Here is a 56,127-nt window from a genome sequence, read left to right as displayed (position 1 = left end):
CCCGGCACCGCCCGCGGCAGGCGGACATCGGTCCCGTCGTCACACCGACGCCGAACGGACAGCGGACCAACAGCACGATGACGCCGAACACGTCACCGGCGAAACCAGCGAACACACGGAGGCCAAGTAATGCGCGCGCGATTCATCCTCTCCGAAACCTGGACCAACCTGCGTCGCAACCTGTCCATGCTGCTCTCGCTGATGCTGGTCACCTTCATCTCCTTCCTGTTCATCGGCGCGTCCGTGCTCACGCAGGCGCAGATCACCAAGGCCAAGGGCGATTGGTATGACAAAGTGGAAGTGGTGGTCTGGCTATGCCCGGACGGCACCAGCCAGTCGGCCAACTGCGCCTCCGGCAAGTCGCCTTCGGCCGCCGAGATCACGGCCCTGCAGAAGACCATCCGCGACGAGCTCAACGACACGGTCTCCAAGATCACGTACGTGAGCAAGCAGGACTTCTACGACAACACCTTCACCAAGCAGTACCCGAACGGCGAGTTCCAGGGCCGCACGCTCACCGCGGACGACATGCAGGATTCGCTGTGGCTCAAGCTCAAGGACCCCACCAAGTACCAGGTGGTGGCCGAAGTGCTCTCCGGCAAGGAGGGCGTCGAGGACGTGACCGACCAGCGGCAGATCTTCGAGCCGGTATTCGCCGTGCTCAACCGCGCCACCGCGGTCACGGCCGTACTCGCAGGCGTGATGGTGTTCGTGGCCATCCTCCTGACCGGTACCACGATCCGCATGTCCGCCGCGTCCAGACGCACCGAAACCGAGATCATGCGATACGTGGGTGCTTCGAACTGGACGATTCGACTGCCGTTCATCCTGGAAGGCGCCATCGCCTCGCTGCTCGGTTCGGTGCTCTCCTGCCTGATGCTGTCGGTGATCGTGCGCGTGTTCATCACCGGTTGGCTGGCCCAGTCGGTCACGTGGATTCCGTACGTGAACCAGATGACGGTGCTCATGATCTCGCCGGGACTGGTGCTCGGCGCGGTGCTGCTATCCATCATCGCCTCCACCATCTCCCTGCGCCGTTACCTGCGCGCGTAATTGTCGCCAGGGGTTTGTCTTTTGGCTCCCCTCTTTGAGGACTGAGCCGTTAAGCGGGAAATCTAGTGGACTTCTCGTAGGCGAAGTGAGCAGCTATGCTGCGAAGGCTCTACGCAGTAGAGCTGGCGGCGAAGCCGACTGAGGGGAGTTCCATATGCCGGCGAGGCTCCCTTCAGTCACCTACGGTGACAGATCCCCTCAGAGAGGGGATCCAAAAACAAGCCTCCGCGCTTCCGCGAGACGCGAATCACACACAAAACCTGCACGATTCTCAGTTTCACGTGTTAAGGTGTGGCTTTAACTGAGACGAAAGGACTTTCTGCCCATGACGAAGGCGAATGTGATCAAGCCCGTACTGGCAACGCTCGTAGCCGCCGCGGCTTGCACCGCCGGACTGGTGTTCGGCCCCGCCCCATCCGCCCAGGCGGATACCTATTCCGACCTCATCAACGCGCAGAACCAGCACGCCGCCTCCGTGCAGCGTGAGGCCGAGCTCAAGCAGCAGCTCGCCGGCGTCAATGAGGAACTGGCCAACAAGATTCTCGAACTGGACGATCTAACCAACAACAAGATCGTTGCCGCACAGGCCAAGGTCACCGCCGCCAACTCCGCCGCCGCCACCGCGCAGGACGAGGCGGACGCGGCCGCCGACCGTCTGGCCGCCGCCCAGAAGGACAAGGAAACGCTCGAGCAGCAGATCGAGCAGACCGGCAAGGATTACGACGACGCGCATGCCGCCGTGGCACAGCTGGCCCGCGAGGAGATGCACGGTTCGGACGCCTCCGACGTGATGAGCGTGGTCACCGGTGCCACGAGCACGCAGGACTTCGTCAACTCCATGCAGTCGCGCGACGCCCTCTCCCGCAACGAGGCCAACGCGGCCTCCTCCGCGGCCACCACGCTGAACACCTCGATGAACCGCAGCGAGCGTCTGGCCGCAATCGAGAAGCAGATCGCCACCCTGAAGACCAAGGCGGACGAGAAGGCCGCCTCCGCGCAGGCCGCTGCCGAGGATGCGCAGGCCAAGCGCGACGCGCTCGACAAGCTGCGTGCCCAGGGCGAGGCGAAGCGCAACGAGCTGTCCGCCCAGGTGGAAAGCCTGAACGACGAATCCGCCAAGCAGGCCGCGCAGACCGTGCTCATCGCCTCCCAGGTGGATTCCTACAACCGTCAGTACCAGAAGGAGCAGGCCGAGGCCGCCAACAAGGTGGATCCGGGCATCCAGGGCACCACCACTGTGCCGTCCAACCCCACGGTGACGCCTTCCACCCCGTCCACGCCGACGGTCACCCCGTCCGTGCCGTCCACCGGCACCGGCGGTCAGGGCACGTCCAACGGCGACTATGGCAACGCCTACGTGGCCGGCCAGTGCACGTGGTGGGCGTACGACCGCCGCAAGCAGATGGGCATCAACACCCCGTCCTACCTTGGCAACGGCGGTGACTGGTGGCGCACGGCCCCGTCCTACGGCCTGCGCGTGGACCATAACCCCGAAGTGGGCGCGGCCCTGTCCTTCCTGCCCGGCCAGGACGGCGCCGACGGCACCTACGGCCATGTGGCCGTGGTGGAGGCCGTGAACGGCGACGGCACCTTCGTCATCTCCGAGATGAACGCCTACGCCGGCCCGTACAACACCAACACCCGCACCCTGACCAACGCTGGCCAGTACTGGTTCGTCCACTGAGTCTCCCTACCCTGGCTCCCCTTGTCAGGGGAGCTGGCGCGAAGCGACTGAGGGGTAGTCCAATCCGTGTGTGACTACCCCTCAGTCAGCATCCGCTGACAGCTCCCCTGACAAGGGGAGCCGAGAGAGATGTTCGCCAAGAGCCTTCCTCCGAAGGCTCTTTTTCATATTCATGCGCGTTCGTGCTACCCTCGAATGTTGCGCAAATCGGTTGTGAATAACCGTTTGGAAACCCCATGAAAGGAGGAGACCATGGCCAAGGAAACCGGCACCAAGCTGATCGTCCAGAACAAGAAGGCCCGGCATGATTACGCCATCGAAGACAAGTACGAGGCGGGACTGGCGCTGACCGGCACCGAGGTCAAGTCCCTCCGCGAGGGACGTGCCTCGCTGGCCGAGGCGTTCGTCTCCATCGACCGTCGCGGTGAGATGTGGCTGGAAGGCGCCAACATCCCCGAATACCTCAACGGTACGTGGAACAATCACGCCCCCAAGCGCAAGCGCAAGCTGCTGCTGCATCGCCAGCAGATCACCAAGCTCGCGCGCGGCATTGAGGCCAAGGGATACACGATTGTGCCGATCAGCCTGTACTTCAAGGACGGTCGTGTCAAGGCCGAGATCGCGCTGGCCCGAGGCAAGAAGGAATTCGACAAGCGTCAGGCTCTGCGCGAGGAGCAGGACAAGCGTGAGGCCCTGCGCGCCATGCGCTACGCCAACATGCGCCACTGATTAACTCGGAATCCGCCTCGTCCGATACTGCCGTCCTGCAATCATGGACGAACTTCGTTCGCGTTCTGTTAGGCTCGACTGTCGTCTCGCACATCGCCTACAAACAGCTCCGCTGTTTGCTTCACGGCAATGTCCCGACAAGGGGAGCCAAGAATAAGGGGCATGTCAATCTTGATTTGACGGAGCCTCTCTATTCCAGCCCGTCCGTGACGCCGGCTCACTCACCGGTATGACAAACCTTGGCTCCCTCTGACGAGGGAGCTGCTGAGCGTAGCGAAGCTGAGGGAGAGAAGAGGAGCGGGCGAAGCCCGCGGAAAGAACAGCATCGCCCGCAGGCCGATTCCGCTTCCCTATGCTTATGTCCACTACGTGAACGTCATCTCGCTATATTAACTACCCCGTAGCATTGCGAACCTACTCTCGCGAATTAGTCGGGAAATATACCCGCCCGATCGACAATAACGGAGAGAGGAAATCCAATGTCTCTAAGCAAGGGAATCAAGTCTGTCGCGGCCGCCACTTTGAGCGCGGCCATGCTCATCGCCGTCGCCGCCTGCGGCACCACCGACGGCTCCACCACCGCCTCCTCGAACGGCGGCGACTCCAAGGATTCGTCCAGCTCGTCCAAGACCGAAGGCTTCGACACCAGCTCCATCAAGAAGGACGACGCCATCGCTGCCCTCCTGCCTGATTCCGTGGCCGGCGACGGCACACTGACCGTCGGCACCGATACCTCCTACGCCCCGGCCGAATTCCTGGCCGAGGACGGCAAGACCCCGGTCGGCTTCGACGTGGATCTCTCCAAGGCCCTGGCCGCCGTGTTTGGCCTCAAGGAGGAGACCGTCTCCTCCACCTTCGACTCCATCATTCCGTCCGTCGGCTCCAAGTACGACATCGGCATCTCCTCCTTCACCGTGACCAAGGAACGCCTTGACGCCGTGGACTTCGTGACCTACTTCAAGGCCGGCTCCACGTGGGTCACCAAGAAGGGCAACCCGGACAACGTGGACACCTCCAACCTGTGCGGCGTGAAGGTGGCCGTACAGACCGGCACCACGCAGGAAGAGGAGGTCAATGCCGCCAACGAGAAGTGCAAGGCCGACGGCAAGGACCCCATCGACATCCAGTCCTCCAAGCTGCAGACCGATGTGACCACCGCAGTGGCCTCCGGCAAGGCCTCCATCTTCTACGCCGACTCCCCAGTGGCCGGCTACGCCATCGAACAGACCGGTGACACGCTCGCCGCCCTCGGCGACGACACCGGCGTGACGCCTGAGGCCGTGGCCATCAAGAAGGGCGACTCCAAGACCGCCGAAGCCGTGCAGAAGGCCATCCAGAAGCTCATGGACGACGGAACGTACAAGAAGATCCTCGACACGTGGGGCGTTTCCTCCGGCGCCATCGACAAGGCCGAAATCAACCCCACCGTGTGATCCTACCTTGGCTCCCCTCTCTGAGGGCCGAGCCGTGAAGCGAACAGTCCGGTGGACTGTTCGTAGGTGAGGTGAGCGGCTGTGCCGCGAAGGCTCCCCTCTCTGGGGGGGAGCTGGCAGCGGAGCTGACTGAGGGGAGTCTGGTCAGACGAAGAGCTCCCCCTCAGTCGTCTACGACGACAGCTCCCCCTAGAGAGGGGAGCCAAGGATGATGTCCTTAACGCGCTCGTAGCATCGCGGGTCTATGGTCCTTACCTGTATATTGGGTGAATTGTCGGAGAACCGAGGTTTTCCCGAATCCGGCGCATCCAAGAGGAAGAAACAAGAGAGGACCATTCCATGTCATTCAAGAACCTGAAAGCAGGTGCCGCGCTGCTGCTGAGCGCCGCCATGCTGCTGTCCACCGCGGCCTGCGGCACCACCGACGAAGCCACCTCCGACAATTCCGGTAACGGCGGCTCCGGCTCCGCCAAGAGCGCCACCATCTCCAGCTACGACGTCAGCTCCGTCAAGAAGGACGACGCCATCGCCGCGCTGCTGCCCGACTCCGTGACCAAGGACGGCAAGCTCACCATCGGCACCAACCCGTCCTACGCCCCGGCCGAGTTCCTGGACTCCGACGGCAAGACCCAGATCGGCTACGACATGGACCTCGCCCGTGCCCTGGGCAACGTCTTCGGCCTCGACACCGAAATCGTCTCCTCCAACTTCGATACCATCATCCCGGCCATCGGCTCCAAGTACGACCTCGGCATCGCGGCGTTCACCATCACCCCCGAGCGTATGAAGTCCGTCGACTTCGTCTCCTACTTCACCGCCGGCATGGCCTACGCGGTCAAGACCGGCAACCCGAACAAGGTCGACGAGAACGACCTGTGCGGCCTCAAGGTGGCCGTGGAGACCGGCACCGTCGAGGAGGAGGCCATCAACAAGACCGCCGAGCAGTGCAAGGCCGACGGCAAGAAGGACATTGAGATCCAGTCCTCCAAGCAGCAGACCGACGCCACCACCGCAGTGGTGACCGGCAAGGCCGATGTGTTCTTCGCCGACTCCCCGGTGGTCGGCTACGCCATCGCCCAGACCGACGGCCAGCTCGAGCAGCTGGGCAAGGACTTCGATTCCGTGCCGAACGCCATCGCCATCAAGAAGGGCGAGACCGGCACCACCGAAGCCGTGCAGAAGGCCATGCAGAAGCTCATGGACGACGGCACCTACGGCAAGATCCTCAAGCACTGGGGCGTCGAGTCCGGTGCCCTGACCAAGGCCGAAGTCAACCCGAACGTCGCCTGACGTATAAGTCCTGGCTCCCCTCGGGGAGGGGAGCCGGAACCAATAGCAGATAACCAAAAGGAAGAATATGGCGAAGAAAGAAATCGACGGCGAGGGACTGGACATCCCCAACCGCATCAAGGCGCTGCCGGTCAAGCGCCCCGGCCCCATCGTGGCCGCCGTGATCGTGGCGCTGCTCGCCGCGATGCTCATCCAGGGCATGATCACCAACCCGAGGCTTGACTGGCCTACTGTCTGGAAGTACCTGTTCAACGAGAACGTGCTCGAAGGCATCCGATACACGCTGGAGCTCACCGTGATCTCCATGGTGGTGGCGATCATCCTCTCGGTCATCCTCGCCATCATGCGCAAATCCATCAACCCGGTGCTGCGTGGCGTGAGCTGGTTCTTCATCTGGTTCTTCCGTGGTACCCCTGTGTACACGCAGCTCATCTTCTGGGGCCTGTTCTCCGTGCTCATCCCGAAGCTGAGCCTGGGCATCCCGTTCACCTCCGTGGAGTTCTGGAGCATCGACTCTTCCGTGGTGGTCACCGCCTTCAACGCAGCATGGATCGGCCTGGCCCTGAACGAGGCCGCATACCTGTCCGAGATTGTGCGCGCCGGCCTTGAGGCCGTGGATCCGGGCCAGACCGAGGCCGCCCAGGCGCTCGGCATGGGCCGCACGCTCATCATGCGCCGCATCATCCTGCCGCAGGCCATGCGCATCATCATCCCGCCCACCGGCAACGAGACCATCGGCATGCTCAAGACCACGTCCCTGGTCACGGCCGTGCCGTTCACCCTCGAACTGCAGTTCGCCACGAACGCCATCGCCAACCGCATCTACAAGCCGATTCCGCTGCTGCTGGTGGCCTGCTTCTGGTACCTGCTCATCACCTCCATCCTCATGGTGATCCAGTCCCGTCTGGAGAAGCACTTCGGCAAGGGCTTCGACGCCCGCGCCATGGGCACCCGTGGCAAGCAGCCGCCGCTGCCCGGCAAGACCGAGGGCGAACCCAAGGACGACGTGAACAAGCTCAACGAGGCCGCATTCACCGGCATGACCGCGTGAGTGGGGGAGAGGCGAACAATTATGACTGATATCACCAATGCCGCCGCTTCCGCCGGCACCGCTACCGGCGTTGTGCCGGCCATCAAGGCCACACAGGTACACAAGGCCTTCGGTTCCCTGCACGTCCTGAAGGGCGTGGACCTGACCGTCATGCCCGGCACCGTGACCGTGATCCTGGGCCCCTCCGGCTCCGGCAAATCCACGTTCCTGCGCCTGATCAACCAGCTGGAGACGCTGACCGGCGGCTCCATCGAGGTGGACGGTGAGCTCATCGGCTTCAAGCACGTCACCAAGAACGGCCAGGACGTCCTGCAGACCTTGGACGACAAGGAGATCGCCGCCCAACGTTCCCGCCTGGGCATGGTGTTCCAGCGTTTCAACCTGTTCCCGCACATGACCGCGCTGGAGAACGTGATGGAGGCGCCGGTGCACGTCAAGCACGTCGCCAAGAAGGAGGCGCATGAGCTGGCCGTGGCCGAACTGGAGCGCGTGGGCCTTGGTGACCGACTCGACTACTACCCCTCGCAGCTCTCCGGCGGTCAGCAGCAGCGCGTGGCCATCGCCCGCGCCCTCGCCATGAAGCCCGAGATTATGCTCTTCGACGAGCCCACTTCCGCGCTCGACCCCGAGCTCGTGGGCGAAGTGCTCAACGTCATGCGCTCCCTCGCCAAGGAGGGCATGACCATGGTGTGCGTGACCCACGAGATCGGTTTCGCCCGTGAAGTCGCCGATCAGGTGGTCTTCATGGACGGCGGCGTGGTCGTGGAGAAGGGCGGCCCCGACATCATCGACCACCCCACCGAGCCGAGGTTCAAGGACTTCCTCCAGCACGTGCTGTAGTCCGATTTCGTCCGGTGCCCGCGACGGGGAGCCGGCATCCGCTTAGCGCCACGCTCCGGGCCGCTCAGGCCGAGTCCTTACGGTCGTACAGCGGATGCCGGCTCCCCGTCGCTCGTTGCGCGAGATGTGTCACGTTTCGTGGTGGGCCGGTAATGCAAAACATCCGTGCCGGCTTGACGAGCCGGTTCGCCTCAGACATATACGTCCGGTAGGCTGGTGAACCATGTGTGGAATCGTTGGATATGCAGGAAATGTTGACACCGCGTGCGGCAAGCCTCTTGAGGTCTGCCTGCAGGGCCTGGAGCGCCTGGAATACCGCGGCTATGACTCGGCCGGCGTGGCGCTGACCGCCCCCGGCATGGACAAGGTGGCCGTGCGCAAGAAGGCCGGACGCCTCAAGAACCTCGTGGAGAGCATCGAACGCAATCCGATGCCTGACGCCACCGTGGGCATCGGTCACACGCGCTGGGCCACCAACGGCGAGCCGAGCGATGTGAACGCCCACCCGCACACCAGCATGGACGGCAAGGTGGCCATCATTCACAACGGCATCATCGAGAACGCATCCCAGCTGCGGCTCGACCTGCAGGCCGAAGGCTACCGCTTCGCCTCCGCCACGGACACCGAAGTGGCCGCCAAGCTGCTCGGCAAGATCGTGGATAAGGTCATCGAGGAGAAGGGCCACCCCGACCTGTTCGAGGCCGTGCGTCGCATGGCCCGCATGCTGGCCGGCGCGTTCACCATCCTCGCCACCGACTGCCGCCAGCCGGACATCGTGGTGGGCGCCCGCCACGACTCCCCGCTTGTGGTGGGTCTGGGTGACGGCGAGAACTTCCTCGGCTCCGACGTGGCCGCGTTCGTGGCATACACCAAGCGCGCGATGGAAGTGGACCAGGATCAGGCCGTATGCGTCTCCGCCGATTCCGTGGTCGTCACCGATTTCGACGGCAACGTGATACCCGACCCCAAGACCTACACCGTGGACTGGGACGCCTCCGCCGCCGAAAAGGGCGGCTGGGACTCCTTCATGGACAAGGAGATCCACGAGGATCCGGCCGCCGTGCAGCGCACGCTTCTGGGACGCTTCGACGCCAAGGGCGACATCACGCTCGACGAGGTGCGCATCGACGAGCACGACTTCAAGGCCATCGACAAGATCATCGTGGTGGCCTGCGGCACCGCAAGCTACGCCGGCCAGGTGGCCAAATACGCCATCGAGCACTGGGTGCGTATCCCGGTGGAGGTCGAGCTGGCGCACGAATTCCGTTACCGTGACCCGATTCTGACCCCGCGCACGCTCGTGGTGGCCATCTCCCAGTCCGGCGAGACCATGGATACGCTCATGGCCCTGCGCCACGCGCGCGAACAGGGCTCCAAGGTGCTTGCCATCTGCAACACGCAGGGCGCCTCCATCCCGCGCGAATCGGACGCCGTGTTGTACACGCACGCCGGTCCCGAGGTGGCCGTGGCCTCCACCAAGGCGTTCGTGGCGCAGATCACCGCCGCTTACCTGCTCGGCCTGTACCTCGCGCAGGTCAAGGGCGCCATGTTCCGTGACGAGATCCATCAGGTGCTCGACTCCCTGAAGGACATGCCGCGCAAGATCCAGTGGGTGCTCGATACCCAGCCCAAGGCCATCCAGGCCGCGGCCGAGCGTATGGTCAACGCCAATTCCTTCCTGTTCCTCGGACGCCACGTGGGCTACCCGGTGGCGCTGGAGGGCGCGTTGAAGCTCAAGGAGATCGCGTATACCTTTACCGAGGGCTTTGCGGCCGGCGAGCTCAAGCACGGTCCGATCGCGCTGGTGGACGAAGGCGAGCCGGTGGTGTTCATCGTGCCGCCGGAACGAGGCCGCAACGTGTTGCACGCCAAGGTGATTTCCGGCATCGAGGAGGTCAAGGCCCGCGGCGCGTACATCATCGCCGTGGCCGAGCAGGGCGATCCGGACGTGGAACGGTACGCGGACGTGGTGTTCTGGCGCCCGCAGTGCCCCACGCTGATGAGCCCGCTCGTGGACGTGGTGCCGCTGCAACTGTTCGCCATGGACATGGCCAAGCTCAAGGGCTATGACGTGGACAAGCCGCGCAACCTCGCCAAGTCCGTCACCGTGGAGTGACCGGTCCTTTATTCGTATTTGGTATTTGACCGCCGACGGGGCGGGATGGATGATGCCAGACACACTCAAGGCCGTTCGGCCGAGCCTACGGTCCGGCACCACCCATCCCGCCCCGTCGTCTCCGTGTTGCGGAATTTGGCACCGAAAGAAAACAAGGGGTCCGGGGAGATCGTGCATGGAGAATATGGTTCGTGCCGTACGGCAGCCGGGAAAAAGGAAGGGAAGATGAGGCCCCACCGCTACGTAATCGACGAGCCCGAGATTCCGTTTGACCTCGAGGTGCTCTATGAGGACGAACGAATCATCGTGGTGGACAAACCGCACTTCCTGCCCACCATGCCGCGCGGCATGTGGTACCGCTCCACGGCGCTCATGCGGCTGCGCGAACGACTCGGCGAACCGGACATCACCCCGGCCCACCGACTTGACCGGTTGACGGCCGGCGTACTGGTTTTCGTACGCGACAAATCGTGCCGTGGCGCGTACCAGACGCTGTTCCAGGAGAAACGCGCGGTCAAGGTCTACGAATGCCTGGCACCCTGCCGGCCGATCACGCGCCCGCGGTACGGCACTATCGAACGGCTCGAATCGCCGAGGCCCTTCCCGTTGCTGCGGCGTTCGCACATCACCAAGGTGCGTGGCGTAATGACCGCCTATGAGGAGCCCGGTGTGGTGAACGCCGAAACAGTCATCGAACGAGGCGAGTTGGTGTTGCCGGCAGAATCTCTGTCCCGTCGTTCCGGTGCCTATCCGTATGCCGGTCATGTCGGTGCGGTGCCGGGTGATACGTCGATTCCTGCCGCCGGGATGCGGCGTGAAATGCAGGACGGCATATCGGTCACTGCCGGTATGCCCCGCTTCGGTGGGCTGCCGCCGGCAGGATCCCCGCCTCGTCGGCACATGACCTACTCGCATGCCGACGGGATGCCGGGCGATGCGTCGATTCCCGTCGCCATCGAGTCCCGTTCTCACTGTCCATCGCAGAAACCGGCCGGAATCGAGGTATTCCGTGCCGATGAGGCCGCATCGGCCCTAACCTGCCGGTACACCCTGCACCCGCGCACGGGCAAGACGCACCAGCTGCGTGTCCATATGAACTCGCTGGGACTGCCGATTGTGGGCGACGACTTCTACCCGAGCATCGAAACCCGCCCCTACGACGATTTTTCCCAACCCCTCGAACTGGTGGCACGCACATTGCGTTTCACCGACCCCATCACCGGCGAGCCACGCGAATTCACCTCGCGTATAGCCCTGTAGGCGTCATGAGCCATTGGCCGATGAGGGTTCACCATTCCGAAATCCACTCGTCCACGGCACGAAAGGTAAGTCCGCGACGATACCATGTTGCGTTTTGTGCCGTTTGATGGCGTCCAAACGGGACGAAACGCAAGTAGGCCACGTCGCTGACTTGCGTTTCGCCCCATTCAGCTGGAAAGTCCGCCTTGACAATCTTTTGACATCGTCGTTCCCGTTAGGTCACACTGTTGAATACGCCGATGATGCTGATGATGGGGGGATTCATCAGCATCATCGTGTCCATGCGGCAATGGGGCGTCATGGGGTGTGGGGAGCGGGTATGGGGCCAGTATCAGGCAATGCGGCGGCCGGTAAGGGATTCAACAGCCACAAGGCGCAGCTGTGCATCACCAAAGTTGATGCAGCAGCGCGTAAAAGAATGAATCGACGGATACGTCGTGGAGAGATGGTCAGTCCGTATCGCGGCGTGTATGCCGAAGCGGAGTACTGGCGTGCGTTGAATCCCAAACAGCGTGTTCTGCATATCCTGGAAGCGCTGTCCCGCCGTCATCCCCAGTGGGTGTACGCCGGACTCAGCGCGGCTGCTGCAATGAACTTGGAATATTCGTGGTCGCTGCTTCGGGACGAGTCCATTTATGTTGCGTCCAGCCCGGAGAATCAGAGCCATAGGCGCTCCCAAACAGTCCCGATTTTCGTGGCTTCGGAGGAAAACTGCGTTGTTCGTTACCTTTTGGGTGAGTCAATGGTGGCGGTTCGTACTACAACACCCGCCAGAACGCTTGTTGATTGCGCGCTGCGGTATCCGTTCCGGCTGGTGCTGGGCATGTTCGATTCGGCGTTTCGTATGAAACTCACCGATGCGGATAGTGTGGTCGACGAATGCGACCGTATTCGCGCCGATTGCGGGTCTGTGTTTCGGCTGCTTCGCTACACGGATGCGCGCAGTGAGAACGGTGGTGAATCGTTGTGCCGCGCGACGCTGATTGACGCGGGATTCGCCGTTCCTGAGCTGCAGCGTGAGTTTGTCGATCCGGAGAACAGCTGGAATGTGCGGCGCGTCGACTTCGTCTGGCATACGGCAGATGGACGCACCATCGTGTTGGAATACGATGGCATGCGTAAGTATGTTGATCCGGTCATGACGAAGCGCCGTGACATTCAGCAGGTGGTGAGCGCCGAGAAGTCCCGTGACGATATGCTGCTCCGGGCGGGCGTCTCGGCGGTGGTCCACGCCACATACGACGACGTGGTGACGCACGGTTCACTGTGGTCGAAGTTAATCAGGGCCGGCGTGCCCCGGACCGATGCGATTCCGTTCTATGAACTGAAGTAATACGGGGAATGGGGTCGATATCGTCCTCATCTTGGGACCCTGGATGTGACGGAGCCCGTTGATGGGACGAAATGTAAGGCAGCGACGATACTATGTTGCGTTTCGTGCCGTTTGATGGCATCCAAATGGGACGAAACGCAAGTAGGCTTCGTCGCTGACTTGCGTTTCGTGACATTGACATGTCGAATTCGACGGATGACCGATTGATGGACTAACTGGATGGGGTGGGGGCGCAGACGTCGGCTGGCCGTCGGATTCATGGAGTCGTACGCCCGAGAGGCATGTTCAGCTGATGTCGCGCACGGAGCCGCGTTCGACCAGTTCGGTGGGGATCACGGTCTTGACGCCCACCGGCACGCGGTCGCCCTCGCATTGGCGGCGGACCATGGAGAAGGCGGTGGCACCGATGTCGCCGAACCGCATGCGCATCGTGGTCAGGTTCAGGCGGGGGACCATGTCCACGAGCGAATCGTCCACGCCCACCACACTTACGTCCTCGGGCACGCGCTTGCCGGCCGACTGCAGGCCTAGGATCGCGCCGTATGCCATCTGGTCGTTGGCCGCGTAGATGGCCGTGCAGTTCGGGTCATGCGCCAACGCCACGCCGGCCTGATAGCCGGAGTCGGCGCACCAGTCGCCGATGTACATGCTTGGCACCGGTGCGCCCATCTGCTCCAAAGCCTCGCGCCAGCCGCGGGCACGGCTTTCGGCGGCGCGCGAGGTGGCGGGGCCGGCGATGTGGTAGACGGTTTTATGGCCCTTGCTCATGAGATAGTCCACGATGGCGGTGGAGCATCCGTACTGGTCGGCGTCCACGGTGGGGCAATGATCGGCGGCGCCCTCGCAGATGAGCACGACCGGCAGTTCCTTGGGTGGCTTATATCCCACGAAGTCGGAGATGCGTTCCTCCAGCACCACGATCACGCCGTCCACCGGCTGGCGCTGCATACGTTCGACGGCGGAGGCCAGCGTGCGTTCGGCGCCGTGGCGCATGGTCTGGATGGTCACGGAGTAGTCGTCCTCGGCAGCGCTGGAGATGATGGAATCGAGGATGCGCGAGTTGCCGAAGCTGGCGGTGTTGAACATCACCACGCCGATGTCCTGGAAACGGCCGCGTTTGAGGGCGCGCGCCGCGTAGTTGGGCCGGTAGCCGAGCTTCTGCATGGCGGCTTCGACCTTCTGGCGTGTCTCGGGTTTGACGGCGTCGCTGCCGTTGGCCACGCGGGACACGGTCTGGGGGGAGACTCCGGCTTCCTTGGCCACATCCTGCATCGACACCTGTGCTGGCCTGGACATCGTGAACGCCTCCGATTGCCTGGAAATACAACAATTCGATAACAACGACTGTCATTGTACGTTTGACACGGTAACGATAACATCATTGTTTTCGTGACCATTGTAGCAGAAGCGCTTAAAACACTGCATTATTGGCGAGTGGACAATGTTTGGAATCGTGTTATGATGATAACGCAAACATTTTAGTCAGCCTTCGAAGGAGAGGGGTTGGAAATGTCTTCAACCGAGGTCGCCGCAGGATCCGTGGGAGCGGATCAGGTGCGCGTCAATAAGCATAAGGCGGATTGGCGTGGTTGGAAGTTCATGTGGCCTTTTGCGGTGGTGTTCGTGTTCGTGTTCATCATCCCGATCGTGTACGCCATCTACATCAGTTTCTTCAAGAAGCAGATGATCGGCGGCACGAAGTTCGTGGGGCTTGAGAATTACGCGCGTCTGTTGCAGGATGCGCAGTTCTGGAGCTCGGTGGGTCGTGTGGCCTTGTTCACGGTGGTGCAGGTGCCGATCATGCTGTTCCTCGCGGCCGCGATGGCTTTGGCGATCGATTCGATGAAGCTGCATGGCACGAAGTTCTTCCGCATCTCCACGTTCCTGCCCTACGCGGTGCCGGCCGTGGTGTCCACGTTGATCTGGGGCTTCGTGTACGGCGCGAAGTACGGCCTGGTGGGCAGCTTCAATGATTTCTTCGGCACGAACATCGACGTGTTGAAGCCTTCGGTGCTGCTGGCGGCTATCGGCAACATCAACACGTGGGAGTTCACGGGCTATAACATGCTGATCTTCTACTCCAGTCTGTCCACGATCCCGCACTCGCTGTACGAAGCCGCTTCCATCGACGGTGCGAGTGAGTGGCAGATCGTGAAGTCCATCAAGTTGCCGGAGCTCAGGGGTTCCCTGGCGATCACGGTGATCTTCTCGATCATCGGTTCGTTCCAGCTGTTCAACGAGCCGAGCATTTTGCAGAACATGGTCCCCGGCAATGCGATCACGACGTATTACACGCCGAACATGTATGCCTACAACCTGTCGTTCTCCGGCAACCAGTCCAACTACGCGGCCGCCCTGGCGATCGTGATGGCCGTGATCACGATGGCCATCGCATATGCGGTGCAGTTGAACAGCATGAAGGAGCAGATGAAGTGATGTCCGTTCGTGTTGTGGATTCGATGGCAAGCGTGGTTGTGGTTGTGAAGGAGCGTGCGTGATGAGTGCAGCAGCGGGTGCCCGTCTGACTGATGCTGAGTTGAGGGCCCAGGAGAGGGCCGCGAGGAAGGCCGAGAGGGAGCGTCAGAAGCGTATCGCGCGTGATGAGGCGGCGGAGCGCAGGAGGAGCGCGAAGGCCGGTTTCGCGAACGTGAACAATCCGAGGCGTTCGACGCTGATGACGGTGTTGTGCGCGATCTTCGCGGTGTACTGCCTGTTCCCGTTCGTGTACCTGGCGATCAACGCCACCAAGACCCAGGCCGACTTCACCTCCACCTTCGGTCTCGGTTTCGGCAAGAGCTTCGCCCTGTGGGACAACATCGTGACGGTGTTCACCTACCAGGATGGCATCTTCGGCCGCTGGCTGGTCAACACGCTCCTGTACGTGGTCGTGGGCGCCGGCGGTGCCACATTGCTGGCGATCATGGGCGGCTATGCGTTGGCGAAGTTCCGTTTCCCGGGCCGTAAGGCCGTGTTCGCCGTGATCATCGGTTCGATTTCGGTGCCGGGCATCGCCCTGGCGGTGCCGCAGTTCCTCCTGTTCGCCAAGCTGAGCCTGACGAACACGCCGTGGGCCATGATCATCCCGTCGCTGATCAGCCCGTTTGGTTTGTACCTGATGTGGATCTTCAGCGAGCAGGCGGTGCCCACCGAGTTGTTGGAGGCGGCGCGTGTGGACGGCGCGAGCGAGTTCCGCACGTTCTGGACGATCAGCCTGCCCCTGCTGGCGCCGGGTATTGTGACGACGGCTTTGTTCACGATTGTGGCGACGTGGAACAACTATTTCCTGCCGTTGATCATGTTGAAGGACGCGGACTGGTATCCGTTGACGATCGGTCTGAACCAGTGGAAGGATCAGGCGTCTACTGCTGGTGGTCAGGCGATTCAGAACCTGGTGATCACGGGTTCGCTGATCACGATCATCCCGTTGGTGATCGCGTTCCTGTGCCTGCAGAAGTACTGGCAGTCCGGTTTGGCTGCCGGCGCGGTTAAGGAGTAGGTGGAATCGGCCTGGCGGCCGATGCTGTGTTTCCCGCAGGCTTGCGCCTGCTCTGCTTCTCTCCCCCACCCGCTTCGCGGGAGCCCCCTCGTCAGAGGGGGCCAAGGTCCTAGACGTGTAGGGTTCTTGCCTCCCTCTGACGAGGGAGGTGGCATCGGCGAAGCCGATGACGGAGGGAGAGAAGCGGAGCAGGGGCGCAAGGCCCTGCGGGCCACACAGCATCGGCCAAAGGCCGATTCCAAGACCGATGACCAATCCCGGCCCGCCTCAAAACCAACCCCACCCCACCACAAAAACGTTATAAAAGGATTCAACCATCATGGAACATCGTCCATTCAAATGGCCGCAGCCGCTTGCGGGCAACAAGCCCCGCATCTGGTACGGCGGCGACTACAACCCCGACCAGTGGCCCGAAGAGGTCTGGGACGAGGACGTCGAGCTGATGAAGCAGGCCGGCGTGAACCTGGTCTCCGTGGCCATCTTCTCCTGGGCCAAGCTCGAGCCCGAGGAAGGCGTCTACGACTTCGACTGGCTCGACCGCGTCATCGACAAGCTCGGCAAGGCCGGCATCGCCGTCGACCTCGCCTCCGGCACCGCCTCGCCGCCCATGTGGATGACCCAGGCCCACCCGGAGATCCTGTGGGTGGACTACCGCGGCGACGTCTGCCAGCCCGGCGCCCGCCAGCACTGGCGCGCCACCAGCCCGGTCTTCCTTGACTACGCCCTGAAGCTCTGCCGCAAGATGGCCGAACACTACAAGGACAACCCGTACGTGGTCTCCTGGCATGTGAGCAACGAGTACGGCTGCCACAACCGCTTCGACTACTCCGAGGACGCCGAGCGTGCCTTCCAGCAGTGGTGCGAGAGGAAGTACGGCACCATCGACGCCGTCAACGATGCCTGGGGCACCGCCTTCTGGGCGCAGCGCATGAACGACTTCTCCGAGATCATCCCGCCGCGCTTCATCGGCGACGGCAACTTCATGAACCCCGGCAAGCTGCTCGACTGGAAGCGCTTCAGCTCCGACGCCCTGCTCGACTTCTACAAGGCCGAACGCGACGCCCTTCTCGAGATCACCCCCGGCAAGCCGCAGACCACCAACTTCATGGTCTCCGCCGGCGGCACCGGCCTCGACTACGACAAGTGGGGCTACGACGTGGACTTCGTGTCCAACGACCACTACTTCACGCCCGGCGAGGCGCACTTCGACGAGCTGGCCTACTCGGCCTCCCTGTGCGACGGCATCGCCCGCAAGAACCCGTGGTTCCTCATGGAGCACTCCACGTCCGCCGTCAACTGGCGCCCGATCAACTACCGCGTGGAGCCCGGCGAGCTGGTGCGCGACTCCCTGGCACACCTGGCCATGGGCTCCGACGCCATCTGCTACTTCCAGTGGCGCCAGTCCAAGGCCGGCGCCGAGAAGTGGCACTCCTCGATGGTGCCGCACGCGGGCCCGGACTCCCAGATCTTCCGCGACGTGTGCGAGCTGGGTGCCGACCTCAACAAACTCGCCGACGAGGGCCTGCTGGAGACCAAACTGGTCAAGTCCAAGGTCGCCGTCGTGTTCGACTACGAGTCCCAGTGGGCCACGGAACACACCGCCACGCCCACTCAGGAGGTACGCCATTGGACCGAGCCGCTCGCGTGGTTCCGCGCGCTGGCGGACAACGGTCTCACCGCCGACGTGGTGCCCGTCCGTGGCCCCTGGGACCAGTACGAGGCCGTGGTGCTGCCGAGCCTGGCCATCCTCTCCGAGGAGACGTCCCGCCGCGTGCGCGAGTACGTGGCCAATGGCGGCAAGCTGTTCGTGACCTACTACACCGGTCTGGTGGACGAGAAGGACCACGTCTGGCTGGGCGGCTACCCCGGTTCCATCCGCGACGTGGTGGGCGTGCGCGTGGAGGAGTTCGCCCCGATGGGCGACGGCTTCCCGGGCGCGATGGACCACCTCGACCTCACCAACGGCGCCGTGGCGCACGACTTCGCCGACGTGATCACCTCCGTGGCGGACACCGCCCATGTGGTCGCCTCCTTCAAGGCGGACAAGTGGACCGGCCTCAACGGCGCGCCGGCCATCACCGTCAACGATTTCGGCGACGGCAAGGCCGCGTACGTGGGTGCCCGACTCGGCCGCGAGGGGCTGGCCAAGAGCCTGCCCGCGCTGCTTGAGGAACTGGGCATCGAAACGTCCGCCGAGGACGATCGCGGCGAGGTGCTGCGCGTGGAGCGCGCGGACGCCACCGACGAGAACCACTTCGTGTTCCTGTTCAACCGCACGCACGATGTGGCCGTGGTGGACGTGGAGGGCGAGCCGCTGGTCGCCTCGCTGGCCCAGGTCAACGAATCCGAACACACCGCCGCCATCCAGCCCAACGGCGTCCTCGTCGTAAAGCTGTAAGCATAAGCCGAACAGCCCGTACGTCCCAAGGATTGCAATGCCCGGAACCGCACATGGTTCCGGGCATTTTTACGTCTTTGCCGGGCCGAAGCGGAACTGCCCGAATACACAGTGTTTGCGATAACACGCCGACGGTTTCCGTTTGCGCTCGTGGAAACCGTGTGTATACTAGAAGATGTTATCGCAACCATACATTAGCAATCGGCAACAGTAAGCCGATTCTCAACGTCGAGGTGAAATGAGGAGTTTAGCCCCGGCAAACGTCTATGGTTACGAGCGACAAAAATAAGTTTGAATCGTTCTGGACGATTCGAGGAAGGAGAACAGAACGATGAAGTTCACCACCGCCAAGAAGGCTGTCGCCCTCACCGGCGCCGTCGCCATGCTGGTTTCCGTTGCCGCCTGCGGTTCCGACAGCAACTCCAGCAGCCAGCCTGCACAGGAGAAGGACGTGCAGGAGATCACCGTCTGGGCCTGGGAGCCCACGCTGACCCAGGTCGCCAAGGACTTCACGAAGAAGACCGGCATCAAGGTCGACCTCAAGAACGTCGGCACCAACACCAAGGAATACACCCAGCTCGACAACGCCATCGAGGCCGGCAACGGCGCTCCGGACGTGGCCCAGATCGAGTACTACGCCATCCCGCAGTACGCCATCAAGCAGAACCTGCTGGACATCACCGACAAGACCTCCGGCTACTCCGACTTCTACACCCCCGGCCCGTGGGCCTCCGTGCAGTTCGCCGGCAAGGTCTACGGCCTGCCGATGGATTCCGGCCCCATGGCCTTCTTCTACAACAAGGAAGTCTTCGACAAGGCCGGCGTTGACGCCACCCAGATCAAGACTTGGGACGACTACTACGAGGCCGCCAAGAAGATCCACGCCCTTGGCGACAACTACTACATCACCTCCGATACGGGCGACGCCGGCTTCTACGACTCCATGACCTGGCTCGCCGGCGGACAGCCGTTCAAGACCTCCTCCGACGGTTCCGAAGTCACCATCAACCTGACCGGTGACGAGAACGTCCAGAAGTTCAACGAGTTCTGGCAGAAGATGCTGGACGAGGGCCTGCTCGACACCAAGACCGCCGGCTGGTCCGAGGATTGGTTCAAGGGCATGGTCGACGGCACCATCGCCTCCCTGCTCACCGGTGCCTGGATGCCCGCCAACCTGGCCAACTCCGCCGCTGACGGTGCCGGCAAGTGGCGCGTGACCCAGATGCCGACCGCCGACGGCTCCGCCACCAACTCCGAGAACGGCGGCTCCTCGCTGGCCGTGCTCGCCTCCTCCAAGAAGGCCGATGCCGCGTACCAGTTCATCGAGTACGCCAACCACGGCGACGGCGTGGCCACCCGTGTGGCCGGCGGCGCCTTCCCGGCCGACAAGGCCTCCCTTGAGTCCGACTCCTTCAAGAACGCCACCACCGTCAAGAACGCCGACGGCGAGGACGTGGACTACTTCGGTGGTCAGAAGTACAACGAGGTCCTGGCCCAGGCCGCTGAGAACGTGTCCTCCGACTACCAGTTCCTGCCCTTCGAGGTCAAGGCCCGCACCATCTTCGGCGACTACGTCGGCAAGTCCTACACCGGTGACCAGAAGCTGAGCGACGGCATCGCCGCCTGGCAGAAGGCCCTGCAGGACTACGGCAAGGATCAGGGCTTCACCGTCAAGTAAGCCGTGATTCCACGGAGATTGCGCAATATAGCGATTCCCGAACACCCTCCCTACCGGAACCCCGTCCGCACATCGTTGCGGGCGGGGTTCCGCCGTTTCGCCGGGCATCGCCTCCAATACCCGGCGAATAGTACACTCGTCACCATGCGTATGATCGGACGGCGAATCAGGCGAACGGCGACCGCGGCACTGGCCGCCATACTCACCGTGACGCTGGCCTCCTGCGGGCAGGCCACCGAGGACAACCGCACCGTCATCAGCGTATGGAGCTGGGAGCCGAGCATGGGCAAGGTCATCCAGCGATTCGAACAGGCCAATCCGGACATCCGCGTCGAATGGACCAACATCTCCGGATACGACAACCTCAACACCGCCATCCAGGACGGCTACGGCACCCCGGACGTGGCGCAGATCGAGTACTACGCGCTCATGCAGTACGCCGTCTCCGGGCAGCTCCTCGACCTGACCGACCGCATCGGCTCCGACTACCAGAACTTCTTCACCCTCGGCACCTGGTCCTCCGTGCAGCTCGCCGGCCGCACCTACGGCCTGCCGATGGATTCCGGCCCCATGGGGTTCTTCTACAACGCCGACGTGTTCGAACAGGCCGGCGTGGACGCCACCCAGATCAAGACCTGGGACGACTACTACGAGGCCGCCAAGAAACTCAAGAACATCGGCGCGTACATCGCCGCCGATTCGGGCGACGGCAGCTTCTACGACGCGATGATCTGGCTCGCCGGCGGCCAGCCCTTCCATACCTCGCGCGACGGCAAGACCGTGACCATCGACCTCGACAAGGACGCCGGCACGCAGCGCTTCACCGAATTCTGGCAGAAGATGATCGACGAAGGCCTCATCGACACCACCTCCGCCACATGGTCCGGCCGATGGAAGCGCCGGGTGGGCACCGGCACCATCGCCTCCGTGTTCTCCGGCGCATGGATGCCCTCGCTGCTGCTCGCCAACGTGCCCGGCGCGGCCGGCCTGTGGCGCGTGACCACCATGCCCACCTACGACGGCCTGCCCACCAACGCCGAAAGCGGCGGGTCGGCGCTCGCCGTACTGCAGCTCACGCGCAAGCCGGACGCGGCCTACCGGTTCGTGGACTTCGTGACCCACGACAAGCAGGGCATCGCCGCCCGTGTCGATGGCGGCGCGTTCCCCGCTGACTACGCGACCCTCAATTCGCAGGACTTCCTGGACAAAACCACCGTCACCAACGAATCCGGCCTGGAAATCCCGTATTTCGGCGGCCAGAAGTTCAACCGCGTGCTCTCCGAGGCGGCCGAGGACGTGTCCGTGGGATACCAGTACCTGCCGTTCGAGGTGTACGCGCGCAGCGACTTCAAGACCACCGTGGGCAAGGCGTACAAGTGGGCCTCATCATTCCAGTCGTATCTGAAACGGCAGGAGGCCATCGAAATGGGTCAGACGGACGCCGACGGCAACCCGCTCAAGCCCAAGGCCGACCCCGGCAAAAAGGTCAGCTTGAGTGATGGGCTGTCCGCCTGGCAGAAGGACCTCAAGGAATACGGCTTCAACCAGGGCTTCACGATTCAGTAGCAACGGAATCGGCACCGCTTCGCGGGCCGATGCTGCATGTCCCGCAGTCCGAAAGGACTGCGGGAAAACAGCATCGGCCATCAAGCCGATTCCGCTACGCTACTTCACATTCCTTGCGTAAATATGCGCCATGCCCTTGAAGATCAGGTCCGGGTCGTACACGTCGATGAGATCCGTGTCGTTGGCGAACACGCGCCCCAGACCGCCGGTGGCGATCACCCTGAAGTCCTCGCCGCCGAGCTCCTTGCGGAACTGCGTGATCGTGCGCTCCACGCCGCCCAGGAACGTGTAATACAGACCGGCCTGCATGCACGTCTTCGTGTTCGTGCCCAGAATCGTGTCCGGCCGTGTGATCTCCACCTCGGGCAGCTGGGCCGTGTCGCCCCACAGGGCCGCGGCGCCCGCACGGATGCCGGTGGTGATGATGCCCGCGTCGATCACGCCGTCGCCGCTCACATGCGTGAACGTGGTGGCCGTGCCGAAATCGGCCACCAGCGCCGGACCGTCGTACGAATAGTACGCACCGGCGCAATCGGCCAGGATGTCCGCGCCGAGCGACTTCGGGTCGTCGATGCGCACGTTCATGCCGGTCTTGATACCGGGCCCCACCACCATCGGATCGATGTCCAGGAACTTGACGATCGACGAACGGAACGAATGCATGACCTTCGGCACCACCGAACAGATGATCACGTCATCCACGTCCGCCGGCCGGAAGCCGCTCATCCTGAGGAATTCGGTCAGGAACAGCCCGTATTCGTCCGAAGTATGGTTCGCCTTGGTGGTGATGCGGTAGGTGCCGGCGATGCGGCCCTCGTCCAGAAAACCAAGCACGATGTTCGTATTGCCGATGTCAACGGCGACCAGCATGATAACCCTCCAGCTTCGAGATGGATTTCACGGGCCATCCTACCGCCCCGATCCGTATTCGTGAATTACAGTCCCGCGTCTATGATGGGGCTCCGGTGGTCGACCCGTGCGGGCGGCCAACCGCATTTACCGACAATCGAAGAGGAAGAATCATGTCTCAAGACAATGGTGCGCACGTCGAAAACGGCGCAACCACGGACGCAAGCCTGGCATCGCGCGCGAAGCAGCCGAAGAAGAACGGCCCGAAGTGGTGGCTGATCTCGCTGATCGCCGTGATCGTGGCGGTCGCCGTCGTCATCGGCGTCACCCTGGCCTACGCGAAGAAGGACGACGCCGGCACGTCGGCGGACGGTTCCGCAACGGCCAGCACCGTCACCATCGGCCTCAAACTGGCCCCCACCAACCTCGACATCCGCAACACCGCGGGCTCCGCGCTCGATCAGGTCCTGATCGGCAACGTGTACGAAGGCATCGTGGCCCGCGACTCCAAGAACCAGGTGGCTCCGGCCATCGCCTCCAGCTGGGAGGAATCCAAGGACGGCCTGACCTACACCTTCCACCTCAACAAGAACATGGTCTTCTCCAACGGCGACACGCTCGATGCCGAGGACGTGGTCTGGTCCATCAACGAACTCATCGCCAAGCAGTACCACGACGCCGACGCGCTCGAATCCGTCAGCAAGGTCGAGGCCAAGGACGCCTCCACCGTGGTCATCACCCTGAAGACCCCGAACTCGAACCTCCTGTGGACCCTCACCGGCCGTGCGGGTCTGGTGTTCGACAAGGACGCCAAGTACGACCTCAAGACCGAGGCCGTGGGCTCCGGCCCGTACACCGTGGCCAAGTTCGTCGAGAACGACTCCATCACCCTCAAGGCCAACGCGAAGTACTGGGGCAAGAACAAGGCCAAGACCCCGACCATCGTGGTCAAGTACCTGGCCGACGACAACGCGGCGGTCAACGCGCTGAAGTCCGGCGACGTGCAGGTGCTCGCCCCGATCACCGAGAACCTGGCCGAACCGTTCACCTCCGACCCGTCCAAGTACGTGGTCAAGGCCGGCGACGGCACCGACAAGTACGTGCTCGGCTTCAACAACGCCTCCGGCTCCAAGCTCGCGGACAAGCGCATCCGCCAGGCCATCCGCTACGCCATCAACCATGACGAGCTCATCGCCTCCCGCGGCGGCGCGGACAAGGCCCTCGGCGGCCCGATCCCGTCCCTCGACCCCGGCTACGAGGACCTGACCGGCCTGTACCCGTACGACCAGGCCAAGGCCAAGTCGCTCATGGCCGAGGCCGGCTACTCCGAGGACAAGCCGCTCCAGCTCACCCTGACCTACGCCAACATCTACGGCACCGAACTCGGCGACCAGCTGCGCTCGCAGTTGAAGCCCATCGGCATCGACCTCAAGGTCAATGTGGTGGAGTTCTCCACCTGGCTGCAGGACGTGTACACCAACCACGACTTCGACCTCTCGCTCGTGGACCACAACGAAAGCCACGACTTCTACACCTGGACCGACCCGACCTACTACTTCGGGTACGACAACAAGGACGTGCAGAAGCTGTACGCCGAGGGTATCGCCGCCACCACGGACGAGGAGCGCGACGCCAAGTTCGCCGAGGCCGCCAAGCTCATCTCCGAGGACGCGCCGGCCGACTGGCTGTTCAACTACCGCATCACCACCGCCACGGCCAAGGGCGTGAAGGGCTTCCCGTTCAGCCTCAACCAGACCGTCCTGCCGCTGTATAACGTGACGTATACGAAGTAGGCCATCGTTCTCGGCTCTCTCTGGCTCCTTTTGACTCCCCTCAGTCGCCTACGGCGACAGCTCCCCTCGGAGAGGGGAGCCGAAAAACTTCTCTGGCTCCCCTCTGAAGGACGTTGCCGTAAAGCGGACAGTCCTGTGGACTGTCCGTAGGCAACGTGCGAGACGATAGTCGAGCTGACAAAACGCAGGCGTTAGCCTGTCCATAATTGCGGATGAGCTGTCACCGCAGGTGACTGAGGGGTAGTTCATGACGACGTATTGCAAAACATCGGAAACTGAATCAACACAACCAGCGTAGGACTACCCCTCAGTCGGCTTCGCCGCCAGCTCCCCTGACAAGGGGAGCCGAGGTTATCGGCGACTGGCAAGCCCAATAGAAAGGAAGCACGGCAATGCGATTCGTCGTCCGCCGACTGCTGCTGTTCGTGGCGGCGCTGTTCGGCCTGTCCGTCGTGGTGTTCGCGGCGCTGCGCATCCTGCCCGGCGACGTGGCCTCCATCATGGCCGGCGTGAACGCCCCGCCCGAGAAGGCGGCCCAACTGCGCGAGCAACTGGGACTCAACCGTCCGCTCGCCATCCAATACCTCGACTGGATGGGCGCGCTCCTGCACGGCGACTTCGGCACGTCGATTCTGACCGGCCGCTCCGTGACATCGCTGGTCGCCTCCCGCGCCTCCATCACCTTCCCCCTGATCATCCTCGGCCTGCTCATCGCCCTCGCCATCGGCCTGCCGCTCGGATGCGCGGCCGTGCTGGCCCGCTCGGCCCGCGTGCGCGCGGCGTTCCACGTACTCGCCATCATCGGCGGCGCCGTGCCCGCGCTCTGGAGCGGACTGCTGCTCATCCTCCTGTTCGGCAAGGGAACGGGCCTCGTCGGCATCCTGCCCTCGCAAGGATTCCCAATGGACGGCTGGACCACGCCCGGGCAGGCGTTGCTCGCATTGATCCTGCCGGCGCTGTCGGTCGGCATCATCGTGGGCGCATCCCTCATGCGGTACACCCGTTCGGCGCTGGGCGACCTGGCGGACTCCGGCTACATCGACATGGCGCGTTCCTGCGGCATGACCCGCACCCAGGCCGTGCTGCGCGTTGGATTGCGGCTCGCCACCCCGCAGCTCGTCTCGGTGATCGGCTTGACCTTCGCCTCGATGATCACCGGGGTCATGGTCATCGAGAACCTGTTCGCCCTGCCCGGCATTGGCAACGGGCTCGTGACCGACGTGGGCAACCGCGACCTCATCGCCGTGCAAAGCGAGCTGTTCCTGCTCGCCGCGTTCTTCCTGGGCGTGGGCCTTGTGGTGGACGTGCTGCACCGCATCCTCGACCCGCGGCTCAAATCCGCGGATACCGTATCGGAGGTGGCCGCATGAGCAACACCATGCGGAAAGTCCGCTCGCCCGGTGCCGGCGAAACCGCTGCACACACCGTTACGCACAAGCCCCTGCGTCGTTTCTCCATCGTTCTGCAGTCCATCTGGCGGCGCGGCGAAGGCAAATTCACGCTTATCGTGCTGGCGTTGTGGCTCGCCGTGGCGCTGGTCTCCCTCGTCTGGACCCCGCAATCCCTATGGGCCACGGACGGATACCATGTGTGGGCCAAGCCCTCCGCCTCGCACTGGCTCGGCACCGACGGCACCGGCGCCGACGTGTTCAGTTGGCTTATGGCCGGCTCGCGCACCAACCTGCTCATCGTGGTGCTCACCGTGGCGCTGTCCGCTGTATGGGGGCTGGCCCTGGTCGCCGCGATGGTGGCCCGCACCCCCGCGCTCGCCGGCACGTCCGTGGTGGTGGTCGACGCGCTCATCTCCATCCCCACCGTGCTCATCGCCCTGATTCTGGCCGTGCCGCTGGGCGCATCCATCGCCGTGATCGTGGTGGCCTGCGGCTTCGGCTACGGGCTCAACCTGGCCCGCGTGACCCGTCCGGCGGCCCTCCTCGCCGCCCGCTCGGCGTACGTGGAATCCGCCAGGGCAAACGGCGCAAGCGGCTGGCGCGTGCTCGTCAGCCACATCATCCCCAACATCCTGCCGGTGCTGGCCGTGCAGCTTTCGCTGTCCGCGGGAACGGCGGTATTGGCCGAATCGGGCCTGACCTACCTCGGCATCGGCGTGCCCTCCGGCGTGCCGAGTTGGGGCCATTCGCTGGCCACGTCGGTCAAGCTCATCAACGTATTCCCGCTGACCGTGCTGTGGCCTGGCCTCATCGTCACCGTGGTGGTCGTGGCCCTCAACGTGTTCGGTGACGTGCTGCGCGACGCCGTCGATCCGGTGGCCAATCCCGCGTTACGCCAGGCCGTCGCGCAGTCCGCCGGTGCAGCGGACAATGCGACCGCCGATCCGTCCGCCGCGCCGGTTGCACGGAATACGGGCGTCGCGGAAATTGCTGAAGATGATGGGGAGGGAGGCGAACGATGAGCATCCAAGTACGTGACCTGACCATCGCCATCGGCGGCAAGTCCATCGTCTCCGGCGCGGATCTCGACATCGCGGACGGCGAACGGGTGGGCCTCATCGGCTCGTCCGGTTCCGGCAAATCCATGATCTCCAAGGCGATGCTGGGACTGCTGCCGCGGAACGCCACGGCATCCGGCTCCATCGTCATGGGAGGCACCGACGTGATCGGTCTGCACGAACGCGCGCTCGCCGACCTCCGCGGCCGGTATGTGGGCACGGTATTCCAGAATCCGGCCACCTCGCTGAACCCGGTGATGACCGTGGGCCAGCAGATCGCGCTGCCCCTGAAACTCCATTACGACCTCACCAAGGCCGAACGGGCCGAGCGCGTGGCCGCGATGCTCGCCAAAGTCGGCCTTGACGGGGAGGTGACGGGCAAATACCCGCACGAGCTGTCCGGCGGACAGCAGCAGCGCGTCGGCATCGCCACCGCCCTGATCACCTCGCCCCGGTTCATCATCGCCGATGAACCGACCACCGCGCTCGATTCCGTCACGCAACGCCAGATCGTGGACCTGCTGACCTCACTGGTGGACGACGCCGGCGCCTCGATGCTGTTCATCACGCACGACTTCTCCGTGCTCGCCCGCGCCACCACACGCTGCTACGTGCTGGACGCCGGACGCATCGTGGAATCCGGGCCGACCGCGGAACTGCTGGCCTTGCCCGCGACCGCACAGGCCCGCGAGCTCGTCTCCGCGGCCCGTCTGCTCACCCTCCGTGCCGGCGGGAAGGAGGAATCCCATGACTGACCGTGCTTTGGCCACTTCCGTCGAGACTGCTGACGGCCGTAGGCTGACCGGGGGAGCTTCATCTGTGGCGGAACGCCATGATACCGGAACGGCCGAACCGTTGCTCGTCGCACATGACATCAACGCCTCGTTCGCCGACCGTGCCATGCATCGCGGCCTGTTCGACTTCGGCCGGTCCCATGCCTCCCGACGTCAGGTGCTGTTCGGCGTCTCCGCCGAAGTGCATGCGGGGGAGTGTCTGGCCGTGATCGGCGCCTCCGGCTCCGGCAAAACCACGCTCACCCGCATCATGCTGGGCCTGGCCGCCGCCGATTCCGGCAACATCGAATACCGCGGCGAGGGGGTCGGCCGCGGTTCGGCCGGCAGCCGCGCGCTGCGCGCCGAATCGGCCATCGTGTTCCAGGACCCGTTCGGCTCGCTCGACCCGCGCTGGACCGTGGAACGTTCGGTGTCCGAACCGTTGTGGCTGCGTCGGCGTGCCCTCGGGTTCGCCGCGGACGAGGTGGAGGGCAAGGCCGCGCAGGCGCTCGCCCGCGTGGGGCTCGACCCGCGCGTGTTTCTCGGCCGGTACCCGTGCGACCTGTCCGGCGGTCAGGCGCAGCGCGTGGCCATCGCCCGCGCCATCGTGGCCAACCCGCGGCTCATCCTGGCCGACGAGCCGATGAGCGCCATCGATGTGGCTGCCCGCGTGCAGATCCTCGAAACCTTCCAGTCGATCCTTTCCGGCGAGGGCTCGGGCGCCGTTGATACCGCCACCGGCCAGCCGATCCGGCCCGCCATCATCATGGTCTCCCATGACCTCGGCGTGGTCCAGCACATCGCCGACCGCATCCTGGTGCTCCGCGAGGGGCACGTGGTCGAATCCGGTCCCACCGACGCCGTGCTCGGCAGTCCCCAGTCCGATTACACCCGCCAGCTCATCGCCGCCGCATCGCTGTAAAGCCGCATGGACTCGCCGCTTTGACGGAGTGCTCCACAAGTTATATGGTTAGTTACATGAGTAACTAACCAATGAGGTTGACGCGAGACCGATCAAACCAGGATTGCCGTAAATCTCAGGTTGGACTACCCCTCAGTCGGCTTTGCCGACAGCTCCCCTGACAAGGGGAGCCGAGGAGGGGCATTTTGGTTGGTGAAACCGCTGCTTCTCCGCCCATCCACATCCAAGACGGTTCCGGCCCAAGGAGGTGAGCCAAGCCTTGCACTTCGATGATTCCAGTGGCGAGCCGCTGTTCAGACAGGTGGCCGACCAGCTCAACGAGGCGATCGTGTCGGGCCTGTACCGGGAGGGCGAGCAAGTGCCCAGCACCACCGAAATATCGACCACATACCGCATCAATCCCGCCACCGTGCTCAAAGGCATGAACCTGCTCGTGGAGCGCGGGCTGCTCGAAAAGCGCCGCGGACTGGGCATGTTCGTGGCCCCCGGAGCCGCGGCCCGAGCACGGGATGCCAAACGAGATGAGTTCCTGGACAACCGTCTTCCGCAGTTCATCGCCGAAGCGCGACGACTCGGCTTCGGCCCCAAGGAACTGACCGAGCTGATCGAGAAGGAGTACGCATCATGAATGCGAACCTGACCATCACCGACCTCAGCAAACGGTATGGTTCGACCGTGGCGCTGGACGGTGTGAACCTCACGTTCCAGCCCGCCATCCACGGCCTGTTCGGACGCAACGGCGCCGGCAAATCCACGCTGCTCGGCGTCATCGCCAACCGACTGCTGCCGGACGGCGGCGCGGTCGAACTGGACGGTGCGAACGTTCGTGAGAACGAATCCGCGCAGTCCCGCATATACCTGGTCAACGAAACGCTGCCGTTCCTGCTCGGCGCGCGCATCAGCACCATCTTCAAACGGGAGGAGCGCTACTACGGCGGCTTCGACTGGCCGTTCAGCGCACGTATGCTCGCCGCGTTCGGCATCGAACCGGGCAGGGCATACGGCCATCTTTCACTCGGCCAACGTATGATCGTGCGGCTGGTCGCCGCCCTGTGCGTGCCGACGGATGTGCTGCTCCTGGACGAGCCGGTGCTTGGCCTCGACGCCGTGAACCGCGACCTGTTCTACCGGTTCCTGCTCGAATCCTACGGTGAACGTCCCCGCATCATCGTGATCTCCACCCACATCATCGACGAGATCGCGCACATCGTGGAACGCGCGGCCATCATCGACCGCGGCCGCATCATCGAGGCATTCGACGCCGAATCCGTGACCTCCCGCGCCACAGTGCTTACGGGGGAGTCGGCGTGCGTCGGGTCGTTCGTGGAGGACTGCGGATTGCAGGTCATCTCCCGCGAAACGATGGGACGACTGGCCGCCGTCATCGTGCGCGGGCCCGTGGAGGCGGCCGACCTGCCCTCCGGCATCGCCGCCAACGCACTCGGATTGCAGGATTACGTCATCCGCGTCACGTCCGGGGCGGTCGGCCCCGACATGCCGGATATCTCCGATCATCAAGAGGCCGGCGCCGCCGGTGCCGTATCGAGCAGCAAAGGGGAGTAACGATGGACGGCAAGGTTGTGACGATGAATGACAACGTACGCGAATCCGCGCACGGTACGGCAAATGCCGCCGCAGGCGTATCGGAAACATCGGTCCGTGGTGGCCGCGGCATGATGCGCGGCGACGACTTCCTCGGCATGAGCCGCCAGTGCCGGTTGACGCTACGCCGCAACCTCGCGGTATACGGCGTGGTGCTTCTGCTGGGCCTGCTGCTGTTCGTGGCGCTCTGCTACCAGCGGTTGCAGGCGCTGCGATACGAGCCGGGCGGACTGTCGTCCAGCGTCGACGCCGAGCAGTACTGGTTCCCGATCCTCCTGCTCACGGCGGCGGTCTGGCAATGGCTGTTCTTCGACACGGCCGTCTGCCACGGCGTCTCACGGCGCACGTTCGTCAAGGCATCCGCGATCGGAGGGGCCATAATGGCGCTCGCGGTGTCCGTGGTGATGGTCGCGTCGCGTTACGTGCTCATCATCAGTGGTCGGGGCGGTACCTGTTTCGCCGGCATCAAGGGCTGCTTCCTTGGTGAGCCGTTCGACCTGCCGCGCTCGGAGCAGTTCCTGTACGCCTGGCAGCGGGTGTCGTATACGGGCGACGCTTCGGCGCCGACCTTCTCGCCGATGCTTGTGGGTGGCGCGCTCTTCATGTTCCTCAAGTTCCTTTCGCTGATGCTCTCCTACGTGGCGGTGGGCACGGTGCTCGGCGCCGTGCTGGCCTGGGCGGCGGGCAAGGGCGCGTGGGGCATCGTCGCCGCATTGTTCGTGGCCTGCCTCGCATCCCAGCTGCTCGGAAGCAATTCGATACTGTGGACCAACGAATGGCTTGGGCGATTCACCTCCGCCGGCACGCTGGGCAACTGGCTCGTTCAGGCCGCCAGCGGCCGCATCATCAGCCATCTGTCCGCCGGCGTGGAATTCGGCACGTACGTGGTGTGGATCCCGCTCGTCGAATCGCTGGTGCTGTTCGCGCTGTGCGTGTGGATTGTCTATCTGATGACTGCCCGCCGTGAAATCCATCCCGCCCGCCAGCGTATCCTCTGACGGTTCATTGGGATTCTGGGCATATACCCACCATGAACCCGGCCCTGATTTCCATTCTGGGCATATCCGTACCACGAAGCGGCTGATTCATGCCTCCTCATGGTGGGTATATGCCCAGAACCTGCTTTATGGTGGCCTTATGCCCAGAATATCTGGTGGGTATATGCACAGAATCGGTTTCTTCGGCCGTCCGTGGCGGCCATATCCGAGAAAGCGGAGCGGATCGGCTCAGGAACGGGATTCGGCCGCCGCATCTTCCGGCATATGAACGCATGCGACACGCGGATGTCCAGAGGCGTGCTATGGTATGAGGCATGCAGATTTTCTCATGTTGTTGTCGCTAACCGACGCCCCCGGGCGCACGGTCAGTGACGCATAACTTGAGAACGAGCATTCGAATCGCGGCAGGTTCGCCGCGCATCTTCCATGAATCCGAATACCGCGAAATTGGCGCGGTTGCAGTGGTTTGCATAATGCACAACACGGCTCATCGGATTGTTCGTAACACATGGAAGCACGGCATACCCCTTATGCGAGAAGGGCGGATGCTCCGATCAATCACCAGTCAATGGCCGCCCGTCCGGGAACGTCGGTTCACGAAAACAGCAGACCGCATCATCGTCAACCCAACCAAACCGGACAAAGGACCCCAACATGACCGTTCACAACAGCCTCGCGGAACTCATCGGCAACACCCCGCTCGTAAAGCTCAACCACATTCCCCAGGCGGACGGCGTCAAGGCCACCATCGACGTCAAGGTCGAATACTTCCACCCCGGCGGTTCCTCCAAGGACCGCATCGCCGAGCGCATCATCGACGCGGCCGAGCGTTCCGGACAGCTCAAGCCCGGCGGCGTGATCGTCGAACCCACCTCCGGCAACACCGGCGTCGGCCTGGCTCTCGTGGCCCAGCAGCGCGGCTACCGCACGATCTTCACCCTGCCGGACAAGGTCTCCGAGTCCAAGCGCGCCGTGCTGCGCGCGTACGGCGCCGAAGTCATCGTGACCCCCACCGACGCCGGCCCGGACGACCCGCGCTCCTACTACCAGGTGGCCGAACGACTCGCCAACGAGATCCCCGGCGGCTTCCGCCCGAACCAGTACGACAACCCGAACGGCCCGGAAAGCCACTACTACACCACCGGCCCGGAGATCTGGGAGGCCACGGACCACAAGGTCACGCACTTCGTGGCCGGCATCGGCACCGGCGGCACCATCTCCGGCACCGGCAAGTACCTCAAGGAAGCCTCGAACGGCGCGGTCAAGGTGATCGGTTCCGATCCGGAAGGCTCCATCTACTCCGCCGACTCGCTGGCCGACGTCCACCAGTACGACATCGAGGGCGTGGGGGAGGACTTCTATCCCAAGGCCTTCGACCGGAACATCACCGACGACATCGTCAAGGTGGGCGACGCCGAGGCCTTCGAGATGACCCGCCGACTCGCCGGCGAGGAGGCGCTGCTCGTGGGCGGCTCCTCCGGCATGGCCGTGGCCAGCGCCATCAAGTACGCGCTCGCCAACGACCTGGACGAGAACCAGCTCGTGGTGGTGCTCGCCCCGGACTCCGGCCGCAGCTACCTGGAGAAGATCTTCAACGACGACTGGATGCGCGCCAACGGCTACGGCGACATCGTGGACCGCACCACCAAGCCGTCGCTGGCTGAACAGTACCTGTAAATCGCCGCCGCTGCACAGCAGACCTCACAACGGTCCTCACAACGGCCCTCACGGCAGTCCTCACGACTGACCGTCAATCATCATCAGCATCCAAACCAACCCGTTCACAGACTCATCGATATAAGAAGGAAAACCAACATGTCCGCCGAATACAACGCCAAGTTTGCCGAAACCGCCCTCGCCACCCGTGCCATCCACGCCGGCCAGGAGCCCGACCCCACCACCGGTGCCGTGGTGACGCCGATCTTCGCCACCTCCACTTTCAAGCAGGACGGCGTGCTGGGCCTCAGGGGCGGTCACGACTACTCGCGTTCCATCAACCCCACCCGCACCAGCTTCGACGAGCAGCTCGCCGCGGTCGAAGGCGCCAAGTACGCGCTGAGCTTCTCCTCGGGCCTTGCCGCCATCGACGTGCTGCTGCGCTCCACCATCCTGCCCGGTGACAACATCCTGCTTGGCAACGACGTGTACGGCGGCACCTACCGTCTGCTCGCCAAGGTGTTCGTGCCGTGGGGCGTCGGCCTGGACGTGGTGGACATCACCGATCTGGCCGCCGTCGAGCAGGCGCTGGCCTCCAAGCACTACAAGTACGTGTGGGTGGAGACGCCGTCCAACCCGCTGCTCAACATCACGGACATCGCCGCCACCGCCGAAGTCGCGCACAAGTACGGCACCAAGGTGGTGGTGGACAACACCTTCGCCTCCCCGGCCCTGCAGCACCCGCTGGATGACGGCGCGGACGCGGTGGTCTACTCCACCACCAAGTACATCGGCGGCCACTCCGACGTGGTGGGCGGCGCCGTGGTTTTGAACGACGAGGAGACCCGCGAGAAGGTGGCCTTCCTGCAGAACGCCGCCGGCGCCGTGCCCTCCCCGTTCGATTCCTGGCTGGACATCCGCGGCCTCAAGACCCTGGACCTGCGCGTCAAGCGCCACAGCGCCAACGCGCTCAAGGTGGCCCAGTGGCTGGAATCCCAGCCGTCCGACGTGATCGAGCGCGTCTGGTACCCGGGCCTCGAATCCCACCCCGGCCATGAGATCGCCGCCCGTCAGATGCATGGCGGCTTCGGCGGCATCGTGTCCGTGCAGCTTGCCGCGGGTGCCGAGGCGGCCAATCGGTTCGTGGATCACACCGAGATCTTCACGCTGGCCGAGTCGCTGGGCGGCGTGGAAAGCCTCATCGAGGTGCCGGCCGCCATGACCCACGCCTCCGTGTCCGGCACCACCCTGCAGGTGCCCGCCAACCTGGTGCGCATCTCCGTGGGCATCGAGAACGCGGACGACCTCATCGCCGACCTCAAGCAGGCGTTGGAGCGTCTGTGATGACTACAGGGCGTGGCCGGCTGCCGCTGTCAGCAGAGCGGCGGCGGCCACACACCTCCTCACGCTCCTGCGTTGAACGAGGCGACGGCCTGCATGAAGCGCTGGCCGTAGAGGTCGAGCTTGTGCTGGCCCACGCCGTTGACGGCCAGGAACTGCGCGTTGGTGACCGGTTTGATACGGGCCATATCGCGCAGGGTCTTATCCGAGAAGACGATGTACGGCGGCTTGCCGATCTCTTGGGCGATGGTACGGCGCAGTTCGCGCAGCTTCTGGAACAGCGCCTCCTCGTCATCGTCCGGGATGTACGAGCCGAGCGCCGGGCCGGTCGCGGAGCCGTCGGACATGGCGGACGCGGCGTTGCGGCTTCGACCGGAACCCGTACCTCCGGCGGCCGCTGACTTGCGTTCCACCCGCTTGATCTCGTAGTGGAAGTCGGGCGCGGCGGTCTCCGCGGCGCGTTTGCCGAACATCACGATGGGCAGGCGTCCCTCGGCGATGAACAGGTAGCCGTCTGTGGCCATCTGGCTCAGCACGTCGCGGATGCGGGCCTCGTTCACGTCCTTGAGCATGCCGAAGGTGGGCATCTGCTCTGGGTTCAGCCACGCGAGGTCCTGCGCCTTGGAGCCGCGCAGGATCTTGACGATCTTGCCCGAGCCCACGCGCTGGTTCACGTCATGCACGCAGCGGCTGATGGCTTGGGCCACACGGGTCACATCGATGGTCTCGAACGTGCTTTCGCAGTTCGAACAGGCACCGCAACGATGGGGGCCGCCGGCCTCGCCCGGCGAATCGGTCCCGATCTCCTGCCCGAAATACCGCGTCATATACCGGTGCAGGCAGTCCGTGGTGCGGCAATAGCCCACCATGCCGTCGAGCAGGCGGCGTTTGGACTGACGTACGATCTCCTGCTCCTGAGGGGTCAGACGCTCGTTCTCGTAATCGCTGTCCAGCAGCCGGCGTCGGGTCACGATGTCCGATTCGTTCCACAGCAACGTGCAACGGCTGGGCTCGCCGTCACGGCCCGCGCGGCCGGCCTCCTGATAGTAGGCCTCGATGGATTCGGGCATATTGTGGTGGATCACGAACCGCACGTTGGACTTGTCGATGCCCATGCCGAAGGCGTTGGTGGCCACCACCACGGGCACCTGGTCGGTGATGAAGTCGCGCTGGGCCCGTTCGCGCAAGTCCGGCGCCATACCGCCGTGGTAGGCCACGGCCGGGTGCCCCATCTGGCTCAGGGTGGCGGCAAGCGCCTCGGTCTCCTTGCGCGTGGCGCAGTAGACGATGCCGGACTCGTCCGGATGGTCGGCCACGTAGCTGGCCACCCATGCGGCCTTGTACTTGGTCTCCAGTTTGACCACGTCGAAGTACAGGTTCGGCCGGTCGAAGCCGGTCACGGTCACGGCCGGATCGCGCAGACCCAGAATAGAGACGATGTCCCGCCGCACGCGCTCGGTGGCGGTGGCGGTGAACGCGCCGACCGGCGGACGAACCGGCAGCGAGGCGATGAAATCGCCGATGCCAAGGTAGGACGAACGGAAATCCTGTCCCCATTGGGAGACGCAGTGGGCCTCGTCCACGGCGATGAGCGAAATCGGCGTACGGGCGGCGAAATCACGGAACCGGCCGGTTTCCAGGCGTTCCGGGGCCACGTACAGCAGTTTCACCTGGCCGGCGGCGGCCTGCGCGAGCACCATCGACTGTTCGTCCGGGGTCTGCGTGGTGTTGACGAACGCGGCGGCAAGGCCCAGGTCGTTCAGGGCGTCCACCTGGTCGCGCATCAGGGAGATCAGCGGCGAAATCACCAGCGTCACGCCGCTCATGAGCGCGGCGGGCACCTGATAGCACACGGATTTGCCGGCGCCGGTGGGCATCACGCCGAGCACGTCGCGCCCGGCGAGCAACGATTCGACGATTCCCTGCTGGCCGGGACGGAACGAATCGTAGCCGAAATACTGGTTGAGTGCCCCCAAGGCGTCCTGTGCTGCCATAGTTGACCAGTGTAGCGTTCGGTTTGCGCGGACGGGTTGCGGCGCCTTCGCGCGCGTGACTTTGCTCACAACGGTTGCGCTTCGGGCTCATATTTCCATGCGTGGCAACCGGCTGGTAGCGTGCCCGTATTACTATCGCGACTAGGGAAAAGATATATTATACGTCTTTTTTCGAGGAACGCTGTTCAGAGAATAAGGTGGATATGACCGACGTAACAACTTCATTCCCGCGGCCGGACGACGAGCAGACCGCCGTGCTGCGCCCCGTGGGCTTCGACGGCATGCCCAAGATGGCCGCCGCCGATGACGCGGTCAAGGCAGGTGGACACATGGCCCACGCCAAGCGCCACGGCAAGGCCTGGATCGTGGTGCTGGCTTCCGTGTTCGCGGTGATTCTGGCCGCGTTCATCGCATACTTCTTCGTCGGCCGCTGGTACTTCCAGGACAAGGCCGCGCCCGGCGTGTATCTGGGCGATGTCTCCGTGATGGGCCAGACCCGTGACGAACTGAAGGACACCGTCAAGCAGCAGCTGAAGACTACCACCGTGACCTTCACCGCCGACGGCAAGAGCGCCGAGGCCTCGCTGGCCGATATGGGCGTGACCGCGGACGCGGACAAGACCGTGGACGCGCTGATGAACGCCAAGACCGGCGACTTCGCCAAGCTCAACATCCTCAACCAGGTGCACGTCCCGCTCTCCGCCACCACGAACGACACCAAGGCCGAGCAGTACGTGACCGACAACCTGGTGGATGAGTCCGATCGCGTGAAGATCACGACCGTCTCCTACGACAAGGATGCCAAGCAGTTCGTGTTCGACGAGGGACACGACGGCAAGGCCCCGCAGATGCAGGCCGTCACGGCCGCCGTCAAGCAGGCCGTCGCCACGCCCGGCACCAACACCACGGTGGCGGTCAAGCTGGAGTCCGGCACCAATCCGATCGATTCCGCCAGCGCCCAGCAGGTCGCGGCCGACGCCAACGCGCGTCTGGGCCTGAACCTGACCGTGGACAACGGCGTGAACAAGAGCATCACGATTCCGGTGGAGCAGATCGCCAAGTTCCTCAAGCCCACCACCGACCTCAAGACCGGTACGATGAGCCTGATCGTCGACCATGACGCCATCAACGCCTACGTGTCCAGCGCCGCCGTGACCAAGGAACTGACCGTGGAGAAGGTGGACCGTGAGGTCTACATCACCCCGAAGTCCGAGGGTGGCGTGCGCATCGGCGCCGACAAGACGCTGGGCGTGGACGGCATCAAGGTGACCGGCGTGGGCGACGCGCCCGCCAAGCTGGCCACCGCCATCGAGCAGAACCAGTCCACCGACTCGACCGTGGCCGTCACGGACAGCCCGTACGAGGTCAAGGAAGTGGAGGTGCCGCACAACTTTGACGTGGCCAACGGCGACAAGTGGGTCCACGTGGATCTGACGAACCAGACCGCCACCGCCTACCAGGGCACCACTCCCGTCAAGACCTTCCTCATCGCCTCCGGCAAGCCCACCGCCGACGGCTCCATGCTTTCCGACACGGGCACGTTCTACGTGTACCTCAAGTACGAGTCCCAGACCATGTCCGGCGAAGGCTACAACCAGCCGAACACGCCGTGGGTTTCGTACTACAACGGCGGCGAGGCCCTGCACGGTGTCCCGGCCTACATGTGGGGCGAGCACCCGATTTACGTGCAGCAGGGCATCCCCGGTTCGCACGGCTGCATCAACATGCAGGTGGCCGATGCCAAGTGGATGTACGACTTCGCCACCATCGGCACCAAGGTCGTGGTGGACGGCGTGACGCCGACCTCCGGTCAGGCCATCCGCGCCGCCGGAGCGGACGCCACCGGCTGGCGGGGCAACTGATCGGTGCAATCGCCGAAACTGAAGCCGGTATCAGCGCATCCTAACCAATTCCTATAGCGAAGCGGCTGCCGCAAGCAGCCGATCGCGACTACGATTGCAGACGTATGCACAATACCTGTAATCGCATCGGCCATCGATGCGGAAAGGGGAACGGAATGACGGACGAGACGAACGCGCAGCCGGCCGAGAAGCCGGTGGTGGAGAGCTTCCAGCTGGATCACACCAAGGTCAAGGCGCCGTACGTGCGTTACATCGACACCGAGAAGGGCCCGCACGGCGACGTGATCTCCAATTACGACCTGCGCCTGACCCAGCCGAACAAGCAGGCCATCCCCACCGGCGGCCTGCACACCATCGAGCACACCATCGCCGTGCTGCTGCGCGAACGCATTCCGGGCTACATCGACTGCTCGCCGTTCGGCTGCCGCACCGGCTTCCATCTGCTGACCTGGGGCGAGCATCCCACCGAGGAGGTGGCCAAGGCCCTGAAGGAATCGCTGGAGTTCATCGCCTACAAGGCCACGTGGGATGACGTGCCCGCCACCACCGAGAAGAGCTGCGGCAACTACCGCGACCACAGCCTGTTCACCGCCAAGGAATGGGCCAAGCAGATCCTCGAGGAGGGCATCAGCTCCGACCCGTTCGAACGCAAGGTCGTCTGAACCTGTCCGACAACCGGCCGAACCCCGTCCGCCATGTAACGCGGGCGGGGTTTCTTGTGCCTATGACATGGTAGTTTTGCCGTCAGTTGTCCACCGGCGTTTGCGCCGGCGACGTTCGCGAATCGTCAGAGGTGAACAGTGACCCATTCGAACACCACGGGCAAGGCATCGCCCCGCCGCTTCCGCCACGCCACCATGCGTGATTTCCCGCAGATGCAGAAAATCTACGCCCATGCGCGTGCGCTTATGGCCGCGAGCGGCAATCCCACCCAGTGGGGCCATGAATTCCCCCGTGAATCCGTGATCCTGGACGACATCGCCAACCAGCGCACCATGCTGCTCGTGGACGAATGCAACGGTCGCGAACGCATCCTGGCCCAGTTCGCCCTGTGTCCGGGGCAGGACCCCACGTACGCCACCATCGACGGCGCCTGGCTCGACGACGATTCCTACGTGACCATTCACCGCATCGCCTCCTCCGGCCTGGTGCGGCACGCGGCCCGCGACTGCATCAAGTGGGCCCTGAAGCACTACGGCAACGTGCGCGCCGACACCCATCCCAACAACAAGGCCATGCAGCATGTGCTGGAAAGCTCCGGCTTCGCCCGCTGCGGCCTTATCCAGTTGCTCGACCGTCCGACCGACACCACCAGAATCGCCTACCAGCGCCACGAGTGGTGAGTTGAGCGTGGAATAACACGCAATACGAAAAAGCTCCTCACGAAGAGGAGCTTTTGTTGTTATTTCGGCAGGAATCGCCGAAAATCAGGCCTCGGCGGTGGCCTTGACCTCTGCCTTCGCGTTCGCCGGATCAAGCTTGGAACGCTTGCGGCTGTACGCGAAGTACACGATCAGACCCAGGCCGAACCACACGGCGAACCGCACCCAGGTCTCCCAGTTCAGGCCGGCGATGAGCACGAAGCAGAACACGATGGAGACGATCGGGGTGAACGGCACGAGCGGGGCCTTGAAGCCGCGGTGCGCGTCCGGCTGCGTCTTGCGCATCCACAGGATGCCGGCGGACACGATGATGAACGCGGTCAGCGTGCCGATGTTCACCAGCTCGAACAGCACGTTGATGTTGATGAAGCCACCGGCGATGGCGGTCAGGATGCCGAAGAACCAGGTGCCCTTGAACGGCGTGCGGTACTTCTCATGTACATGGCCGAAGAACTCCGGGAACAGGCCGTCTCGGCTCATGGCGTAGCAGATGCGGGACTGGCCGTACAGCTGCACGAGCATCACCGTGGTCATGCCGATGAGTGCGCCGAGGTTCACGATCACGGCCAGCCAGTTGAGGCCGGTCGCCAGGATCACGCCGGCCACCGGGGCGTCGATGAAGTTCGCGAACTCCTTGTACGGCACCACGCCGGTCATGATGAGCGTCATCACGATGTACAGCACGGTGGAGATGGCCAGGGAGAGCAGAATGCCCTTCGGCAGCGTCTTGTTCGGGTTCACGGTCTCCTCGGCGGAGGAGGAAACGGCGTCGAAGCCGATGAAGCTGAAGAACACGATGGAAGCGGCCGGTACGATGCCGTACGGCTGCGTGGAGCCGGGCTGGAACGTGTAGATGCCGTACGGGGAGAACGGGTGCCAGTTGGCCGGGTTCACGAACCACACGGTGCAGATGATGAACAGCACGATGATGACGAGCTTGATCATCACCATGATGTCATTGGTGCGCTTGGTCTGGTTGATGCCGATGGACAGCACCCACGTAATCAGCAGCACGATCACGAAGCCGGGCAGATTGAAGTAGGTGGTCACGCCCGGAGTGGTGCCGTATGCGGCGGTGAGCTCCACGGGCAGATGCAGGCCGAAGCCTTCAAGCAGTTTGTTGAAGTACCCGGACCAGCCGGCGGACACGGTGGCCGCCTGCAGGGCGTATTCCAGGATGAGGTCCCAGCCGATGATGAAGGCGATGAGCTCGCCGAAGGCCAGGTAGGCGTAGGAGTAGGCCGAACCGGAGACCGGGGCCATGGAAGCGAATTCGGCGTAGCACAGGCCCGCGAAACCGCAGCAGATGGCGGCCAGCAGGAATGAGACGGACAGCGCCGGGCCCGCGGTGAGCGCGCCCTTGCCGGTAAGCACGAAGATACCGGTGCCGATGATCGCGCCGATGCCGAGCATCGTCAGATCGAACGTGTGCATGGTGCGCTTGAGCGGTGTGGATTCGGATACGAGCTGATCCACGTTTTTCTTACGGAAGAGATCCATAGTTCTTCTCTCGTGAACTTGGGTTATGGGGCTAAACCGGACGGATTTCCGGGATCCCGGCACGCCTCAACGCCGGGAATCAACAACGGGTGCGCATAATCATGCGGTGAACCGTATAGTTGTGACAGTCTACGCCGCACGCGCGGACAACATCGTTTCGATTCCGTAATACAGGGCGTCCATGTGTAACGTTTGGGTTACTTTTCCGTTGATATCCGCTGGATTTTGGCTGGATTCGGGGCTGACCGCGAGCGGATGCCGCGGGCGTCTCCACGGACACGTCACATTGTCGCGCAACAATAGGTGCCTATGAGCATGAACGCAGCACCCGAAATCGCATTCTCGTCCGAGCAGGGCAAGGCCAATTACGCGGCCGCCCTCCGGCAGTACCCCGCACAGGCCATCGTGGACCTCAAAGCCATGCGGGACAACATGGCGCACCTGGTCTCCATGGTGGGCGGCGCGGGCTCAGGCACCGCGGTGATGGGCGTGGTCAAGGCGGACGCCTACGGCCACGGACTGCTGCCCTCCGCCCTGGCCGCGCTCGCCGGTGGCGCCACCTGGCTCGGCACCGCCCAGTCGCATGAGGCGCTGCTGCTGCGCAAGCTCGGCATCGGCCCCGACCGTTGCCACATCCTGACCTGGGTCTACAACGGCACCCGAGTACCGTTCGACGAGCTGATCGCCGCCGATATCGATGTGTCCGTGGGCTCCCTGCCGGGCATCGACGCCGTGGCCGCCGCCGCCCGCAAACTCGGCAAGACCGCGCGCGTACACGTCAAGGTCGATTCCGGATTCGGACGCAACGGCTTCACGCCGGCCGGCTTCGACGCGGCCCTCGCCAAACTGGTGCCGCTCGCCAAGGAGGGCGTGCTGCACATCGTGGGCCAGTGGAGTCATCTCGCGGTGGCCGATTCGCCCGACGTGCCCGAATTCGTGGCCTCCACCGACCGTCAGATCGAAACGTTCAAGGACTTCACGCGCCGCATGGAGGCCGCCGGCATCCCGCCGGAGATCCGTCACCTGGCCAACACCGCGGCCACGCTGGACCGCCCGGAGATCCACTTCGAACTCACCCGCCCCGGCATCGGCCTGTACGGCTACGAGCCGGACCCGGCCATGGGCACCCCGCGCGACTGGCATCTGACCCCGGCCATGCGTCTGCAGGCCCAGCTCGGCACGGTCAAGGATGTGGAGGCCGGCCATGGCATCTCCTACGGCCGCACGTACCTCACGCCGGACAACACCTCCACCGCCATCGTGCCGCTGGGTTACGCCGACGGCATCCACCGCTCCGCCTCCGGCTTCGACATGGAGGGCGCCAAGCACGTGGAGAAGGAGGGCGGCCCGGTGCGCATCATGACCAACGCCGGCCCGCGCCTGCTGCGCGTGTGCGGCCGCGTGTGCATGGACCAGTTCATCGTGGACCTGCACGGCTCCGCCGCCGAACTCGGCGTGCACGAAGGCGATACGGTCGAACTGTTCGGTCCGGGCCGCGGCGAGGACTACGCCGAGCCGACCGCCGACGACTGGGCCCGCGCCGCCGAAACCATCAGCTACGAGATCTTCACCTGCCTGCGCAACCGCATCCCGCGCCTCTACGAGCACGCCGCCGAGGTGCTGCCCGCCGAAGACCTGGCCAAGCTCGACCCGGCCTCGCTGCTGTAAGGGCGGTATGGCGGCGTTGCCGCGATGGTGTGGTGTCGCTGCCGTGATTGATGGGCGTATCGCGTTACTTTTTTCGTAATACGCCCATACTTCGTGAAAAAGGAACGCTGACCGCATCTCAGCGTTCCTTTTTCACGAAGTATGCCTGAATCTCGAAAGAAGTAACGCGGCCGGGGCCAATGGGGCTGCCCGGACGCCTCGCCGCGCGACCGGGGGCGTCGTCGTGCGGCGCGGTTCCTGGCCGCCCGTCCGTTCGGCAATGCCGGGGCATCTGTTTATGCTGGAACCATGGAAACGACGCGGGACGGGGAGCCGGTGCTGAGCGACGAAGGCTACAACGCCTTCGACGAGGAGCGCTGGGCCCCGGAACCCCCGAAATCCAAATCCCGCACCGCCTTCGAACGCGACCGGGCCCGGCTCATCCACTCCTCGGCCCTGCGCAGGCTCGGCGCGAAAAGCCAGATCCTCGTGGCCGGCACCGATGACTTCGCCCGCACCCGTCTCACCCACACGCTGGAGGTCGCCCAGATCGGCCGGCAGATCGGCACGATGCTCGGCTGCGACCCGGACGTGGTCGACTGCGCCTGCCTGGCCCACGACCTCGGCCATCCGCCGTTCGGCCACAACGGGGAACGCGCGCTTGCGAACATCGCACGCAATATCGGCGGATTCGAAGGCAACGCGCAGACCATGCGCATCCTGACCCGTCTGGAACCCAAGGTGTTCCACCCGGACGGCCGCTCCGCCGGCGTGAACCTGACCCGTGCTGCCCTTGACGCCGCCGTCAAATACCCTTGGACGCTTGCCGAGGCGAATCAGCATCCCAAGGGCGAACGTTCCAAGAAATTCTGCGTCTACCCGGACGACGAGCCGGTGTTCCGTTGGCTCAAGACCGGAGCGCCCGCGGCCACCAAGCCGATGGAATGCCAGATCATGGACCTCTCGGACGACATCGCCTACTCCGTGCATGACGTTGAGGATTCCATCGCCACCGGCGCGTTCGACCCGATAGTGCTCACCGATTCGCGCATGCTGGACCGCATCGTCGAGGCCACGCGCGCCTGGTACGGTCCCCAATGGGATCCGGACAGACTGATCGGCGCCTACCGCCGTCTGCGCCGCGAGCAGCTGTTCCCGTCGCATTTCAACGGATCGCGCAGGGCGCTCGCGGAACTGAAGAACATCGCCTCCGACCTCATCGGCCGGTTCTGTTGGGCCGTCGAGACCGCCACCCGCGATACTTACGGTACGGGTCCGCTGACCCGGTATTCCGCGAACATCGTGATTCCGGAAGAGACCTCATACGAGATCGTAGCGCTGAAGGGCATCGCCGTGTACTTCGTGATGGCACCGAAGGAACGCGAGCCGTTCCACGAGCAGGAGTTGAAGATCGTGGAGGACCTGATCGACGTGCTCATGGCCGGATCGCCCAAGCCATCCGATGCGCTGGAGGACCAGTTCCTGGACGACTGGTACGAATCCACCAACGACGACGAACGCCTGCGCGTGGCCGTCGACCAGGTCGCCACCCTGACCGACAACTCCGCCCTCGCCCTCCACTCCATTTTGTGCTGATGTACTTCGCGGCTCCCTCCTTGAGGGGCGAGTCGTGAAGAGGGAAGGCCCGGTGAACTTCCCGTAGGCGAGGTGAGCGGCTGTGCCGCAAAGGCTCCCCTCTCTGAGGGGAGCTGGCTCGCGAAGCGAGACTGAGGGGAGTCCCTGTAGGTGAACTGCGCCTCTCAGGAAAGGGAGCCGAAGAAGAGTCGGTAAAATTTTACCGTGTCCCGAACCAGGCGGTACTCTAGAGAACTATGGTCGGGATGATTAAGAAGGAAGACGTTGAGAAGGTGCGCGCCGCCGCGGACCTGTATGACATCGTATCCGCGACCGTAACGCTCAAGCCTTCGGGCACCGGCACGTTCGTGGGCCTGTGCCCCTTCCATGACGAGAAGACCGGCAGCTTCAACGTGCGCCCCTCGCTCGGCGTCTGGCACTGCTTCGGCTGCGGTCTGGGCGGCGACGTGTTCAAATTCGTGGAGCAAGCCGAGAACATCGACTTCCGTGAGGCCGTGGAACTGCTCGCGGACAAATACCACATCGAACTGCATTACGAGAACTCCGGCAAGACGCCCGGACAGCCGGACGGCACCGGTTCCAAACGCACCCGCCTGCTGGAGGCCTGCGAGGAGGCGCAGCGCTTCTTCGTCTCGCAGATCCTCACCAAGGAGGCCCTTCCCGCGCGCAAGCTCCTCGGCGGGCGCAACTTCTCCCAGGCTGACTGCGAGCGGTTCGGCTGCGGCTACGCGCCCCAAGGCTGGGACAACCTCGTGCGTCACCTGTCCTCCAAGGGCTTCACGCAGAAGGAGATCCTGGACGCCGGCCTCGCGCGTCAGGGCCAGCGCGGCATCTACGACTACTTCCGCGGCCGTGTGACCTGGCCCATCCGCGATTCGACCGGACGCACGCTCGGCTTCGGCGCGCGCAAGCTGTACGAGGACGACCAGATCGCCGCCAAGTACATCAACACGCCGGACACGCAGCTCTACCGCAAGACCCAGGTGCTCTACGGCATCGATCTGGCCAAGTCCGCCATCGTCAAGAAGCGCCAGGTGGTCATCGTCGAGGGATACACGGACGTGATGGCCATGCATCTGGCCGGCATCGACACGGCCATCGCCACCTGCGGCACGGCGTTCGGTGCCGAACACGCCAAGATCGTGCGTCGACTCATCGCCGACGACTCGCTGGGCGCGGTCCAGCTGGTCGGACCGCTCAAGGTCAAGGACCAGCCGTTGAGCTCGCGCATCGTGTTCACGTTCGATGGCGATGCGGCAGGCCAGAAGGCAGCCCTGCACGCCTTCGGCCTCGATTCGGCGTTCCTTTCGCAGACCTTCGTGGCCGTGGCGGACGACAACCTCGACCCGTGCGACCTGAGGATCGAACGGGGCAATGAGGCCGTGCGCTCGCTTATCGCACGGGCCAAGCCGCTCTATGACTTCGTGATCGACGCGGCCATCAACCGTTTTGACCTGACCTACACGCCTGGTCAGGTGGGTGCCATGAAGGCCGTGGCTCCGCTGGTGGCGCAGATCCGCGACCGTTCCCTGTGGGACGCCTATGCGCGCAAGGCCGCCGGCCGCATCGGCGTGGATCTGGAAGTGATGCGCCGCGAGGTCATGTCCGCGCGTCGCCAGCTGCATGTGAGGGATGAGGACGCCTACGCCTCGCGCCGCCGGTTCGCCCGCGAGGACGAGCTGCGCATGGAGCCGGGCGCCAACCCATACGCCAATCCGGCCGCGCGCAAGGCGCTGGAACGCCGTGACGCCGCCGAACAGGCGTATTTCAAGATCGATGATGCCGTATTCATCGCCGAACAGCAGTTCATGGCCACGCTCATCCAGGTGCCGCGCGCCATCGACCGCACCATGTTCGGACAGCTCACGCTGGACCATTTCATGAGCCCGGTGTTCCGTACGTTGTTCCAGGCCATCGCGGCGGCCGGGGGATTGCCGTCCGATGACACCCCGCAGGGCCTGTGGATACACAACCTCACCAAGGCCGGCGGGCCGATGCTCAACCAGGTGATCAACGAACTGGCCGTGATGCCGTTGCCTTTGCCCGGCGACGACAAGGGCACGGGCGCCCAGCCACCCCAGCCGAACGCGCAGGGCATGCCGGGAGGCGCGGCGGCCGTGCAGCTGCGCCCGGCCACCAAGGAGGAGCAGCGGTACGCCGCCGAGCTGCTCACCCGCCTGCTGGACATGGGCTTCATGCGCCAGATCGGTCTGGCGAAGCGCCGCATGGCCCAATTGCCGGACGGCGAGGAGAAAATCGCCCTCCTCGGCCAGATCGCCCGCATGGAGACCGCCCGTAAGGACCTCCAAGCCCAGGTCTACGGCAACACCATCGGATAGGAGGTTGGTCTCGGCTCCCTAGGAGAGGGGCCTTCGGCGTAGGCCAACTGGGGAGGCCTATAACGCCGATTGATCTTGTCAACGTGGGAAAGTGACAGCACCCTCCTGACAAGGCAACATCCGAGTGCTAAGCTCGTGCCCAACACAGGAGTGGAGTGGAACGCAAACAATGGGGTGCCCGGAACCGGCAAGCAGCCGGCCCGGGCGGGTGGAAGGGGAATCCATGGCGGATCCGCAGCAAGACAGCCATAACCAGAACCAAAGCCAGTCGAATCAGAACCAATTCCAGTCGAATCAGAACCAATTCCAGTCGACCGGCCAGGGCGGGCCGAACCGACCCATGGCGAATCCAGCCCGGCAATGGACGGCGGTGCAGCAGCCTCGGCAGTACCCGCACCAACAGCCCCCGCAATCTCCGCAACCACAGCCGCCGATGACGGGCGCACCCTGCCCGTCGCAGCAGCCGACGCAACCGTGGTCCGCGCAGCAGGCGCCATCGCCTCAGCGGCAGCAGCCATCGGCTTGGGCTCCACAACAGTCCCAGCCTCAACAACCATTCGCGCAGTCGGCTCCCGGTCCGCAATACCAATACCCACCGCAATACCCGCAGCAGCAACCGGCCGCATGGCCGCAATATCAATATCCCCAGCAACCGGTCCCCGGCCAGCAGCCACTCACCGGCCAGCAGCCGCCGCAACAATGGCAGCCCATGCCCGGCCAGCCTGCAATGCCGCGGCAGGCACCATATCCCGTGGATCCGTCCGCGTCTTTCTCCACCGGTAACGCCGCCGGACGGAACCGAACCTCTCACAAAGCCCATGCCGGCGCAAACCGTACATCGAACAGACGCGGCAACGCCGCCGCATATCCCGGCGGTCCCACGCTCAGCCTCACCAAACGCAAGCCTTGGCTCATCCCCGTCGCCATCCTCGCCGCAATCGTCCTCGTCTTCTCCTCGGTGTTCACCGTGAGTTACTTCCTGCTCAAGGCGGACGGCGCCATGGACGGCATCATGGCTGACTCCACCCTGCCCACCAAGGAGCAGGCCTACGCCGGCATGCCCGCTGACCAGTACGACCTGCGCGACCCCATCGCCGTGGATACGTACTACAAATTCCGCATCATCCTGAAGAATCCGGCCAAAGTGGTGGCCGGCGACGGCATGGGCTTCGAACTCAAGGGCGCGGAACTGTCCGCGGAGGAAAGCGCCCGCGTCTTCCAGGACTCCTCGCTGTCGGTACCCATTCCCACATACACCTTCGCCGGCACACCCATCGGAGACAAGGAAGGCACCGGCACCATCGATATCGACGGCAGCATGGACATCCCCGAGGACATGCAGCACGGCGACAGCATCGGCAAGGACCGCGGATTCCTGCCCTCGGACGGCTACTACTATGTGCAATATCTCGGCGAGGACGGCAAGAAGCTCGCCAAGCCCATCGTCCAGTTCTTCCGTGTCAAGGAACACACGGACATCGAACGACTGCCCGTCGTGCGCAACATCCAGTCCGTCGTCAACGAGAACGGCGGCGTGGACATCTCCTGGAACAAGGTGGACGGCGCGAAGTCGTACAACGTCTACACCTACATCATCTACCCGCAGGTGGGCCAGCCGGGGGACTCCTTCTACTCGGAGGAACACGGCGCCATCAAGAAGCTCGGCACCTCCAAGACCACGCAACTGCTCTCCAAGGACTATGACAAGCCGAAGGAACGCGATTCGGACATCGTGGGTCCGGCGGTCATCGGGCAGAACGAGGCGTTCCAATCGTTAATGGTCGAAAGCCAGGACAGCATCGACCGATGCCAGCAGGATTCGGACGAATACTGCGCCGACCTGTTGCAGCGCGCCGGCGGGTCATGGGATGCGGATTCGGCCGGAAGGCTCTACTTCGTGGTCACCGCCGTGGACGCGGACGGCCATGAAGGACGCTGGTACGCCGTGGACGCCAACGATTTGGTGCCGTCCATCCCCATCAGGGTGGCCGGACAGGCGCAGATAAACCAATGGTCGTACAACCTCAGGGGCGTCTTCGGCGAGGACAACACCGTCGAACAGGACATGGAGGCCTACGTCTACACCTTCGTACAGATGGCCAACGGCGCCACCGTACCGGTCCCGAGCGAATTCAGTGACCTGCACCGGAAGGACGGCAGCGACGGCAGCTGGGAGTTCACGTACAGCGCGCCCGGAACGCTCCTGAGCGACACCGGCAGCGTATGGTACGAAGGCGACCTCAACGCCGTGTTCCCGCAGGTGACGCAGACCGCCCTCCAATCGCTGCCGAAGGCCGGCGGCCTGCTCGACCGACAGCGGGCCGCCAGCGGCGACGTGGACTGGACCGGATACGACGACAAGAAGATCGACTCGGACACCAAGGAATCGCCGTACTTCACGTTCGCCTCGAACGACTACGGCAAGTACCTGGCCAACAACATCCTCAACGGCCACCAGGTCATCGACATCAGCAAATACGCCACCGACGAATACCAGTCCAGCACCGAGGACGTGATGGACGAGGTGATCTACCAGAACCCGTACCTGCGCGTGAGCACGGACGCCGTGCAATACACCGTGCGCAAGAAGGGCGACAAGCTGGTGATGTGGGTCAAGTACGCGGACGACTACCAGTCCCGTCAACAGCAGCTTGACCAGTTCGTCAAGTCGGCTGTCGGGCAGTTCCAGGGCAGCGACCGGGACAAGGCCATCGCCATCGACCAGTTCCTCGCCGCGCATATCACCTACGACTACGACGCCTATGCCGCCGTCGGCTTCGGTCGAGGCAGCTCGTTCGACAACGCCGGTTCCGGCAAGGAGTATCCCGATGCGTGGAGCTCGTTCGGCGTGGTCAACGGCAAGGGCGTGTGCATGGCCTACGCTTATGCGTATCAGGCGCTCGCCAAGGCCTCCGGGCTGGACACGCGCGTGGTGACGGGCAATGTGAGCGGGTCCAGCGCCGGTCATGCCTGGAACTTCGTGAACATCGACGGCCAATGGCTGGTCATGGACTCCACGTGGGACGATGACGGGACCACCGCGTCCGACCGCTACCAGCTCAAACCCCAGTCCGAAGTGACCGACCACTTTACCGGCTGGGACCGCTGGACCCTCGCCTCCCAGGTTTCCCGCTACAAATGATTTGGCTCAGTTAAACCAAGATTGACATGGACCTTATTCTCGGCTCCCCTTGTCAGGGGAGCTGTCGGCGAAGCCGACTGAGGGGTAGCCAGACATGGATTCATGTCAATCGTGGTTTAACAGAGCCAATGGTTTTCGGTCGCTGGTGGCGAATGAGTTGGGGTTCTTTCTTGATTCCAACTTTGTAATAGTCGTTTGTCGTTAAACATTTAACGACAAACGATAAAAATGCTATAATGGAACTATCCCACCCACCTTGCTCTGAGGAATGTGAACTGAACGGTTCCCTCAGAGAAGAATCGTCGGGCAATACCGAACGGAGGTCCATCATGGCAACGACAACTAGCCGTTCCGTTTCCAAACGAGCTGACATGCTGGGCCGCGCGGGCGCCGCGGCCCTTATCATCGCACGCATCGGCACGGTGTTCCTCTGGATCGCCGCCGCAGTCACCGCCATCGTGCTGGTGGTCTTCATCGTGGCATCCGGAACACTGACCGCCGGCTACAATCGGCTGGATCTCAGCGTCGGAGGCGTGTTCAGCATCAGTCTCACCGGGCAGGTACTGGACTATTCGATCTTCCTGCAGCCGTATGACGACGCGCCGATCAATACGGTGGCCGTCATTGCCACAGGTCTTGCCCGTACGGCCGTCTACGCCCTGCTGGCGCTGGCGTTCGGCCAGGTCGCCGCGTTGTGCGACGAACTGAAAACCTGGGTGGAGCACGCCGACCCGGCCTCTCCCTCGCCGTTCCGCGCCGTGATCGCGGAGCGGCTCTCCCGCATGGGTTGGTATCTCATCGCCGCGCCCGTCGTCGCGCTGGTCAACTACATCGTCTGCTCGATCGCCGGCGCGTCCGGCAGCGCAAGCCTGTGGATGAGCGGCCTGCTGGTGATGATCGGCATCATGTTGCTGCTGCTCGTGCGCATCTTCGACTACGGCATGTCGCTGGAGCGGGAAGTGGACGGACTGCTGTGAGCGAGGCGCGTGGCATCGATGGCCCGGATGGGTCGCGGGACGGGGCTGAGGCGGGCGGCCGCATCGTCCTGCGTCTCGACCGGGTCATGGTCGAGCGCGGACGTTCCCTGAACTGGCTGGCCGAGCAGGTGGGCATCACCAACGTCAACCTTTCGAAGATCAAGAACAACCGTGTCTCAGCCATCCGATTCTCGACCCTCGCCGCAATCTGCGAGGCCCTCGACTGCCAGCCCGGCGACATCCTCGAGTACGTCAAGGAGTGAGCCGGGCTGGCTGGGCCTTGTAGGTCTTCTCCGGTTCTCCGCAGGACAAGCTGTCGCTGAAGGCGACTGAAGAGTGGTCCTACGAGATGTCATGCCAATGTTGGCGTTGGTGTCGCCGTAAATTGGATGGGTCAAGAAACACCGGATTGGCCCCATCCAAATTGGACTGGTTTGGTATGCGCCGTGTGTGCGCGTCTGATAATGGGCAGGTCGATAACCGTTCAACATCGCACACAAGGGGACAATAATGACGCAGAATCGTGCGGAACTCAACCGTAATCTGGCCCAGATGCTCAAGGGCGGCGTGATCATGGACGTGACCACGCCCGAACAGGCGAAGATCGCCCAGGACGCCGGCGCATGCGCCGTGATGGCCCTGGAGCGCATCCCCGCCGACATCCGCGCGGCCGGCGGCGTCTCCCGCATGTCCGACCCGGCCATGATCAAGGGCATCCAGGAGGCCGTGTCCATCCCGGTCATGGCCAAGGTGCGCATCGGCCACATCGCCGAGGCCCGCATCCTGCAGGCCATCGACATCGACTACATCGACGAGTCCGAGGTGCTTTCGCCCGCCGACGACGTCTACCACATCGACAAGAACCAGTTCGACGTGCCGTTCGTGTGCGGCGCGAAGAACCTGGGCGAGGCCCTGCGCCGCATCGCCGAAGGCGCCGCCATGATTCGCACCAAGGGCGAGCCCGGCACCGGCGACGTGATCCAGGCCGTGCGTCATATGCGCACGATGAACAAGCAGATCCACGAGCTCGTCTCCCTGCGCGACGACGAGGTCTACGAGGCCGCCAAGCAGCTCGCCGTGCCGTACGACCTGGCCAAGTACGTCCACGACAACGGCCGTCTGCCGGTCGTCAACTTCGCCGCCGGCGGCGTGGCCACCCCGGCCGACGCCGCCCTGATGATGGAGCTCGGCGCCGAGGGCGTGTTCGTGGGTTCCGGCATCTTCAAGTCCGGCGACCCGGCCAAGCGCGCCGCCGCCATCGTCAAGGCCACCGCCAACTGGCAGGACGCCGACCTGCTCGCCAAGCTCTCCGAGAACCTGGGCGAGGCCATGGTCGGCATCAACGAGGACGAGATCAAGACCATCATGGCCGCCCGCGGCGAGTGACGGTTCTTCCCGGTCTCCCTGACTGAAAGTCGAAGCCTGACAACTCCCTTGGCTCCCTTCGCTGAGGACATTGCCTACTCAATTGCAGGACGAGCTATCAGCGGTGCTGACTGAGGAAGCATTGTGCAGAGAGATGACGATGGCCTTCCCTTCCGGCTCCCTTCTCTGAGGGGAGCTGTCGGCTTTGCCGACTGAGGGGAGCATCGCAAAAGAGGTAACAATGGTTGTAGCTGTTGAATACATATCCAAGGAAGAATCCGACGACGCCGAATCCGCGAAGCACGGCGTGACCGGCATCCTGGCCGTCCAGGGCGCATTCGCCGAACACGCGGCCGTGCTGGACAAGCTGGGCGCGCCGTGGAAGCTGCTGCGCGCCGCCGAGGACTTCGACGAGTCCATCGACCGCGTGATCCTGCCCGGTGGCGAGTCCACCACGCAGGGCAAGCTGCTGCATTCCACCGGTCTGTTCGAGAAGATCGACGCGCACATCAAGGCCGGCAAGCCGGTGTTCGGCACCTGCGCCGGCATGATCCTGCTCGCCAAGAAGCTCGACAACGACCCGAACGTGTACTTCGGCGCGCTCGACGCCGTGGTGCGTCGCAACGCCTACGGTCGTCAGCTCGGCAGCTTCGCCGCCACCGCCGACTTCGGCAAGCCCGGCGACGGCGACAAGGCGTACATCGCCGATTTCCCGCTGGTGTTCATCCGCGGGCCGTACGTGGTCTCCGTGGGTCCGGACGCCACCGTGGAGACCGAGGTGGACGGCCATCCGGTGGCCCTGCGTCAGGGCAACATCCTCGCCACCGCGTTCCACCCGGAGCTTACGGACGACACCCGTATCCACGAGCTGTTCCTTTCGCTGTAGGAACTCCCGTGCGGTAGGGAAAATCCCATGGTGTAGGGATTCCCGCATGATGTAGGGATGTAAAACGGCGGAATTCCGCCATTTCCCTAAAACCGCTCCCTACATCATGGGAACTTCCCTACACCATGGGCACTTGCCGCGCCGCATATCATGGTCCACAGGGTGCGGCGACGGCCCATGACACAAAAGGAAGGCGGCGGACATGCGACTGGAACTCAATCGGCACAGCAGCATGCCGATGTACCGGCAACTGGCCGCCGAACTGCGCGAGCAGATCGTCTCCGGCACACTCGCCGAAGGATACCGTCTGCCGCCCGAGCGCGAGCTCGCCGCACGCCTCGAAGTCAACCGCACCACCATCTTGCAGGCCTATCAACAGCTGAAGGACGAAGGCCTCATCGCATCCAAGGTCGGCAAAGGCACCTTCGTGCTACCGCGCGGCGAAGTGCCGACCTCATCGGCATCGCGTCCCACGGCAACGTCCTCGGCGCCGATGACGGCACCATCGCCGCAATCGACGTCATCATCGGCATCGTCGCGTTCGGATGCATCGCAATCCACGCAATCTCCCGTACGACTGGCACGGCACGAGCTTCCGGAGGCTACCGAACCGATTGTGGCGCGCCCGCCGTGGTCCGTATTGTTCTCCGACTACTCCAACCGGTTCACCTATCACGACATCGCCTCCGCCGAGCGCGCGCAACGCGGCGACACGGTGATCGACTTCGCCACCGGCTCGCCCAACCCGGCCGACATCCCGGACGACCTCCTGCGTGCGGTGAGCATCGAGGCGTTCGCCTCGCACGAATTCGACGGCCAGCCAGAATCGCCCATAGAAGGCTTCGCGGAACTGCGCGACCTGCTCGCCGAACACATGCGCGACCGCGGCGTGCAGTGCGACGTACGCAACGTGATGGTGCTCTCCGGGTCCGAACAGGGCATCGACCTGTGCGTGCGCGCGTTCGTCAACCCCGGCGACTGCGTGCTGGTCGAACAATCCACGTTCTTCCCGGCGCTACAGGCCTTCCACTCCGCCGACGCGCGCATCATCGGCGTGCCCATGGACGAGCACGGCATGCGCACCGACCTGCTGGACGGCTACTGTGCGCGATTCCACCCCAAGCTCATCTACACCATCCCCACCTTCCAGAACCCCACCGGTACCACAATGCCGGCCGAACGCCGCGGCGAACTCATCGATGTGGCTCGTCGTTACCAATGCCTCATCATCGAGGACGACGCCTACGGCGACCTGTGGTACGGGCCAGCGATGGCGGATTCGCATGATTCCCAAACCGCCGACCGAACCGACGGGGATATCGCCGATGACGAAGCCGCTTCGCGCGGCGCCATCGGCCATAGTGTCGCTGCAGGGAAAGAACGGCGCCCGATACCGCTCAAAGGCATGGAGAACGCGGGATACGTGATGTACCTGTCCACATTCTCGAAAACCGTGACCTCGGGCCTGCGGACCGGCTGGATCGTGGCGGATCCGCATGTGATCAACCGTCTGGCTGGCCTGAGACGCATGGTGGACCAGCATACGAGCACGTCCTCGCAGCGCATCTGCCTGGAACTGCTCAAGGAAGGCCGCGTCGCCGAGCACGTCCGTACGTTGACGGCCTCATATCGAGGCAGACGCGATGCGGCGGTCGTGGCATTGGAACGGTTCGCCCCGGCCGGCATGCGCTGGGCCGTACCGGAGGGTGGATACTACCTGTGGGCCGCGTTGTCCCCAGGCGTGCGTTCGCTGGATGTGCTGGACGCCTGCCGTGCGAAGGGCGTCACCTTCATGCCGGGCAGCGTTTTCGACGTCGATGAGATGGACGACTCCCACATCCGACTCAACTTCGTGCGTCCGGCCGCTGTGGACATCGAGCGCGGCATCCGCATCATCGGCGAGACGGTGACGAGGTTCTGAACGGAAAAGCCCTCTGTTTCATGCATTGCATCGATGCATGAAACAGAGGGCTTAAGCAGGTGAATCCGGAAGCGACGAGGAACCGGCTCAGGCAATCTGAGCGAGGAGCGTCGGCAGTTCGGCCATCGTGTCGATGACGGCGTCGGCACCGGCGTTCACGAACGCCTCGCGAGCGGCGGCACGGGCCTGCGCCTTGCCGGCTTCGGACAGCGCCTCGAACTCGTCCTGGCTCAACGCCATCTGCGAGCTGCCCTCGGTCACGCCGATGGTGAACACGCCGGCGTTCTTGCCCTCGCGGATGTCGGAAAGGGTGTCGCCCACCTTGGCGGCGCGGCGCACGTCGGTCACGCCCAGCTTCTCGAGATTGCGGAAGACCATGTACGGGTAGGGGCGACCGAAGCCGTTTGTGCCGTCCGGGCTGATCCAGAAGTCGGGGGAGTAGCCGTTCTCGGCGGCCTTCGGCACCACGATCTCCATCATCTTGTCCGTGTAGCCGGTGGTGGAGCCGATTTTGATGCCCACATCGCGCAGAGCGGCCACGGCCTCGATTACGCCCGGCTTGGGGTCGGCGTAATTGTCGAGAATGGACAGCAGCTTCGGCTCGAAGTGGCTGTAGACGGCATCCACATCCGCATCCGTGGGGGCGGTGCCGTGGGCATCCTCCCAGGTGCGGGCGATGCGGTTCATGTGCAACATGGTGTTGATGTGGTCGTGCTTGAGCATGCCCATCGGCTTGCGGGTCTCGTCCATGGTGGGCGTGACGCCGAATTCCTTGAACGCCTCCTGGAAGGCGCGCACCGGCGCGAAGCAGCCGTAATCCACGGTGGTGCCGGCCCAATCGAAAATAACAGCTTCAAAACGGTTGGTCATTGTATTTCCTTTTTGGTCATCGAATGAATGTCATGCGGAAGGCTTGGCGGTGCGGTGTGCGTCGCCCGACTGTAAGCAGCGCAGGCGTGTGCTAAGCTCTGCGAGCACGCGCCGGAGCGAGGCCAAACGGCCTTGAGTGTGTCGGGAGACGCACACCGCACCGCCAAGCCGTCAGGATTCAGGCGACGAGCTTGACTCCGGCGGGGGCGGCGGCCTTGATCGGGGCGCCCGCGGCGTCCATCGCGGCGATGGCCTCCGGCACGGAATCAGAACCGGTGGCGGCCTTCAGCAGACCGCGCTCACCCATGTACAGGGCCAGCAGCTCGGTCACCTTCT

General features: G+C 63.8%; 42 protein-coding genes. 37 read left to right on the top strand and 5 right to left on the bottom strand.

Annotation, left to right across the window (positions count from 1 at the left end):
* Positions 1–129: 129 nt before the first annotated feature.
* The 10 genes from ftsX (at position 130) to DF196_RS09570 (ending at position 12,789) form a co-directional block, all read left to right on the top strand.
* Complete coding sequence (ftsX, locus tag DF196_RS09625) at positions 130–1,053, top strand: permease-like cell division protein FtsX (protein WP_109057615.1); 924 nt, start codon at positions 130–132, stop codon at positions 1,051–1,053.
* A gap of 325 nt (positions 1,054–1,378) precedes the next feature.
* Complete coding sequence (locus DF196_RS09620; RefSeq protein ID WP_109057614.1) at positions 1,379–2,737, top strand: CHAP domain-containing protein; 1,359 nt, start codon at positions 1,379–1,381, stop codon at positions 2,735–2,737.
* A gap of 252 nt (positions 2,738–2,989) precedes the next feature.
* Positions 2,990–3,466 (top strand): SsrA-binding protein SmpB, encoded by a 477-nt coding sequence (gene smpB, locus DF196_RS09615; RefSeq protein WP_109057613.1) that lies wholly within the window; start codon positions 2,990–2,992, stop codon positions 3,464–3,466.
* Between the two features lie 479 nt (positions 3,467–3,945).
* On the top strand, positions 3,946–4,899 hold the full coding sequence (locus DF196_RS09610) for an ABC transporter substrate-binding protein (protein WP_109057612.1): 954 nt from the start codon (positions 3,946–3,948) through the stop codon (positions 4,897–4,899).
* Positions 4,900–5,238: 339 nt separating this feature from the next.
* On the top strand, positions 5,239–6,189 hold the full coding sequence (locus DF196_RS09605; protein WP_109057611.1) for an ABC transporter substrate-binding protein: 951 nt from the start codon (positions 5,239–5,241) through the stop codon (positions 6,187–6,189).
* A gap of 67 nt (positions 6,190–6,256) precedes the next feature.
* Positions 6,257–7,240 carry an amino acid ABC transporter permease gene (locus tag DF196_RS09600; protein WP_109057610.1) on the top strand — a complete coding sequence of 328 codons (984 nt, stop codon included), beginning with the start codon at positions 6,257–6,259 and terminating at the stop codon, positions 7,238–7,240.
* Between the two features lie 21 nt (positions 7,241–7,261).
* Positions 7,262–8,080, top strand: a complete 819-nt coding sequence (locus DF196_RS09595; protein ID WP_109057609.1) for an amino acid ABC transporter ATP-binding protein — start codon at positions 7,262–7,264, stop codon at positions 8,078–8,080.
* 223 nt (positions 8,081–8,303) lie between these two features.
* Positions 8,304–10,196, top strand: coding sequence for a glutamine--fructose-6-phosphate transaminase (isomerizing) (glmS, locus tag DF196_RS09590; protein ID WP_109057608.1), 1,893 nt, complete (start codon positions 8,304–8,306; stop codon positions 10,194–10,196).
* 225 nt (positions 10,197–10,421) lie between these two features.
* Entirely contained in the window at positions 10,422–11,456 is a 1,035-nt protein-coding gene (locus DF196_RS14120; RefSeq protein WP_338323325.1) for a pseudouridine synthase, read from the top strand.
* A gap of 106 nt (positions 11,457–11,562) precedes the next feature.
* Positions 11,563–12,789 carry a CTP synthase gene (locus DF196_RS09570; RefSeq protein WP_241519678.1) on the top strand — a complete coding sequence of 409 codons (1,227 nt, stop codon included), beginning with the start codon at positions 11,563–11,565 and terminating at the stop codon, positions 12,787–12,789.
* A 285-nt stretch (positions 12,790–13,074) separates the two neighbouring features.
* Here the strand turns inward: DF196_RS09570 and DF196_RS09565 are convergent, their stop codons facing one another.
* Complete coding sequence (locus DF196_RS09565; protein WP_170115042.1) at positions 13,075–14,061, bottom strand: LacI family DNA-binding transcriptional regulator; 987 nt, start codon at positions 14,059–14,061, stop codon at positions 13,075–13,077.
* 237 nt (positions 14,062–14,298) lie between these two features.
* Between DF196_RS09565 and DF196_RS09560 the strand changes: the two genes are divergently transcribed.
* The 5 genes from DF196_RS09560 (at position 14,299) to DF196_RS09540 (ending at position 21,927) form a co-directional block, all read left to right on the top strand.
* Positions 14,299–15,225: a carbohydrate ABC transporter permease gene (locus DF196_RS09560; RefSeq protein ID WP_170115040.1), complete on the top strand. Its 927-nt coding sequence runs from the start codon at positions 14,299–14,301 to the stop codon at positions 15,223–15,225.
* A gap of 61 nt (positions 15,226–15,286) precedes the next feature.
* Positions 15,287–16,285, top strand: a complete 999-nt coding sequence (locus tag DF196_RS09555) for a carbohydrate ABC transporter permease (RefSeq protein ID WP_170115039.1) — start codon at positions 15,287–15,289, stop codon at positions 16,283–16,285.
* A gap of 319 nt (positions 16,286–16,604) precedes the next feature.
* On the top strand, positions 16,605–18,683 hold the full coding sequence (locus DF196_RS09550; protein ID WP_109057603.1) for a beta-galactosidase: 2,079 nt from the start codon (positions 16,605–16,607) through the stop codon (positions 18,681–18,683).
* Positions 18,684–19,014: 331 nt separating this feature from the next.
* The gene (locus DF196_RS09545) at positions 19,015–20,361 is read left to right on the top strand and encodes an ABC transporter substrate-binding protein (RefSeq protein WP_109057602.1); all 1,347 of its coding nucleotides are present in this window, start codon (positions 19,015–19,017) and stop codon (positions 20,359–20,361) included.
* Between the two features lie 144 nt (positions 20,362–20,505).
* On the top strand, positions 20,506–21,927 hold the full coding sequence (locus DF196_RS09540; protein ID WP_170115038.1) for an ABC transporter substrate-binding protein: 1,422 nt from the start codon (positions 20,506–20,508) through the stop codon (positions 21,925–21,927).
* A 99-nt stretch (positions 21,928–22,026) separates the two neighbouring features.
* Here DF196_RS09540 and DF196_RS09535 read toward each other — a convergent pair whose 3' ends face one another.
* A complete protein-coding gene (locus tag DF196_RS09535) occupies positions 22,027–22,797 on the bottom strand; it encodes a type III pantothenate kinase (RefSeq protein ID WP_109057601.1) in 771 nt (256 codons plus the stop codon).
* A gap of 152 nt (positions 22,798–22,949) precedes the next feature.
* Between DF196_RS09535 and DF196_RS09530 the strand changes: the two genes are divergently transcribed.
* From DF196_RS09530 to DF196_RS09485, 10 genes are all read left to right on the top strand, one after another.
* Positions 22,950–24,569, top strand: a complete 1,620-nt coding sequence (locus DF196_RS09530; protein WP_109057600.1) for an ABC transporter substrate-binding protein — start codon at positions 22,950–22,952, stop codon at positions 24,567–24,569.
* Positions 24,570–24,961: 392 nt separating this feature from the next.
* Complete coding sequence (locus tag DF196_RS09525) at positions 24,962–25,939, top strand: ABC transporter permease (protein ID WP_109057599.1); 978 nt, start codon at positions 24,962–24,964, stop codon at positions 25,937–25,939.
* 101 nt (positions 25,940–26,040) lie between these two features.
* On the top strand, positions 26,041–26,982 hold the full coding sequence (locus DF196_RS09520; protein WP_421728477.1) for an ABC transporter permease: 942 nt from the start codon (positions 26,041–26,043) through the stop codon (positions 26,980–26,982).
* A complete protein-coding gene (locus tag DF196_RS09515; RefSeq protein WP_109057598.1) occupies positions 26,979–27,773 on the top strand; it encodes an ABC transporter ATP-binding protein in 795 nt (264 codons plus the stop codon). The genes DF196_RS09520 and DF196_RS09515 overlap by 4 nt, the downstream gene beginning before the upstream one ends.
* 145 nt (positions 27,774–27,918) lie before the next feature.
* Entirely contained in the window at positions 27,919–28,713 is a 795-nt protein-coding gene (locus DF196_RS09510; RefSeq protein ID WP_109057617.1) for an ABC transporter ATP-binding protein, read from the top strand.
* A 247-nt stretch (positions 28,714–28,960) separates the two neighbouring features.
* Positions 28,961–29,341, top strand: a complete 381-nt coding sequence (locus tag DF196_RS09505) for a GntR family transcriptional regulator (protein WP_241519676.1) — start codon at positions 28,961–28,963, stop codon at positions 29,339–29,341.
* Positions 29,338–30,276, top strand: a complete 939-nt coding sequence (locus DF196_RS09500; protein ID WP_109057596.1) for an ATP-binding cassette domain-containing protein — start codon at positions 29,338–29,340, stop codon at positions 30,274–30,276. Before DF196_RS09505 ends, DF196_RS09500 begins: the two co-directional genes overlap by 4 nt.
* A 23-nt stretch (positions 30,277–30,299) precedes the next feature.
* Positions 30,300–31,313, top strand: a complete 1,014-nt coding sequence (locus tag DF196_RS09495) for a twin-arginine translocation signal domain-containing protein (RefSeq protein WP_158276309.1) — start codon at positions 30,300–30,302, stop codon at positions 31,311–31,313.
* 654 nt (positions 31,314–31,967) lie between these two features.
* Positions 31,968–32,990 (top strand): pyridoxal-phosphate dependent enzyme, encoded by a 1,023-nt coding sequence (locus tag DF196_RS09490; RefSeq protein WP_109057594.1) that lies wholly within the window; start codon positions 31,968–31,970, stop codon positions 32,988–32,990.
* Between the two features lie 138 nt (positions 32,991–33,128).
* Positions 33,129–34,313, top strand: coding sequence for a cystathionine gamma-synthase (locus DF196_RS09485; RefSeq protein WP_109057593.1), 1,185 nt, complete (start codon positions 33,129–33,131; stop codon positions 34,311–34,313).
* 59 nt (positions 34,314–34,372) lie between these two features.
* Here the strand turns inward: DF196_RS09485 and recQ are convergent, their stop codons facing one another.
* The gene (recQ, locus tag DF196_RS09480) at positions 34,373–36,304 is read right to left on the bottom strand and encodes a DNA helicase RecQ (RefSeq protein ID WP_109057592.1); all 1,932 of its coding nucleotides are present in this window, start codon (positions 36,302–36,304) and stop codon (positions 34,373–34,375) included.
* 203 nt (positions 36,305–36,507) lie between these two features.
* Between recQ and DF196_RS09475 the strand changes: the two genes are divergently transcribed.
* The 3 genes from DF196_RS09475 (at position 36,508) to DF196_RS09465 (ending at position 39,509) form a co-directional block, all read left to right on the top strand.
* Positions 36,508–38,166: a L,D-transpeptidase gene (locus DF196_RS09475; protein ID WP_109057591.1), complete on the top strand. Its 1,659-nt coding sequence runs from the start codon at positions 36,508–36,510 to the stop codon at positions 38,164–38,166.
* Between the two features lie 155 nt (positions 38,167–38,321).
* Positions 38,322–38,828 (top strand): S-ribosylhomocysteine lyase, encoded by a 507-nt coding sequence (locus tag DF196_RS09470; protein WP_109057590.1) that lies wholly within the window; start codon positions 38,322–38,324, stop codon positions 38,826–38,828.
* A 138-nt stretch (positions 38,829–38,966) separates the two neighbouring features.
* On the top strand, positions 38,967–39,509 hold the full coding sequence (locus DF196_RS09465) for a GNAT family N-acetyltransferase (RefSeq protein ID WP_109057589.1): 543 nt from the start codon (positions 38,967–38,969) through the stop codon (positions 39,507–39,509).
* Between the two features lie 84 nt (positions 39,510–39,593).
* Here DF196_RS09465 and DF196_RS09460 read toward each other — a convergent pair whose 3' ends face one another.
* Complete coding sequence (locus tag DF196_RS09460; protein ID WP_109057588.1) at positions 39,594–41,048, bottom strand: APC family permease; 1,455 nt, start codon at positions 41,046–41,048, stop codon at positions 39,594–39,596.
* A gap of 309 nt (positions 41,049–41,357) precedes the next feature.
* Between DF196_RS09460 and alr the strand changes: the two genes are divergently transcribed.
* The 9 genes from alr (at position 41,358) to DF196_RS09415 (ending at position 54,921) form a co-directional block, all read left to right on the top strand.
* Positions 41,358–42,716, top strand: a complete 1,359-nt coding sequence (gene alr / locus DF196_RS09455; protein ID WP_109057587.1) for an alanine racemase — start codon at positions 41,358–41,360, stop codon at positions 42,714–42,716.
* A 288-nt stretch (positions 42,717–43,004) separates the two neighbouring features.
* A complete protein-coding gene (locus DF196_RS09450; protein ID WP_109057586.1) occupies positions 43,005–44,291 on the top strand; it encodes a deoxyguanosinetriphosphate triphosphohydrolase in 1,287 nt (428 codons plus the stop codon).
* A 236-nt stretch (positions 44,292–44,527) separates the two neighbouring features.
* Positions 44,528–46,630, top strand: a complete 2,103-nt coding sequence (dnaG, locus tag DF196_RS09445; protein WP_109057585.1) for a DNA primase — start codon at positions 44,528–44,530, stop codon at positions 46,628–46,630.
* Positions 46,631–46,853: 223 nt separating this feature from the next.
* A complete protein-coding gene (locus DF196_RS09440) occupies positions 46,854–49,772 on the top strand; it encodes a transglutaminase domain-containing protein (RefSeq protein WP_109057584.1) in 2,919 nt (972 codons plus the stop codon).
* Positions 49,773–50,101: 329 nt separating this feature from the next.
* Positions 50,102–50,749 (top strand): hypothetical protein, encoded by a 648-nt coding sequence (locus tag DF196_RS09435; protein ID WP_241519675.1) that lies wholly within the window; start codon positions 50,102–50,104, stop codon positions 50,747–50,749.
* Between the two features lie 62 nt (positions 50,750–50,811).
* The gene (locus DF196_RS09430) at positions 50,812–51,012 is read left to right on the top strand and encodes a helix-turn-helix domain-containing protein (RefSeq protein ID WP_277745566.1); all 201 of its coding nucleotides are present in this window, start codon (positions 50,812–50,814) and stop codon (positions 51,010–51,012) included.
* Positions 51,013–51,259: 247 nt separating this feature from the next.
* A complete protein-coding gene (gene pdxS, locus DF196_RS09425; protein WP_109057582.1) occupies positions 51,260–52,135 on the top strand; it encodes a pyridoxal 5'-phosphate synthase lyase subunit PdxS in 876 nt (291 codons plus the stop codon).
* A 220-nt stretch (positions 52,136–52,355) separates the two neighbouring features.
* Positions 52,356–53,000, top strand: coding sequence for a pyridoxal 5'-phosphate synthase glutaminase subunit PdxT (gene pdxT / locus DF196_RS09420; protein ID WP_109057581.1), 645 nt, complete (start codon positions 52,356–52,358; stop codon positions 52,998–53,000).
* Positions 53,001–53,202: 202 nt separating this feature from the next.
* Positions 53,203–54,921, top strand: coding sequence for an aminotransferase-like domain-containing protein (locus DF196_RS09415; RefSeq protein ID WP_109057580.1), 1,719 nt, complete (start codon positions 53,203–53,205; stop codon positions 54,919–54,921).
* A gap of 87 nt (positions 54,922–55,008) precedes the next feature.
* On the opposite strand, the gene phnX is transcribed toward DF196_RS09415, so the two are convergent.
* Positions 55,009–55,791, bottom strand: coding sequence for a phosphonoacetaldehyde hydrolase (gene phnX / locus DF196_RS09410; protein ID WP_109057579.1), 783 nt, complete (start codon positions 55,789–55,791; stop codon positions 55,009–55,011).
* Positions 55,792–56,127 lie beyond the last annotated feature (336 nt).

It is taken from the genome of Bifidobacterium callitrichidarum (genome assembly GCF_003129905.1).
GTDB lineage: Bacteria > Actinomycetota > Actinomycetes > Actinomycetales > Bifidobacteriaceae > Bifidobacterium > Bifidobacterium callitrichidarum.
This window is presented reverse-complemented; position numbering and strand designations above follow the sequence as displayed.

What these genes read in the sequence shown, in the direction of transcription:
- ftsX (WP_109057615.1), top strand. Translation starts at nt 130, where the DNA reads ATGCGCGCGCGATTCATCCTCTCCGAAACCTGGACCAACCTGCGTCGC.
- DF196_RS09620 (WP_109057614.1), top strand. Translation starts at nt 1,379, where the DNA reads ATGACGAAGGCGAATGTGATCAAGCCCGTACTGGCAACGCTCGTAGCC.
- smpB (WP_109057613.1), top strand. Translation starts at nt 2,990, where the DNA reads ATGGCCAAGGAAACCGGCACCAAGCTGATCGTCCAGAACAAGAAGGCC.
- DF196_RS09610 (WP_109057612.1), top strand. Translation starts at nt 3,946, where the DNA reads ATGTCTCTAAGCAAGGGAATCAAGTCTGTCGCGGCCGCCACTTTGAGC.
- DF196_RS09605 (WP_109057611.1), top strand. Translation starts at nt 5,239, where the DNA reads ATGTCATTCAAGAACCTGAAAGCAGGTGCCGCGCTGCTGCTGAGCGCC.
- DF196_RS09600 (WP_109057610.1), top strand. Translation starts at nt 6,257, where the DNA reads ATGGCGAAGAAAGAAATCGACGGCGAGGGACTGGACATCCCCAACCGC.
- DF196_RS09595 (WP_109057609.1), top strand. Translation starts at nt 7,262, where the DNA reads ATGACTGATATCACCAATGCCGCCGCTTCCGCCGGCACCGCTACCGGC.
- glmS (WP_109057608.1), top strand. Translation starts at nt 8,304, where the DNA reads ATGTGTGGAATCGTTGGATATGCAGGAAATGTTGACACCGCGTGCGGC.
- DF196_RS14120 (WP_338323325.1), top strand. Translation starts at nt 10,422, where the DNA reads ATGAGGCCCCACCGCTACGTAATCGACGAGCCCGAGATTCCGTTTGAC.
- DF196_RS09570 (WP_241519678.1), top strand. Translation starts at nt 11,563, where the DNA reads ATGGCGTCCAAACGGGACGAAACGCAAGTAGGCCACGTCGCTGACTTG.
- DF196_RS09565 (WP_170115042.1), bottom strand. Translation starts at nt 14,061, where the DNA reads ATGCAGGATGTGGCCAAGGAAGCCGGAGTCTCCCCCCAGACCGTGTCC.
- DF196_RS09560 (WP_170115040.1), top strand. Translation starts at nt 14,299, where the DNA reads ATGTCTTCAACCGAGGTCGCCGCAGGATCCGTGGGAGCGGATCAGGTG.
- DF196_RS09555 (WP_170115039.1), top strand. Translation starts at nt 15,287, where the DNA reads ATGAGTGCAGCAGCGGGTGCCCGTCTGACTGATGCTGAGTTGAGGGCC.
- DF196_RS09550 (WP_109057603.1), top strand. Translation starts at nt 16,605, where the DNA reads ATGGAACATCGTCCATTCAAATGGCCGCAGCCGCTTGCGGGCAACAAG.
- DF196_RS09545 (WP_109057602.1), top strand. Translation starts at nt 19,015, where the DNA reads ATGAAGTTCACCACCGCCAAGAAGGCTGTCGCCCTCACCGGCGCCGTC.
- DF196_RS09540 (WP_170115038.1), top strand. Translation starts at nt 20,506, where the DNA reads ATGCGTATGATCGGACGGCGAATCAGGCGAACGGCGACCGCGGCACTG.
- DF196_RS09535 (WP_109057601.1), bottom strand. Translation starts at nt 22,797, where the DNA reads ATGCTGGTCGCCGTTGACATCGGCAATACGAACATCGTGCTTGGTTTT.
- DF196_RS09530 (WP_109057600.1), top strand. Translation starts at nt 22,950, where the DNA reads ATGTCTCAAGACAATGGTGCGCACGTCGAAAACGGCGCAACCACGGAC.
- DF196_RS09525 (WP_109057599.1), top strand. Translation starts at nt 24,962, where the DNA reads ATGCGATTCGTCGTCCGCCGACTGCTGCTGTTCGTGGCGGCGCTGTTC.
- DF196_RS09515 (WP_109057598.1), top strand. Translation starts at nt 26,979, where the DNA reads ATGAGCATCCAAGTACGTGACCTGACCATCGCCATCGGCGGCAAGTCC.
- DF196_RS09510 (WP_109057617.1), top strand. Translation starts at nt 27,919, where the DNA reads ATGCATCGCGGCCTGTTCGACTTCGGCCGGTCCCATGCCTCCCGACGT.
- DF196_RS09500 (WP_109057596.1), top strand. Translation starts at nt 29,338, where the DNA reads ATGAATGCGAACCTGACCATCACCGACCTCAGCAAACGGTATGGTTCG.
- DF196_RS09495 (WP_158276309.1), top strand. Translation starts at nt 30,300, where the DNA reads ATGAATGACAACGTACGCGAATCCGCGCACGGTACGGCAAATGCCGCC.
- DF196_RS09490 (WP_109057594.1), top strand. Translation starts at nt 31,968, where the DNA reads ATGACCGTTCACAACAGCCTCGCGGAACTCATCGGCAACACCCCGCTC.
- DF196_RS09485 (WP_109057593.1), top strand. Translation starts at nt 33,129, where the DNA reads ATGTCCGCCGAATACAACGCCAAGTTTGCCGAAACCGCCCTCGCCACC.
- recQ (WP_109057592.1), bottom strand. Translation starts at nt 36,304, where the DNA reads ATGGCAGCACAGGACGCCTTGGGGGCACTCAACCAGTATTTCGGCTAC.
- DF196_RS09475 (WP_109057591.1), top strand. Translation starts at nt 36,508, where the DNA reads ATGACCGACGTAACAACTTCATTCCCGCGGCCGGACGACGAGCAGACC.
- DF196_RS09470 (WP_109057590.1), top strand. Translation starts at nt 38,322, where the DNA reads ATGACGGACGAGACGAACGCGCAGCCGGCCGAGAAGCCGGTGGTGGAG.
- DF196_RS09460 (WP_109057588.1), bottom strand. Translation starts at nt 41,048, where the DNA reads ATGGATCTCTTCCGTAAGAAAAACGTGGATCAGCTCGTATCCGAATCC.
- alr (WP_109057587.1), top strand. Translation starts at nt 41,358, where the DNA reads ATGAGCATGAACGCAGCACCCGAAATCGCATTCTCGTCCGAGCAGGGC.
- DF196_RS09450 (WP_109057586.1), top strand. Translation starts at nt 43,005, where the DNA reads ATGGAAACGACGCGGGACGGGGAGCCGGTGCTGAGCGACGAAGGCTAC.
- dnaG (WP_109057585.1), top strand. Translation starts at nt 44,528, where the DNA reads ATGGTCGGGATGATTAAGAAGGAAGACGTTGAGAAGGTGCGCGCCGCC.
- DF196_RS09440 (WP_109057584.1), top strand. Translation starts at nt 46,854, where the DNA reads ATGGCGGATCCGCAGCAAGACAGCCATAACCAGAACCAAAGCCAGTCG.
- DF196_RS09435 (WP_241519675.1), top strand. Translation starts at nt 50,102, where the DNA reads ATGGCAACGACAACTAGCCGTTCCGTTTCCAAACGAGCTGACATGCTG.
- pdxS (WP_109057582.1), top strand. Translation starts at nt 51,260, where the DNA reads ATGACGCAGAATCGTGCGGAACTCAACCGTAATCTGGCCCAGATGCTC.
- pdxT (WP_109057581.1), top strand. Translation starts at nt 52,356, where the DNA reads ATGGTTGTAGCTGTTGAATACATATCCAAGGAAGAATCCGACGACGCC.
- DF196_RS09415 (WP_109057580.1), top strand. Translation starts at nt 53,203, where the DNA reads ATGCGACTGGAACTCAATCGGCACAGCAGCATGCCGATGTACCGGCAA.
- phnX (WP_109057579.1), bottom strand. Translation starts at nt 55,791, where the DNA reads ATGACCAACCGTTTTGAAGCTGTTATTTTCGATTGGGCCGGCACCACC.